Origin of the sequence: Collinsella sp. HCP28S3_G2 (assembly GCF_052065125.1) — a bacterium.
Lineage (GTDB): Bacteria > Actinomycetota > Coriobacteriia > Coriobacteriales > Coriobacteriaceae > Collinsella.
The window spans coordinates 1-57,671 of the sequence record NZ_JBQHUO010000002.1 but is presented as its reverse complement, the minus strand read 5'-3'; the positions used below and the strand labels follow the sequence as shown (position 1 = coordinate 57,671).

General features: G+C 60.5%; 54 protein-coding genes and 2 tRNA genes (1 of these 56 running past the window's edge). 6 read left to right on the top strand and 50 right to left on the bottom strand.

Annotated elements, in window-relative coordinates:
• The 4 genes from ACTNB2_RS02045 to gltB all read right to left on the bottom strand — a co-directional run.
• Positions 1–759: the 5' portion of a hypothetical protein gene (locus tag ACTNB2_RS02045; RefSeq protein ID WP_441042094.1), read on the bottom strand. It extends 318 nt beyond the left edge of the window; the window shows 759 of its 1,077 coding nt (coding positions 1–759); its start codon is at positions 757–759; its stop codon lies beyond the left edge, outside the window.
• A 354-nt stretch (positions 760–1,113) separates the two neighbouring features.
• A complete protein-coding gene (locus ACTNB2_RS02040) occupies positions 1,114–1,821 on the bottom strand; it encodes a hypothetical protein (RefSeq protein ID WP_441042096.1) in 708 nt (235 codons plus the stop codon).
• 424 nt (positions 1,822–2,245) lie between these two features.
• Positions 2,246–3,727 (bottom strand): glutamate synthase subunit beta, encoded by a 1,482-nt coding sequence (locus tag ACTNB2_RS02035; protein WP_441042098.1) that lies wholly within the window; start codon positions 3,725–3,727, stop codon positions 2,246–2,248.
• 5 nt (positions 3,728–3,732) lie between these two features.
• Positions 3,733–8,418 (bottom strand): glutamate synthase large subunit, encoded by a 4,686-nt coding sequence (gene gltB / locus ACTNB2_RS02030; protein WP_441042100.1) that lies wholly within the window; start codon positions 8,416–8,418, stop codon positions 3,733–3,735.
• 523 nt (positions 8,419–8,941) lie between these two features.
• Here gltB and ACTNB2_RS02025 point away from each other — a divergent pair.
• Positions 8,942–10,198, top strand: a complete 1,257-nt coding sequence (locus tag ACTNB2_RS02025; RefSeq protein ID WP_441042102.1) for an Nramp family divalent metal transporter — start codon at positions 8,942–8,944, stop codon at positions 10,196–10,198.
• 469 nt (positions 10,199–10,667) lie between these two features.
• Here the strand turns inward: ACTNB2_RS02025 and ACTNB2_RS02020 are convergent, their stop codons facing one another.
• The 18 genes from ACTNB2_RS02020 to rpmE form a co-directional block, all read right to left on the bottom strand.
• On the bottom strand, positions 10,668–10,811 hold the full coding sequence (locus ACTNB2_RS02020) for a rubredoxin-like domain-containing protein (RefSeq protein ID WP_035137395.1): 144 nt from the start codon (positions 10,809–10,811) through the stop codon (positions 10,668–10,670).
• 89 nt (positions 10,812–10,900) lie between these two features.
• A complete protein-coding gene (locus ACTNB2_RS02015) occupies positions 10,901–11,404 on the bottom strand; it encodes a flavin reductase family protein (protein WP_427717758.1) in 504 nt (167 codons plus the stop codon).
• Positions 11,405–11,636: 232 nt separating this feature from the next.
• Entirely contained in the window at positions 11,637–12,107 is a 471-nt protein-coding gene (gene smpB / locus ACTNB2_RS02010) for an SsrA-binding protein SmpB (protein WP_006235325.1), read from the bottom strand.
• Positions 12,097–13,014, bottom strand: coding sequence for a hypothetical protein (locus ACTNB2_RS02005; RefSeq protein WP_154515983.1), 918 nt, complete (start codon positions 13,012–13,014; stop codon positions 12,097–12,099). Before ACTNB2_RS02005 ends, smpB begins: the two co-directional genes overlap by 11 nt.
• 95 nt (positions 13,015–13,109) lie before the next feature.
• Positions 13,110–13,186, bottom strand: a tRNA-Glu gene (locus tag ACTNB2_RS02000).
• Positions 13,187–13,203: 17 nt separating this feature from the next.
• Positions 13,204–13,277: transfer RNA gene (locus tag ACTNB2_RS01995), tRNA-Gln, on the bottom strand.
• Positions 13,278–13,587: 310 nt separating this feature from the next.
• Positions 13,588–13,974 carry an arsenate reductase family protein gene (locus ACTNB2_RS01990; RefSeq protein ID WP_441044644.1) on the bottom strand — a complete coding sequence of 129 codons (387 nt, stop codon included), beginning with the start codon at positions 13,972–13,974 and terminating at the stop codon, positions 13,588–13,590.
• Positions 13,975–14,262: 288 nt separating this feature from the next.
• Positions 14,263–16,398, bottom strand: a complete 2,136-nt coding sequence (locus ACTNB2_RS01985; RefSeq protein WP_441044642.1) for a ribonuclease R family protein — start codon at positions 16,396–16,398, stop codon at positions 14,263–14,265.
• Between the two features lie 268 nt (positions 16,399–16,666).
• Complete coding sequence (ftsX, locus tag ACTNB2_RS01980) at positions 16,667–17,587, bottom strand: permease-like cell division protein FtsX (RefSeq protein ID WP_441042323.1); 921 nt, start codon at positions 17,585–17,587, stop codon at positions 16,667–16,669.
• Positions 17,574–18,791: a cell division ATP-binding protein FtsE gene (gene ftsE / locus ACTNB2_RS01975; RefSeq protein WP_441042321.1), complete on the bottom strand. Its 1,218-nt coding sequence runs from the start codon at positions 18,789–18,791 to the stop codon at positions 17,574–17,576. The genes ftsX and ftsE overlap by 14 nt, the downstream gene beginning before the upstream one ends.
• A gap of 452 nt (positions 18,792–19,243) precedes the next feature.
• On the bottom strand, positions 19,244–20,185 hold the full coding sequence (locus ACTNB2_RS01970) for a transketolase family protein (protein WP_441042319.1): 942 nt from the start codon (positions 20,183–20,185) through the stop codon (positions 19,244–19,246).
• A gap of 1 nt (position 20,186) precedes the next feature.
• The gene (locus tag ACTNB2_RS01965; protein ID WP_154516003.1) at positions 20,187–21,017 is read right to left on the bottom strand and encodes a transketolase; all 831 of its coding nucleotides are present in this window, start codon (positions 21,015–21,017) and stop codon (positions 20,187–20,189) included.
• A 207-nt stretch (positions 21,018–21,224) separates the two neighbouring features.
• The gene (locus ACTNB2_RS01960) at positions 21,225–22,115 is read right to left on the bottom strand and encodes a YitT family protein (protein WP_441042317.1); all 891 of its coding nucleotides are present in this window, start codon (positions 22,113–22,115) and stop codon (positions 21,225–21,227) included.
• A 161-nt stretch (positions 22,116–22,276) separates the two neighbouring features.
• Positions 22,277–23,425 carry a peptide chain release factor 2 gene (prfB, locus tag ACTNB2_RS01955; protein ID WP_441042315.1) on the bottom strand — a complete coding sequence of 383 codons (1,149 nt, stop codon included), beginning with the start codon at positions 23,423–23,425 and terminating at the stop codon, positions 22,277–22,279.
• Positions 23,425–26,232, bottom strand: coding sequence for a preprotein translocase subunit SecA (secA, locus tag ACTNB2_RS01950; RefSeq protein ID WP_154516012.1), 2,808 nt, complete (start codon positions 26,230–26,232; stop codon positions 23,425–23,427). The genes prfB and secA overlap by 1 nt, the downstream gene beginning before the upstream one ends.
• 156 nt (positions 26,233–26,388) lie before the next feature.
• Positions 26,389–26,640 (bottom strand): hypothetical protein, encoded by a 252-nt coding sequence (locus tag ACTNB2_RS01945; RefSeq protein ID WP_441044640.1) that lies wholly within the window; start codon positions 26,638–26,640, stop codon positions 26,389–26,391.
• 7 nt (positions 26,641–26,647) lie between these two features.
• Entirely contained in the window at positions 26,648–27,751 is a 1,104-nt protein-coding gene (locus tag ACTNB2_RS01940) for a hypothetical protein (protein ID WP_441044638.1), read from the bottom strand.
• A gap of 191 nt (positions 27,752–27,942) precedes the next feature.
• Complete coding sequence (gene rpmE, locus ACTNB2_RS01935; protein WP_006235303.1) at positions 27,943–28,368, bottom strand: 50S ribosomal protein L31; 426 nt, start codon at positions 28,366–28,368, stop codon at positions 27,943–27,945.
• A 349-nt stretch (positions 28,369–28,717) separates the two neighbouring features.
• Between rpmE and ACTNB2_RS01930 the strand changes: the two genes are divergently transcribed.
• The 3 genes from ACTNB2_RS01930 to ACTNB2_RS01920 all read left to right on the top strand — a co-directional run bounded on the left by ACTNB2_RS01930 (position 28,718) and on the right by ACTNB2_RS01920 (position 31,428).
• Entirely contained in the window at positions 28,718–29,005 is a 288-nt protein-coding gene (locus ACTNB2_RS01930; protein WP_006235289.1) for an ACT domain-containing protein, read from the top strand.
• Between the two features lie 74 nt (positions 29,006–29,079).
• On the top strand, positions 29,080–30,498 hold the full coding sequence (locus ACTNB2_RS01925) for a citrate synthase (protein WP_441044635.1): 1,419 nt from the start codon (positions 29,080–29,082) through the stop codon (positions 30,496–30,498).
• Positions 30,499–30,585: 87 nt separating this feature from the next.
• Positions 30,586–31,428, top strand: coding sequence for a Cof-type HAD-IIB family hydrolase (locus ACTNB2_RS01920; protein WP_154516024.1), 843 nt, complete (start codon positions 30,586–30,588; stop codon positions 31,426–31,428).
• Positions 31,429–31,546: 118 nt separating this feature from the next.
• Here ACTNB2_RS01920 and ACTNB2_RS01915 read toward each other — a convergent pair whose 3' ends face one another.
• The 4 genes from ACTNB2_RS01915 to ACTNB2_RS01900 form a co-directional block, all read right to left on the bottom strand.
• On the bottom strand, positions 31,547–32,341 hold the full coding sequence (locus ACTNB2_RS01915) for a Cof-type HAD-IIB family hydrolase (RefSeq protein ID WP_118098921.1): 795 nt from the start codon (positions 32,339–32,341) through the stop codon (positions 31,547–31,549).
• 206 nt (positions 32,342–32,547) lie between these two features.
• Positions 32,548–34,368 carry an adenine deaminase gene (locus ACTNB2_RS01910; protein ID WP_441044634.1) on the bottom strand — a complete coding sequence of 607 codons (1,821 nt, stop codon included), beginning with the start codon at positions 34,366–34,368 and terminating at the stop codon, positions 32,548–32,550.
• Between the two features lie 274 nt (positions 34,369–34,642).
• Positions 34,643–35,854 carry a tyrosine--tRNA ligase gene (tyrS, locus tag ACTNB2_RS01905; RefSeq protein WP_117848934.1) on the bottom strand — a complete coding sequence of 404 codons (1,212 nt, stop codon included), beginning with the start codon at positions 35,852–35,854 and terminating at the stop codon, positions 34,643–34,645.
• Between the two features lie 96 nt (positions 35,855–35,950).
• Positions 35,951–37,909, bottom strand: a complete 1,959-nt coding sequence (locus tag ACTNB2_RS01900) for a U32 family peptidase (RefSeq protein WP_441044632.1) — start codon at positions 37,907–37,909, stop codon at positions 35,951–35,953.
• Between the two features lie 160 nt (positions 37,910–38,069).
• Between ACTNB2_RS01900 and ACTNB2_RS01895 the strand changes: the two genes are divergently transcribed.
• Positions 38,070–40,262 (top strand): transglycosylase domain-containing protein, encoded by a 2,193-nt coding sequence (locus ACTNB2_RS01895; RefSeq protein WP_427727173.1) that lies wholly within the window; start codon positions 38,070–38,072, stop codon positions 40,260–40,262.
• A gap of 172 nt (positions 40,263–40,434) precedes the next feature.
• On the opposite strand, the gene ACTNB2_RS01890 is transcribed toward ACTNB2_RS01895, so the two are convergent.
• The 24 genes from ACTNB2_RS01890 to yqeB all read right to left on the bottom strand — a co-directional run bounded on the left by ACTNB2_RS01890 (position 40,435) and on the right by yqeB (position 56,752).
• Positions 40,435–40,872, bottom strand: coding sequence for an arginine repressor (locus ACTNB2_RS01890; protein WP_154516043.1), 438 nt, complete (start codon positions 40,870–40,872; stop codon positions 40,435–40,437).
• 132 nt (positions 40,873–41,004) lie between these two features.
• Positions 41,005–42,054 (bottom strand): glycosyltransferase, encoded by a 1,050-nt coding sequence (locus tag ACTNB2_RS01885; RefSeq protein ID WP_441044630.1) that lies wholly within the window; start codon positions 42,052–42,054, stop codon positions 41,005–41,007.
• Between the two features lie 146 nt (positions 42,055–42,200).
• Positions 42,201–43,025, bottom strand: coding sequence for a tRNA pseudouridine(38-40) synthase TruA (truA, locus tag ACTNB2_RS01880; protein ID WP_427717709.1), 825 nt, complete (start codon positions 43,023–43,025; stop codon positions 42,201–42,203).
• A 92-nt stretch (positions 43,026–43,117) separates the two neighbouring features.
• Entirely contained in the window at positions 43,118–43,600 is a 483-nt protein-coding gene (rplQ, locus tag ACTNB2_RS01875) for a 50S ribosomal protein L17 (RefSeq protein WP_271742473.1), read from the bottom strand.
• 30 nt (positions 43,601–43,630) lie between these two features.
• A complete protein-coding gene (locus ACTNB2_RS01870; protein ID WP_154516055.1) occupies positions 43,631–44,572 on the bottom strand; it encodes a DNA-directed RNA polymerase subunit alpha in 942 nt (313 codons plus the stop codon).
• Positions 44,573–44,604: 32 nt separating this feature from the next.
• Positions 44,605–45,201, bottom strand: a complete 597-nt coding sequence (rpsD, locus tag ACTNB2_RS01865; RefSeq protein WP_006235275.1) for a 30S ribosomal protein S4 — start codon at positions 45,199–45,201, stop codon at positions 44,605–44,607.
• 19 nt (positions 45,202–45,220) lie between these two features.
• Positions 45,221–45,625 carry a 30S ribosomal protein S11 gene (gene rpsK / locus ACTNB2_RS01860; protein ID WP_006235274.1) on the bottom strand — a complete coding sequence of 135 codons (405 nt, stop codon included), beginning with the start codon at positions 45,623–45,625 and terminating at the stop codon, positions 45,221–45,223.
• 14 nt (positions 45,626–45,639) lie between these two features.
• Positions 45,640–46,014, bottom strand: a complete 375-nt coding sequence (gene rpsM, locus ACTNB2_RS01855; protein ID WP_154516058.1) for a 30S ribosomal protein S13 — start codon at positions 46,012–46,014, stop codon at positions 45,640–45,642.
• Positions 46,015–46,028: 14 nt separating this feature from the next.
• On the bottom strand, positions 46,029–46,142 hold the full coding sequence (rpmJ, locus tag ACTNB2_RS01850) for a 50S ribosomal protein L36 (protein WP_006363204.1): 114 nt from the start codon (positions 46,140–46,142) through the stop codon (positions 46,029–46,031).
• A 150-nt stretch (positions 46,143–46,292) separates the two neighbouring features.
• A complete protein-coding gene (infA, locus tag ACTNB2_RS01845) occupies positions 46,293–46,511 on the bottom strand; it encodes a translation initiation factor IF-1 (protein WP_035137443.1) in 219 nt (72 codons plus the stop codon).
• A gap of 232 nt (positions 46,512–46,743) precedes the next feature.
• The gene (gene map, locus ACTNB2_RS01840; RefSeq protein ID WP_329738298.1) at positions 46,744–47,532 is read right to left on the bottom strand and encodes a type I methionyl aminopeptidase; all 789 of its coding nucleotides are present in this window, start codon (positions 47,530–47,532) and stop codon (positions 46,744–46,746) included.
• Positions 47,529–48,155, bottom strand: a complete 627-nt coding sequence (locus ACTNB2_RS01835) for an adenylate kinase (protein ID WP_441044628.1) — start codon at positions 48,153–48,155, stop codon at positions 47,529–47,531. Before ACTNB2_RS01835 ends, map begins: the two co-directional genes overlap by 4 nt.
• A gap of 18 nt (positions 48,156–48,173) precedes the next feature.
• The gene (gene secY, locus ACTNB2_RS01830; RefSeq protein ID WP_441044626.1) at positions 48,174–49,460 is read right to left on the bottom strand and encodes a preprotein translocase subunit SecY; all 1,287 of its coding nucleotides are present in this window, start codon (positions 49,458–49,460) and stop codon (positions 48,174–48,176) included.
• Positions 49,454–49,903 (bottom strand): 50S ribosomal protein L15, encoded by a 450-nt coding sequence (gene rplO / locus ACTNB2_RS01825; RefSeq protein ID WP_006235267.1) that lies wholly within the window; start codon positions 49,901–49,903, stop codon positions 49,454–49,456. The genes secY and rplO overlap by 7 nt, the downstream gene beginning before the upstream one ends.
• 3 nt (positions 49,904–49,906) lie before the next feature.
• On the bottom strand, positions 49,907–50,089 hold the full coding sequence (gene rpmD, locus ACTNB2_RS01820; RefSeq protein WP_154516067.1) for a 50S ribosomal protein L30: 183 nt from the start codon (positions 50,087–50,089) through the stop codon (positions 49,907–49,909).
• 2 nt (positions 50,090–50,091) lie between these two features.
• Positions 50,092–50,616 (bottom strand): 30S ribosomal protein S5, encoded by a 525-nt coding sequence (gene rpsE, locus ACTNB2_RS01815; protein ID WP_154516070.1) that lies wholly within the window; start codon positions 50,614–50,616, stop codon positions 50,092–50,094.
• Between the two features lie 14 nt (positions 50,617–50,630).
• The gene (gene rplR, locus ACTNB2_RS01810; protein WP_118270231.1) at positions 50,631–50,999 is read right to left on the bottom strand and encodes a 50S ribosomal protein L18; all 369 of its coding nucleotides are present in this window, start codon (positions 50,997–50,999) and stop codon (positions 50,631–50,633) included.
• Between the two features lie 75 nt (positions 51,000–51,074).
• A complete protein-coding gene (gene rplF, locus ACTNB2_RS01805) occupies positions 51,075–51,611 on the bottom strand; it encodes a 50S ribosomal protein L6 (RefSeq protein ID WP_370450587.1) in 537 nt (178 codons plus the stop codon).
• A gap of 33 nt (positions 51,612–51,644) precedes the next feature.
• Complete coding sequence (rpsH, locus tag ACTNB2_RS01800; RefSeq protein ID WP_006235262.1) at positions 51,645–52,043, bottom strand: 30S ribosomal protein S8; 399 nt, start codon at positions 52,041–52,043, stop codon at positions 51,645–51,647.
• A 119-nt stretch (positions 52,044–52,162) separates the two neighbouring features.
• Entirely contained in the window at positions 52,163–52,348 is a 186-nt protein-coding gene (locus ACTNB2_RS01795; RefSeq protein ID WP_022094280.1) for a type Z 30S ribosomal protein S14, read from the bottom strand.
• A 79-nt stretch (positions 52,349–52,427) separates the two neighbouring features.
• Positions 52,428–52,985, bottom strand: coding sequence for a 50S ribosomal protein L5 (gene rplE, locus ACTNB2_RS01790; protein WP_154516073.1), 558 nt, complete (start codon positions 52,983–52,985; stop codon positions 52,428–52,430).
• A gap of 307 nt (positions 52,986–53,292) precedes the next feature.
• Positions 53,293–54,606, bottom strand: coding sequence for a uracil-xanthine permease family protein (locus ACTNB2_RS01785; protein ID WP_441044624.1), 1,314 nt, complete (start codon positions 54,604–54,606; stop codon positions 53,293–53,295).
• A gap of 298 nt (positions 54,607–54,904) precedes the next feature.
• Positions 54,905–55,948: an XdhC family protein gene (locus ACTNB2_RS01780; protein ID WP_441044622.1), complete on the bottom strand. Its 1,044-nt coding sequence runs from the start codon at positions 55,946–55,948 to the stop codon at positions 54,905–54,907.
• 9 nt (positions 55,949–55,957) lie between these two features.
• Positions 55,958–56,752 carry a selenium-dependent molybdenum cofactor biosynthesis protein YqeB gene (gene yqeB, locus ACTNB2_RS01775; protein ID WP_441044620.1) on the bottom strand — a complete coding sequence of 265 codons (795 nt, stop codon included), beginning with the start codon at positions 56,750–56,752 and terminating at the stop codon, positions 55,958–55,960.
• A 102-nt stretch (positions 56,753–56,854) separates the two neighbouring features.
• Here yqeB and yqeC point away from each other — a divergent pair, with 102 nt between their 5' ends.
• The gene (gene yqeC / locus ACTNB2_RS01770) at positions 56,855–57,592 is read left to right on the top strand and encodes a selenium cofactor biosynthesis protein YqeC (RefSeq protein WP_441044618.1); all 738 of its coding nucleotides are present in this window, start codon (positions 56,855–56,857) and stop codon (positions 57,590–57,592) included.
• The last annotated feature ends 79 nt before the right edge of the window (positions 57,593–57,671 follow it).

Below are 57,671 nucleotides of genomic sequence, written 5' to 3'. Positions count from 1 at the left end.
AAACTCCACCTGCAACTCTGGCACCGGAAAACCGTATGCAATAAAGAACGCTCGGAACCGAGACTCGCCACCATTTTCGGACAGCCCGTCCGCATGCGACGCAATCACCTGAGCTCTGCGATACCCGCGTCTGCCCTCGCAATCGGCCTGGAGCCGTTCGCAGAGGTCGTCGCGCGATATGCCCTTCGCCCGCAGCGCAGAATCGGCAATCGCCAGACCATATGAAAACGGCGCACGCAGCAGACAATCCTCCACCGTGCGCCAAAACGGCGTCACTCGCACGCCGTCGACGCGCTCAAGCGCACCCGCCGCCTGCGGACGCAGCAGCCTATATCCCGTACTCAACGCCACCGAACAACCCGTCTTGACCAAGTAACGCGGCCCGAGCAGATCATTCGGCACCTCCAGACCCCATATCAGCGCGGCGTCATACCCCCAAAACGCCCAATCGGGATGAAACTCCGCAAGCCCCTTGATGGTCCGCCGAGCCCGCTCCGGCGGCGTCAACGCATCCCATTCATGCTGAAAACAGAATAGGTGCGATTCGGGCTCCGCAATATCGTCTGTGCCCACATGGCGCCGCAGCCACATGAGCTCGGCATTATCGTGCGTCGCAAGCAGCACGCCTTGTTCAGCCACCTCCGTGAGTCTGGCAAGCATCCTATTCCGCGCCAAGGTGCTACGTGTTGCATGTTTGTGTTTGAAAACGGTATTAGACACTTTCATCACCACCACGTCAGACAAATGGACCATCGTCACCGTTGCCTCCGCTGAAAAATGTCTTGATCTGTAACAGGAAGACAGTCTTTGAGCCTCTAGTTGTTACAGATTTAGATTGTTCGGCACCGCGGCCAACCTTTGTCTCGATCTGTAACAGTTGGATCGAGTTTTGACCTGCAGATGTTACAGATCGAGACATCCCCCCTGCCGGGTTCCAAACGTCTCAATCTGTAACAGTTAGACGTTCTCCAGACCCCTAAACGTTACAGATTTAGACAAACCAGCAACGCCCAAGCACTCGTCTCGATCTGTAACGGGTGGACCGGTTTTTTGTCCCTTGACGTTACAGACCGAGACAAATAGACGGGCGGCGGCGGCGCGACCGCCCATCCCCTACTCCCATTCCTGTTTGTAGATGTTGAGTGACTTTACGTAGCGCCCCTGGGCGCCCATGATGTCGCGAACCAGCCGTAAGAAGAAGCTGATACACGAGGTATCGAAGCCATCTTCTAGGTCCTCAGGATGCACCGCGCCAGGCCCGTCGACCGCCGTATCGCTCAGGCGCGCAATGTCGTAGAGGTAGAGCTGCCCCGCCGTCAGCCAGACATCGTCGACGCACGCGAGGCGCACCGCAATCGCGCCATCGCGCCAGTGTTCCTTTTGCACGATATGCGGATCGTAGACGTCAAAGCGACGGTCGGTACGCGTGTCACGCAGCGCGACCATACCGGTCGCGGGATCCTTATCCAAAATGCCAAAGCGCGAGAAATAGTGCGTGTCGCGCACCTGCTCGAGCCGTCTGAGCGAAGTAGGCGAAAGCGATGCCGGCGGCTCGTCAACATACAGCTCAAGCAGCGTCTTGCCATGGTAATAGGGACGCTCGAACAGCAGCCAATCGGTAAATGCCATGTTATAGGCCATGATTTCATTTTGCGAGGGCTCCTCGCAATAGCTGAGCCATGGATCGACTATCACTTCGAACTGTGTACGCGCCGACTCCAAAAACTGAAACTTGCGCAGCATCCAAAACTGGGCCATGCCGGCAATATCGTCACCGATGGCCTCGGCCAGACGTCCCCGGTCCAAAACATGATCAGCCATGGCATCCTCCTCAAACTGATAAACTTCAATTTGAGCTTACGAGGAGGGCGGGTGGTCGCCGCCATCACGGGCGAAATGGGCATCGGGCTGCAAACCAGATGCTGACCAAGCACTTGACGGGATACTTGCAGATTATACAAATTGCCACAAAATCGCGGGTAGAACTAGACGAATTGCCCGCGCCGCTGTCCGCAAACAACTAAAGCCGCCACATAAACAGCAGAGCGCAACGAGCGCAAACGCCAACGGGTAGGCAGCCAAACGTCGGCAAACGAGCAAAACGCTCGCAAACCCGCAAGGAGTGTCCCCGGATGCCGGCACGTAAGGAACGTCCCCAGCTGCCGGCACTTGGGGACGTTCCTTATATGCCGGCCGTTGGGGACAGCCCTTGCCGATTCGATTGTTGAGTAACTCCGTGATTGTCTTACAACCCCAGCGCCTCGGCGACCTCGGCTGCGCAGGCGAGGGCATCGGCCATGGCACTCACCACGAGCGAGCTGCCGTTGCGGGCATCGCCGGCCACATACACCGGCGCGGCATCCGCGGCAACGCCATCCACGCGAGCCGCAAGATGCGAGTCCTCGGCAGCCATCACCGGCAGCGGACGACCAGAGGTGGCAACAGGCACGCTCACCGCATCGAACACGCCGTGCTCCGGACCCGTAAAGCCACAGGCGATCAGCACCAGCTGGGCCGGCACCTCGTGCTCGGAGCCCGCAATGCGTTCGGGCTTGCCGGCCGACCAGTCCAGATCGACCACGCGCAGGCCCGCGGCCGCGCCCTTCTTGTCCAGCAATACCTCGAGCGTATCCACGCCCCAAGCACGCATCTCGCCGCCCATGGCAGCGATAGCCTCCTGCTGACCGTAGTCGGTCTTCTTAACGTTGGGCCACTGCGGCCAGGGATTGCTCGCCGCACGCTTATCGGGCGCAGCCGGCAAGAACTCAAACTGACGCACACTGCGTGCACCCTGGCGCACCGCGGTACCCACGCAGTCGTTGCCGGTATCGCCGCCGCCAATGACTACAACGTCCAGGCCGCGCGCGTTCACCGCGGGCTCACCGCCATCGAGCACCGACACGGTCGAAGCCGTCAGGTAGTCCACGGCATACACCACGCCCGGGGCATCCACATTCGTAGCCAAAAGACCGCGGGGCGTACGAGCACCGGCAGCCACCACAACGGCGTCAAAACCATTGAGCTTAGCCGCCACCGCAGGGTTCGTAACGTCAGTACCCAGCTCAAAGACAATGCCCAGCTCGCGCATGAGCGCCACGCGGCGCTCGACCACGGACTTCTCGAGCTTCATGTTGGGAATGCCGTACATGAGCAGACCGCCTGGGCGGTCGTCGCGCTCAAACACCGTCACGCGGGCACCGCGACGCGCAAGTTCCCATGCAGCCACCAGGCCAGCCGGGCCGGAGCCCACCACGGCAACCGAGGGCGCGTCCTCCCCTGCCGGCTCAAAGCGACGCGGGCCGCCGTTTGCCCATTCGTGGTCGCTGATCGCGCGCTCGTTATCGTGAATCGTTGTGGGCTGGCCGTCGACCGAACCCAGGTTGCACGCAGCCTCGCACAGTGCCGGGCACACGCGGCTCGTAAACTCGGGCATGGGCGAGGTGAGCGACAGGCGCTCGGCCGCCTCGTCCCAGCGACCGCGATACACCAGCTCGTTCCACTCGGGAATCAGGTTGTGCAGCGGACAGCCACTCGGACGCGCCTTGCCAAAGCTCGCACCCATCTGGCAAAACGCCACGCCGCACATCATGCAGCGGCTCGCCTGGGCGCGGCGCGCATCGTCGTCGAGCTCCACATACAGCGGATCGAAATCGCGGCTGCGCTCCTCCACGGGGCGCAGCTCGTGGGTCACGCGATCGATATTAAGAAAAGCACCGGGCTTACCCATGGCACTTACCCCTCCTTCTTGGTCGAAGCAACAGGGCTGGCAGCCACGGGCGCAGTGCCCGCGACATCAAAGCGAGCGACATCCGCGGCGCTCGCGCGGCCGGTCACGATGTCAAACGCCAACTCCTCGGCCTGCGCGTGCGTCTTGCCCACGGCCTCGGCCGCAGCGACAATCGCCAGCACGCGCTCGTACTCGGTCGGAATGACCTTCACAAAGTGCTTGCTCATCGAGTCGAAGCTGTAGAGCAGCTTAATGCCGCGCGGGCTCTGCGTCGCGTCCACGTGCTCCTGGATGAGCGCGCGAATCTGCGCCAGCTCGCCAGCCGTCGGGGCCTTGAGTTCCACGCTCTCGTGGTTCACACGGGCCTCGAGCGTGCCGTACTGGTCAAAGACATAGGCCACGCCACCCGTCATACCGGCGGCGAAGTTCTGCCCGACCTCGCCCAAGATGAGCGCCAGGCCGCCCGTCATGTACTCGCAGCCATGGTTGCCGCAGCCCTCGACCACCACAGTGGCACCGGAGTTACGCACGGCAAAGCGCTGGCCTGCCAGGCCGTTAATAAAGCCGCGGCCGCTCGTGGCGCCAAAGAACGCCACGTTGCCCACGATGATGTTCTCGTCGAACTTGTAGGTCGCATGCGGGTTGGGGCGCACCGACACCTCGCCGCCCGAAAGGCCCTTGCCAAAGTAGTCGTTGGCGTCGCCGCACACGTTGAGCGTAATGCCGCGCGGCAGAAAGGCGCCAAAGCTCTGACCGGCCGAACCGTCGCAATCGATGGTGATGGAGCCGGCGGGCAGGCCCTCGGGATGCGCCTTGGTCACCGCATTGCCCAAGATGGTGCCCACGCAGCGGTTGACGTTGGCGATATCGGCGCGGAACCGAATCGGACGCAGGTGCGCACGGGCATCGGCCGTATAGGGCACGAACAACGTGGAGTCGAGCGTCTTGTCGAGCTCGCTGTCCGCAGCCATCTGCGGCAGGAAGTGGCGACCGTCGGCGCCCGGGATATGGGCACCGAACTCGCAGGTCGCGCTCGCCAGCACGGGCGACAGATCAAGCAGGTTGGCCTTGCGGTTGCCCGGTACCTCGATCTGGCGCAGGCACTCGGGATGGCCGACCATCTCGTCGACGGTGCGGAAGCCCAGGCTCGCCATGACCTCACGCAGCTGCTCGGCAACAAAGAGCATAAAGTGCTCAACGTGCTCGGGCTTGCCGCGGAAGCCGCGACGCAGGCGACAGTTTTGCGTGGCGATGCCGGCCGGGCAGGTATCCTGCTGGCAGTCGCGCTGCATGAGGCAGCCCATGGAGATGAGCGGCATGGTCGCAAAGCCAAACTCCTCGGCGCCCAGCAGGCAGGCGACGGCAACATCGGTGCCGTCCATGAGCTTGCCGTCGGCCTCGAGCACCACGCGGGAGCGCAGGCCGTTTTGCAGCAACGTCTGCTGAGCTTCGGCAAGGCCGAGCTCCAGCGGCAGGCCGGCGTGCCAAATGGAATCGCGCGCCGCGGCACCCGAGCCGCCATTGTGGCCGCTGATCAAGATCTTGTCGGCGGCACCCTTGGCCACACCGGTGGCGATGGTGCCGACGCCGGCCTCGCTGACCAGCTTGACCGACACGCGCGCACCGGGGTTGGCGTTCTTAAGATCAAAGATCAGCTCTGCCAGGTCCTCGATGGAGTAGATGTCGTGGTGCGGCGGAGGCGAGATCAGGCCGATGCCGGGCGTGGACTGACGGACCTCGGCGATCCAGGGGTAGACCTTCTTACCGGGCAGGTGGCCACCCTCGCCGGGCTTGGCGCCCTGGGCCATCTTGATCTGAATCTCGAAGGCGCTGCACAGGTAGCGGCTCGTTACGCCAAAGCGCGCACTTGCCACCTGCTTGATGGCGGAGTTCTTGGAGTCACCGTTAGCCAGCGGGGTCTCGCGACGCGGATCCTCGCCGCCCTCGCCCGAGTTAGAGCGTCCGTGCAGGCGGTTCATGGCGATGGCCATGCACTCGTGCGCCTCTTTGCTGATAGAACCGTACGACATGGCACCGGTGTTAAAGCGGCGGACGATGTTGCGCGCGGGCTCCACCTCGTCGAGCGAAACCGGCGTGCGGCCGTTGGCATTAAAGTCGAGCAAGTCACGCAGACGCACGGCACGGCCGGTGCGGTGCAGGCGGGCGCTGTACTCCTTAAAGGTGTCGTAGCTGTCCTCACGGCAGGCGGTCTGCAGCAAGTAGACAGTCTGCGGATCAATAAGGTGATCCTCGCCGCCGAGCGGGCGCCACTTGGTCAGACCCAGCGTGGGCAGCTGATCGGGAGCCGGGCTCTTAAGGATAGCGAGCGCGGCGTCGTAGCGCTCGTTTTGCTCGCGCTCAACGTCCTCGACACCCATACCGCCCACACGGCTCACCGTGCCGGCGAAGTACGCGTTGACGAACTCCGGCGTAAAGCCCACGGCCTCGAAGATCTGCGCCGAATGGTAGCTCTGCACCGTGGAGATGCCCATCTTGGACATGATGGAAACGATGCCGGCGGTCGCAGCCTTATTGTAGTTGGCGATGCCCTGCTCGGCTGTCACGTCCAGATCGCCGTGCGCCGCCAAGTCGCGAATGCACGCATGCGCGTTGTACGGATAGATGCCGCTCGCGGAGTAGCCCACCAGCGCCGCAAAGTCGTGCGGAGACACGGCGTCGCCACACTCCACCACAATGTCGGCAAAGGTACGCACGCCGGCGCGGATCAGGTGGTTGTGCACGCAGCCCACGGCGAGCAGCGACGGCACGGGTACCTCGTCCGCTCCGGCGCGATCGCTCAACACCACGATGTTCACGCCGTCGCGGACCGCAGCCTCAACGTCCTCTGCAAGCTGCTTGAGCGCAGCCTGCAGCGCGCCCTCGCCGGCATCGCGGCGGTAAACGGCACGGAAACGGCGGGTCTTAAAGCCAACACGGTCAATCGCGCAAATGCGGTCGAACTCCTCCTCACTCAGCAGTGGGCGCTCCAGACGCACCAGTTGGCAGGCCGTACGAGAGTCCTCGAGCAGGTTGCCGTGGTTGCCCAGGTAGAGCGTGGTCGAGGTGACCATATGCTCGCGCAGGGCGTCGATCGGCGGGTTCGTGACCTGGGCGAACAGTTGATAGAAGTAGTCAAAGAACGAGCGCGTCTTCTTGGACAGGCAGGCCAGCGGCGCATCGATACCCATCGAGGCGAGCGGGGCCTTGCCCTGCTGGGCCATGGGGCGCACGACCTCGTCAACATCATCCCAGTGGTAGCCGAGCTTGGCCATACGCACGGCGGCAGGCACCTCGGCATCCTCGGCGGGCGTTGCCGCGGCGGGCTTGTCGAGCGCGTCAACGGTCAGCGTCTCCTCGGCAATCCAGTCGCGGTAGGGCTTTTCCTTGGCATAGCGGGCGCGCAGCTCGTCATTGTAGATCACACGGCCGCGGGCAAAATCGACCTCGAGCATCTGGCCCGGTCCCAAACAACCGCTTGTCAGGATATTCTCGGGGCGCACCTCGATGGTGCCCACCTCGCTTGCCAGCATAAAGCGGCCGTCGCGCGTCACGTAGTAGCGAGCCGGGCGCAGGCCGTTGCGGTCGAGGGCGGCACCCAGCGTACGGCCGTCGGTAAAGGCGATGGCCGCCGGGCCGTCCCAGGGCTCCATGAGCATGGACTGGTAGGCATCGTAGGCGCGACGCTCCTCGCTCAGGTTGTCGTTGTGGTCCCACGGCTCGGGCAGCAACATGGACGCGGCACGCGTGAGCGGACGGCCGTTCATGACCAAAAACTCGAGTACATTATCCAGAATCGCGGAGTCGGAACCCTCGCGGTTGATGATGGGCATCACACGCTCAAGATCATGCTGCAGCACGGGGCTGTACAGGTTAGGTTCGCGGGCGCGAATCCAGTTGACGTTGCCCTTGAGGGTGTTGATCTCGCCGTTGTGGATAATAAAGCGGTTGGGATGTGCGCGCTCCCAGCTAGGCGTGGTGTTGGTGGAGTAGCGCGAGTGGACGAGCGCCACGGCCGTCTTGACGGCGGCGTCGTTGAGATCGATAAAGAAGCGGCGCATCTGCGTGGCGACCAGCATGCCCTTGTACACGATGGTGCGCGAGCTCATGGAGCACACATAGAAGATCTTGTCACGCAGGGCAAACTCGGCGTCGGCCTTCTTTTCGATGGTACGGCGGCACACGTACAGGCGACGCTCAAAGGCATCGCCGGCGGGCGTGTCGTCCGGACGGCCCAGGAAGGCCTGCAGGATGGTGGGCATGCAGGCGCGGGCCGTCTCGCCCAGATCGTGAGGGTCGACCGGCACCTCGCGCCAAAAGAGCAGCGGCACGCCGGCCTCGGCACAGCCTTCCTCAAACACGCGGCGGGCATCCTCTACGCCCTTGTCGTCTTGCGGGAAGAACAGCATGGCCACGCCATAGTCGCCCTCTGCCGGCAGAATCTGGCCGCACTTTTGAGCCTCTTTGCGGAAAAAGTGATGCGGAACCTGGAACAGGATGCCGGCGCCGTCGCCGGTATTCTTCTCGAGTCCCGTGCCACCGCGGTGCTCCAGGTTGACCAGAATGGACAGTGCATCGTCCAGAATCTGGTGGTGGCGCTCACCGTTGATATCGGCAAGCGCGCCGATGCCACATGCATCGTGGTCGAATTCGGGGCGATAAAGGCCCTGCTGCTGAGCGGAATCTGCCTGCATCGCGATCCTCCCCTAGATATTTAGACAGTCAGTTGAATAGGCATACTAGAAGCATCGCCGGCCCATTGTGTTTCCCGCCCGTTTCGAAACAATTGCGTAACGCACGCCCTACGAGTGGACACCGCCGACCTCAAGGGCAACAACGAGGGCCCCAGGTTCGGCCTGTAAGCTCACCGCTTCAAACATCTCAATCTGTAACAGGAAGATCCAATTTCGACGACTAACGGTTACAGATTGAGATGTTCTCGAGAGACGGTTACGAATGTCTCAATCTGTAACACGAGGGGCCGGTTTTGGCGGTCAGCTGTTACGGATCGAGATTTTCCATAGGACCATTTCTTCCTGTCTCGATCTGTAACACCTAGGCCCAATTTCCATCCCTAGTTGTTACAGATCAAGACATTTCGGCAACCCCCTTTTACCATCCTATTCAAATACAACAATTTTGTTAGTCATGGTCAGATTTCGAGCCTAAAACGGGTATCCTTTGCGGCGTCAAACAAACGGCACGCAGGAGTGCACCATGATCGACCATCTCAAACATCACTTTGGCTCCCCGCGCACCGGCGGCCACGGCGGACTCGACATCGCACGGCATATCGGCCCCGGGCTGCTCGTGACCGTCGGCTTTATCGACCCGGGCAATTGGGCCTCCAATATGGCCGCCGGCTCGCAGTTTGGCTACGCGCTGCTGTGGATCGTCACGCTGTCCACGATCATGCTCATCGTGCTGCAACACAACGCGGCTCACTTGGGCATCGCCACGGGCATGTGTCTTGCCGAGGCCACGACGCGCCACCTGCCCCGCCTCGTCGGGCGTGCGATACTCGGCAGCGCATATCTAGCCACGGTCGCCACCGCCATGGCCGAAGTCCTGGGCGGTGCGATCGCACTTCAAATGCTCTTTGGCCTGCCCGTACGTGCCGGCTGCATCATCGTGGCGGCGGCATCGATTGTCATGCTCATGACAAGCTCCTACAAACGCGCCGAACGCTGGATCATCGCCTTCGTGGGCGTGGTGGGACTTTCGTTTTTAGTCGAGCTTCTGCTGGTCAAGGTCGACTGGCCGCAAGCCGCCACAAGCTGGATCACACCCAGTATGCCCACCGGCTCAGTCGCGATTATCGTAAGTGTCCTAGGCGCGGTCGTTATGCCCCACAACCTCTTCCTGCACTCCGAGGTCATCCAATCCATGCACTTTGAAGGCCAAGGCGAGCAGGTTATCGAAGAACGCCTGCACTACGAGCTCTTCGACACGCTCTTTTCGATGGGTGTGGGCTGGGCAATCAACTCGGCCATGGTCATCCTGGCCGCAACGACCTTCTTTGCGCACGGCATTGTCGTAGACGACCTCGCCGTCGCAGCGGCCACGCTCTCCCCCATTCTGGGCCCGGCAAGCTCGACCATCTTTGCGGTGGCACTGCTGTTTGCGGGCATATCGAGTAGCGTGACGGCGGGCATGGCGGCGGGCACCATCACCGCGGGCATATTCGACGAGGAATACGACATCCACGACCGACATTCCTCGATCGGAGTGGCGGCCTGTTTCGTCGGCGCAGTGGCGGCGTGCCTGATCGTCCCGAATCCTTTTGAGGGTCTCATTTGGAGTCAGGCACTGTTGTCGCTTCAGCTGCCGATTACGGTCTTTGTACTCATACGACTCACCAGCTCGCCCCGCGTCATGGGCAAATACGCCAACTCGCGCCCGCTCAACGCGTTGCTCGTAGGGATCGGCGTCATCGTGACGATTCTCGACATCGTGCTGCTGACGGGGATGTAATGGGATGGCGTGACTGTCCAGATATAACGTCTCAATCTGTAACACGTGAGGCCTTTTTGAGCCCTTAGATGTTACAGATTGAGATTTTCTGAGAGATAGTTTCAGTTTGTCTCGATCTGTAACAAGTGGACCCAATTTCCGCGCCCAGATGTTACAGATCGAGATATTTCTTCAGCCCCAACCTTTTGTCTCGATCTGTAACAAGTAGAGGGGGTTTACGTGCCTAAATGTTATAGATTGAGATTTTGAGAATGATGGTTTTGGTTTGTCTCGTTCTGTAACAGGAAGACCCGTTTTGAGCCGTTAGATGTTGCAGGTTAAGACAAAAGGTCGGCCGGACTCACAACAGACAGGATCGGCTAATAGCAGCCGTGATCCCTTGGGGACGGAGGAAAAGGGCCCCGGCCGGGATATCCGACCGGGGCCCTTGGACAGAGCTATATGTTGCTGCAAGTCGTGTGTCTACGAGCTACTCCTCGACGAGCTCAAACTGATCGGGACCGACGCCACACACCGGGCACACGTAATCCTCGGGCAGCTCGGGCGTGTCGACCTCTACCTCGTAACCGCAAACGGTGCACACGAACTTGTACGTCTTCTTTTCCTCGGCCATGATGTTCTCCTCTCGAACGTGGCTGCTGGTGTACTTTGCTTATTAGTATACATTCTTAATAATATAATGCAAGCGGTTTTACCGCATTTCTACCCTTGGTACGAAGACGCCTTGGGCGGCGTCTTGCCCTTCAGGACCTTATGGTAGTAATCGTAGGTGAGCGGCGTCTCGTCGCTCAGGCGCTCGGCATCCTCGACCTCGCCGATAAACAGTAGATGCGTGCCCACATCCACTGTGTCGATCAAACGGCAGCTAAACAAGGCCGCCGCATGCTCGGGAACATAGGGCATGCCCAGTGCGGTCTCGCGCGTCTCGTACTTGGCAAATTTGTCATAGTTGCTGCTGGTACGGAATCCAAAGTTACCAATGTAGGGCATATCGGCCGTCTGATCGATCACGGTCAGCGCAAAGGCCTTGGCAGACGAGATAACGCCAGACGTGACATTTTCCTTGTTCACGGCAACCGAAATGCGCGGCGGCGTGGACGTCACCTGCACCGCGGTGTTGATAATGCAGCCGGCGCGCGACCCATCTGCCGCGGCACTCACCACATACAGCCCGCACGGCATCGTAAAGAACGCAGTTTTATCCAAAACGATCACTCCCCTAACTCGGAATTGAGCCTTCCAGATGTATGTACCCACAATGAAACATATGTGTCAGAACGGTAAGAAAAATGAGCCACACGCAGTTGCGGTGAAAAAGTCCCTGTTTAAGCCTGGATACCCAACAAACAGGAACTATTCCACCGCAACTTGCGAGGAGCAGACCGGGAGTACGACAACAGTGATGGATGAACATCCCCGCCCGCCCGGATATCAACCCTTAGCGATTACGCTCCTTAAGCGCGCGATCGATTTCGCGCTGAACGTCACGTTTGGCCATGTCCTCGCGTTTGTCGTAGAGCTTTTTGCCACGGCCCAGGCCCAACAGCAGCTTAACGCGACCATCGGTATTAAAGTAGAGCTCGAGCGGCACCAGTGCATAGCCGCGGTTGCGTAGTTTGCCGTCAAGAAAATCAATCTCCTTGCGATGCAGCAGCAGACGGCGCCGGCGATCGGGATCACGGTTCCACACGCCACCGTGACTATAGGGATGGATGTGCAAACCCACCAGCCAGCACTCGCCGCCGCGAATCAGTGCAAAGGTGTCGGTGATCTGGCACGCGCGCTCGCGAATCGACTTGACCTCGGTACCGCTCAGCTCAATGCCGCATTCGAATGTCTCGTCGATAAAGTATTCGTGATGCGCCGAACGATTCTTGGAGATGAGCTTGCGCTCGCGCTTACTGGGCATCGCCGGCCTCCTCGGCGTCATCGGCTTTCCCGCTCGCGGCCTCGCGTTTGGCCTTGCGCTCGGCGTTGAGCTCGGCATCGCTTTCGCGCACCAGCTTAATGATCGCCGCGCATGCCTCCTCGCCCACCAGGTCGCGGGCACGGACCGTCAGGCGCGTAGCCTCCTGCTTGTCGCCGTCGCTCGCAGCGTCGGTCGCACACATAATCAGACAAATGGCAATCTCGGCCGAAGGCGAGGTCGGTACGCCCTGTAACGCCAGCTCGCCCATCACATGCTCATCACTCTCGTCGGCGGCATCCGGATAGGTGGCATGGATCTTGCTGAGCAAGCGCGTCGTATGTGAATCGCCAGGGGCCAAGCGCAGCGCCAGACGTGCGCAACCCACGGCCGCCGAGACGTTCTCAGTCTCTGGCTCCAAAAAGTACTGGCCCAAGTTGGCGTAGGCGCGGGCGGCGCACCTGCCGTCACTCGCACGCTCCAGCACCGAAAACGAAAGCGAAGCCCACTCCTGCTTGTCCTCGAGCGCACGGAACAGCTCGGCCAGATCCAGTCGGTAGTTGCAGTTCATGGGGTCCCAGCGCACGGCCTGCATCAAGGCATTGCGGGCGCTCACATAATCCTGCTGACGGATGTAGGCAAACGCCATGTCGGAGTACAGGCGATCAAAGGGCACCTCGACCTGCACCAGCTCGCGTGGATCCTTTTCCACGCGGCGGTAGGCCAGGCGCTCAAACTTGCTATCGAAGCTAAAGTACTGGCGGTTCTCCTCCGTTTTGCACTCGGCATCGATATACTCCTCGGCGAGCTCCACCAAACGCTCCAGCAGCGGCGTCGCCGTGGCCAGGTCTCCCTGCGCCAGGTAATTCTCGGCATACGTAATGTCTTGTAGGCTGATGGGCAGGTCCATGGCAACTCCTCGGTCCAGGTGAAACGCGGCTCATTCCACACATGCGGTGCATACACAAAACCCGGGTCTCTTGCGAGGCCCGGGCATTCAATTTGTGGTAGCCCGTACCAGATTCGAACTGGTGATCTCCGCCTTGAGAGGGCGGCGTCCTAAACCGCTAGACGAACGGGCCATATGTAGCAAATGCAATGGCTGGGATGGAGGGAGTCGAACCCCCATTGACGGAACCAGAATCCGCTGTCCTGCCATTAGACGACATCCCAATGACTGCATCGCTGCGCTCGGCTGTGCCTTTGCGCAAGAAAGAAATATACGGGAAGCATCGCGATGACGCAAGTCTTAATTTTGACTTTTTTAAAATTGGCCTGATTTTAGCCAACCCGTGAAGGACCTGTGAAGCGACACATCTGCCCCTTATGGACAAAGGATGGCGAAGCGATACTTCGACAAGCACGCATAGCTCTTCGGCCCGCTCGGGTGGCCGCGGTTCAAAAACTGACCGGAGCAAGTCTGTCAGCGAAAACTGTATCCCAAAATCGGCATCCAAAACGGGATACAGCTTCCCCGCAGTCGCTACAGCAACGCCTCGGTCCAAGCCGCTTCCCTAAAGCCGGGGATCGCAAAGTCGTCGCCCACCAGCAGCGGGCGCTTAACCAGCATGCCGTCAGTCGCGAGTAGCTCAAAGCACTCCTGGTCCGTCATGCCAGCGTCCAGACGAGCCTTGAGCCCCAGCTCGCGATACTTCATGCCCGACGAGTTAAAAAAGCGTCGCACCGGCAATCCCGACCGCGCAACCCACGCGGAAAGCTCCTCGGCTGTTGGGTTATCCGCTACGATATCGCGATCGATATACTCAATCCCGTGCTCATCCAGCCATGCCTTAGCCTTTTTACAGGTAGAGCACTTGGGATACTCAACAAATAGCACTGCCACAGGAATCTCCTCTTCGTAAAGACGCATGTCTGGGTAAGCGCCGATGCGTCGATGGCGCGTATCGGCAGTTGACATTGTAACCGGTTGCCATAAAGAGTATCCAACGATGCCGGTAGCATCTTGGGTATCCAGACACGTCTTGCATGGGCGCCGATGGGACGGGTGTCATAACGCACCAACGCGGCCACCAGCAACACCAGCACGATAGCGGCGACATAGCCCGCAGCATCGAAACCCAGGTCAATAATGTCGAAGAGCCTGCCGGGATCAAAAATCTTATGCACCTGGTCGCCAACCAAGTTTTTTCTGGCCAAACTAATGGATGAGCTTAAAGTCCAGGTGCCCGCGAGTCGTGTTGACGCGCGAGACCTCGATGATCACGCGTTGCCCCAACTCAAAACGGCGCCCCGTGTCGGCACCCGTGAGCGTGAGCGCGTCCTCGTCAAACTCGAACCACTCGCTTCCCAAACTCTTAATCGAGACCAAGCCCTCGGCCTGTGTCAGGTCGAGGCGCACAAAGAGGCCCATGCTGCTGACCCACGAAATGGTTCCGGCATAGCGCTCGCCCAGACGATCCTCGTAATACTGGGCGATCTTGATCTTTTGCGTCGCATGGCTGGCGGCGTCGGCCGCACGCTCGGCATCGCTGCATGCACGGCAAATCTGCGGCAAGATGCGCGGCAGCGACTCGCGACCCCTGCCGATCAGCCGCGGCGTGCGCGCCAAGGCATCCTTGCCGCCCAGCTGCTCATACGCCAGTTGCAATTTGAGCACGCGATGGACAACAAGGTCCGGATAGCGTCGGATAGGGCTCGTAAAGTGGCAGTAGCACGGCGCGGCGAGCGCAAAGTGGCCCTCGTTGCGCGGCTTGTACAGCGCGCGCTGCATACTGCGCAATAGCAACGTGTTGACAAGCGGGGCATTTGCCGTGCCAGCGGCAGCGTCAACCGCCGCCTGCAGCTCATCGGGACTTCCCAGGGCAATGCCGGCCGCGCGGCGATCGTCGATGATACCCAGCTGCGCCAGCGCCACAGCGGCCCCGTGCAAGCTGTCGGGGCTGGGATCCTCATGCACGCGATAGCATGCCTCAATATCGCGGTCTGCCAGCCACTCGGCAACGCACTCGTTGGCAAGCAGCATAGCTTCCTCGATGAGCGACGTGGCACACGAGCGCTCGCGGGCCACGATCTGCACGGGAATGCCGTCCTCGTCCAGCAAAGCGCGAATCTCCGCCGTGTCAAAGTCGACCGAGCCGCGCGCACGGCGAATGCGACGGCGTCGCTCGGCAAGCTCGTTGGCAGCGACTAGGAAATCGCTCAGATCCACGTCGTAGTCGCGGGCAGTCTCTTCGCAAGTCAAACCGCGCTCAAGCGCCTCCTCGCGCGACGCCTCGGCTGCAGCAACATCCTCGGCAGCACCTTCCAACACGGAGTACTCCACCGCACCGGCACGCACCAGCAGTGCCTCGGCACCGTCATAGTCCATGCGCACGCGCGAGCGAATCACGCTGGGATACGGATCGTAGTGGCGGACGTGCCCCTGCGCATCGAGCTCGATGTCGACGGTAAACGCCAGGCGATCCTCGTCGGGGCGCAAGGAACACAGGTCATTCGACAGGCGCTCGGTCAACATGGGAAGCACGCGATCGGCAAGGTACACCGACGTCGTGCGATGGCGAGCCTCTAGGTCGATGTGTCCGTCCCAGGCCACATAATGCGATACATCGGCGATATGGACACCCAGCTTGTAGCCGTCCTGCGTCGTGCGCTCCAACGAGATGGCGTCGTCAAAGTCGCGCGCGTCGACCGGATCGATCGTGATGATAAAACGGTCGCGCAGATCACGGCGAAGTGGGTCCTTAAGAGCTGTCGCCACGTCGAGCGATAGCTCCTCGGCCTCGGCAAGGGCGGTCTCGGGATAACTATCGGTATAGCCGTAACGAGCCATGACATATTGAACGCCCAAGTCGGGTGCATCGTCGCCGCCAATGCGGCGCTCAAGAGTCACGGTGCCCGATTCCAAGCGTGTCGGATAGGTCAAGATGCGTGCGACGACTGCATCGCCCGGATGCACGCCCAAACGCTCCGCCGAAGTATCCTCGGGCAAAATAAAGAAATCGGCCTTGAGACGCGAATCAAGCGGCTCGATCACACCGAGGGGGCCTGCCGTCTGATACGTGCCCACCACGCTTATGGCCGCGCGCTCGACAACGCCCTCGATCACGGCACGGCGATCGCCGCGCGGTCCGGTCTTAATGCTCACGGCCACGATGTCGCCGTCCATAATCTCGCGCTTGCCGCGACCCATAACCTTATAGTCGCCATTATCGGTGACAACATAGGCGCTGTGCTCATGGAGCTGCACACGGCCCGTCAGGCTGGGACGCCGCTCGCTGCGCACCGGCGCGCGCTTGTTGCGAGCGCTACGCTTATGTTTGTTATTGCGCCCCATGGCGCCTCCTTACTATCTGTTGCGGGGCCCGCAGGCGCAGCCGCATCATGTCAAAACACCGTGCAGGCCTAAACCGCACGCTTCAAAGAGTCTACCCAATCAACAACAGGGCACGCACCTCGCGTCATGATCCCTATGTGACGGAGAAAATCGAATTATCGAGACAAGCCGAACTACCGGTGAGCCCTTTTCCTCCGTCGCACGGGAATTAAAAAACGGGCCGCCCCAGAGCGGGACGGCCCGTTAACAAAACTAATTCCAGCTGTGTCTACACGCGCAGGTAGCGACGCATGGCAATGGCGGAACCAAAGAGACCGATGATCACGCCGACCAGGATCAGTGCGGCATACGTCACCAGGTAGTATTGCATCGGCAGCGCAAACGACATCCAGCCAATGCTCTCCTGAAGACGCGGAACCAACAGGTTGCGAAGCAGCTCCAAAACACCGATGGAAAGCAGCGAGCCCAAAATGGCCTGCAGCACGCCCTCGGTGATAAACGGACCGCGAATAAAGCCATTGCTGGCGCCCACCAGGCGCATGATAGCAATCTCGCGGCGGCGAGCCGTAATCGACAGGCGAATCGTGTTGTTGATAAAGATGAACGCGATAAACGTCAGCAAACCAACAAGCACAACGGCAGCGATGCGGATGTAGTTCGTCACCTGGAACAGGCGGCTCACTTCCTCCTGACCGTACAGAACGCTCGCATCGACGTCACCGTCATCCGCGATCTTCTGGAAATCGGAGTTCTTCTTGAGCTTCTTGGCCGTGCTCTCGACCTGGGACGGATCGTCCATCTCGATCGCGAACGAAGCAGGCAGCGGATTCTGGCCATCAAGTGCACTCAGAGTGGCGTCGGCGTTACCCGACATCTTGCTCGTGTACTCGGCCAGCGCGTCGTCCTTGTCCTTATAGGTCACGGACTTAACGTTGTTCCACGTCTTGAGCTCACTCTCGAAAGCCTGGACGTCGGCCTGGTCGGCGTCATCGCTAATAAACGCGTTGATAACAACCTGATCCTCAACGGTGCCGATCACGGAGTTCAGCATCGCGGAACCCATGATGAACAGGCCGATGATAAACAGCGAAAGGAAAATCGTGATGACGGCGCCGAGCGAGGTGGTCCAGTTACGGAAGAAGTGGCTCATTGCCTCTTTGAGCGAATAGCCCACGTTAGTTGGTGCCATAGTTGCCGTAACCTCCCCTCTCCTGGTCGCGGATTACGTGGCCGCCCTCGAGGGCGATCACGCGACGATGCATACTATCGACCATCTCGCGATCGTGGGTAGCCACGATCACGGTCGTGCCGGTGCGGTTAATGCGCTCGAGCAGCTTCATGATGCCGAGCGAAATTGCCGGGTCGAGGTTGCCCGTTGGCTCGTCACAAATCAGCAACGGCGGACGGTTGACCATGGCGCGAGCGACGGCCACGCGCTGTTGCTCGCCGCCGGAAAGCTGATCGGGCAGCGAGTCCATCTGATCGGCCAAACCGACCAGACGCAGTACCTCGGGCACCTGGCTGCGAATGACGCCCTTGGGCTTGCCTATGCACTGCAGGGCAAACGCCACGTTTTCATAGGCGGTCTTTTGCGGCAGAAGCTTAAAGTCCTGGAACACGGCGCCAATCTGGCGGCGCAGGAAGGGAACCTTACGGTTCTTGATTTTCATGAGATCCTGACCGGCGACCAAAATGCGACCGCTCGTAGGCCTGACATCACGGTTGAGCGTGGAAAGCAGCGTGGTCTTACCCGATCCGGAATGACCGACCAAGAAGACGAACTCACCCGGATAGATCTCGATGTTGATGTCGTCGAGTGCGGGCTTGTTGGGCTGTGCCGGGTAGATCTTGGTGACATGCTCCATCAGAATGACGGGCTCGACACCGGCCTGCTTGGCCATCTTCTTGCGACTTGCCTGCGGATCGATAGGCGCGAACACCGACGTAAAATCGGGGTTGTTGAGCGCATTGTCAAGACTTGCGACCTCGGCAGCCTGATCATTCTCGACCATGGGCGCAGCGGGCTGCGTAGGATCGGGAATGCCGGCAAAGAGGCCGGACTGCGCCGGTTGCGGCGCGGGCGTAGCAGGAACCATGGGATCGGGAATGCCCGCCATGGTCGGCTGAGGCTCGGCTGACGTCTGAGGCTGGTTCACGCGAGCAGTCACCTTTTGGACGGGCTCAAAGCCCGCAGCGGCAGAAAGCTCGACATCGCTGGGGGGATTGTAGGCAAAGGGATCGGATGCCGGCCGTGCCTGATCTGCCGGCTGTGCGGGGGCCTGGGCAATATGCTGGCCCTCTGAATCCGGAGTGGCGAAACGTGTGCCCGGGACGCCATGCTGCGTCTTGGGGGCCTCATCGCCCGCACCGGAGGTACGGAAGTGGTTACCCACTGGTGCTCCTTATCATCGTGCGTTTAAACTACATGAGCGCTTTGTATTTTAGCAGCATTAGCTTCGCTGCACATAAGAAGCATGGCAAGGTTTTGGTCTCACCGGCCGCGCACAGGGCTACCTCCCAAATCGTCCTCGGACATGTCGGAGTCCCCGCTGCGCGCTTCGCGGGGCGGGGACTCCTCCGTCCTGCGGAAAGATTTGGGAGGTAGCCCTGTGCGCGGCCTGCGGCTACTAAGGAGTCGCCGCGTTTTTCTTGAGGTGCTGCATATACAAAGTTGGAAGGGCTGAGTTGCACTTTGCTGATATGGGCCCGCTTCCCGGAGGAAGCCCTTGCTTGGTGCGGGCCTGATTTGTTTGTTACCGACAAAAAAACAGGGGCGCCCTCTTTGGGGGCGCCCCTGTTCTGGCTTGCATACGGTTGCTGAAGCGATACTTTGCCTCGTCTTGCCCTAGGCCAAGAACTCCTTGGTGGTTGCCACGATGTTGGCGTCATCCAGGCCGTACTTGTGCAGGAGCTCGGCGCCCGGGCCGGACTCGCCAAAGGTATCGTTGACGCCAATCTTCTTGAGCGGCGTCGGGCACTGCTCGCAGAGCACGTCGGCAACGGCGCTGCCCAGGCCGCCGATCACGGAGTGCTCCTCGACGGTCACGACGTGACCGGTCTTGGCGGCGCTCTTGACGATCAGATCGGCGTCGATGGGCTTAATGGTGTGCATGTTGATGACCTCGGCGTCGATGCCCTCGGCAGCGAGCTGCTCGGCAGCCTCGAGAGCCTCGCCAACCATCAGGCCGCAGGCGATGATGGTCACATCGGCGCCCTCACGCATGACGATGCCGCGGCCCAGCTCGAACTTGTAGGTCTCGGGGTCGTTGATGACCGGCGAGGCCAAACGGGCAAAGCGCATGTACACGGGGCCGTCGCACTCGTAGGCGGCGCGGACCACGGCGCGGGCCTCCACGTCGTCGGCCGGGACAATCACGGTCATGCCAGGGATAACACGCATAAGGGCGATATCCTCGCAGCACTGGTGCGTGGCACCGTCCTCGCCCACCGAAATACCGGCGTGCGTGGCGCCGATCTTGACGTTGAGGTGCGGATAGCCGATGGAGTTACGGACCTGCTCAAAAGCGCGGCCGGCGGCAAACATGGCAAAGGTGCTCGCGAAGGCAGTACGACCGGTGGTCGCGATACCGGCGGCGACACCCATCAGGTTGCTCTCGGCAATGCCCACATCGAAGAAGCGGTCGGGGCAGGCGGCCTTAAACTTACCGGTCTGCGTGGCGGCAGCCAGGTCGGCGTCGAGGACCACAAAGTCGTCGTGCTCGGCAGCGAGCTCAACGAGGGCCTCGCCGTAGCTTACACGCGTGGCGATTTTCTTGACGTCTGCCATCCTAGAGCTCCTCTCCGGCGGCCGTGAGCTCTGCCATGGCCTGCTCAAACTGTTCATCGTTGGGGGCCTTGCCGTGCCAACCAACCTGGTTTTCCATAAAGGAAACGCCCTTGCCCTTCATGGTCTCGGCGATAATGGCGGTAGGCTGACCCTTGGTGGCGCGAGCCTCGGCAAAGGCGGCGCGAATCTGACCGAAGTCGTTGCCGTCGGCGAGCTCCACCACGTGGAACTTAAAGGCGCGGAACTTGTCGGCGAGCGGCATGGGATCGTTGACCTCCTCGACGGGACCGTCAATCTGCAGGCCGTTGTGGTCAACGATCACGCAGAGGTTGTCGAGCTGCTGATTGCCGGCAAACATGGCGGCCTCCCAGACCTGGCCCTCCTCGCTCTCGCCGTCGCCCAGCAGGGCGTACGTGCGGTAAGTATCGCCCCAGTGCTTGGCGGCGACGGCCATGCCCACGGCGGCGGAGATGCCCTGGCCCAGCGAGCCGGTGGACATGTCGACGCCCGGGGTGTCGTTCATGTTGGGGTGGCCCTGCAGGTGGCTGCCGATATGGCGCAGCGTCTCGAGGTCCTCCTTGGGGAAGAATCCGCGCTCGGCGAGCACGGCGTACAGACCCGGAGCGCAATGGCCCTTGGAGAGCACAAAGCGGTCGCGGTCGGCCTTGCGAGGATCGGCCGGGTCGACATTCATTTCCTCAAAGTACAGATAAGTCATGATGTCGGCAGAGCCGAGCGAACCGCCCGGATGGCCGGACTTGGCAGCGTGCACGCCGGTGACGATGCCCTTCCTTACCTCGTTGGCAACCTTTTTGAGCTCTTCGTCGCTCATTGTGCCTTCCTTTCATCCTCTTTAGACAAGATGCGCACGGCGCAGAAGGTAATCCCAACCCAGCCGCAATGCACGTGCGCCATTCATTATGCTGGAAACTGAAGGCTTTACCAGAGTTTTTATCATTATTTGAATAATTTAGCTGGCAGACCCGCTGATGAATCGGTTTATCAATGTGAACGTCTTTTGGATGGAGCGCCGTCTGCCCTACGCGTTAATGTCCTTGAACCCCTCACCGAAGGCTTCCGTAACGTCGGCGACCGTCACGATAGCTTGAGGATCGCGCTCACGCACGATGGTCTTAAGTGTATTGAGCTCGCGGCGGCTAACGATCACCATAATCACCGGCTTCTCAGCGCCCGAATACATGCCGGTCGCCTTTAATTTAGTGCAGCCGCGACCCAGGCCATACATGATATCGGCCGCGATATCGGGGAAATTCTCCGAGATGATGAGCACCATACGGCGCTTGTTGCCGCCATCGACCACAGCGTCGATCACATAGCCGCTCATTACCATCGAAAGCCCTGCATACAGCGCGTTCTCCAGAGAGAAGACGGGGGCCGATGCCGCGCATACGGCGACATCGATCGCCATGACGGTCGAACCCACTGGCAGCGAGGTATTACGTGAGATAATCTGGCCGATGGTGTCGGAGCCGCCGGTGTTGGCGCCGGCGCGTAACACCATGCCGTAACCAATGCCCGTGATAATGCCGCCCCACATAGCGGGAAGCATCAGGTCTGCATCTGCCAGAGGCGCTACAAACGGGGCAAACAGGTCGGTAAAGAAGCCCAGTAGCACAAAGCCTGTCGCCGTCTGTACCACATAGAACATGCCGCCCTCGCGCATGACGACCAGCAACAGCAAGGCATTCATCACGATGGTTTGGATACCGACGGGCAGCGACACGCCCCGCGCGGCACCGACCGCCTGGATAATAGTCGCAAGGCCCGTAACGCCACCGGCGGCAAGACCGTTGGGAATCAAAAACAGGTCGGTCGCGATGGCCGCCAAAGCGCACCCAAGCATAATCTGGGGCAGATCGTGGAAGAAGTTCATTGAAAGAATGCGCTTAATATCCAGACGATATGCCATGCTACCCCCCTCAAAAAGCGCACCCCATTGGGTGCGCATTGAACTTCTTACCGTATTCGATTCTACCGATTCGCCGAGGAAAAACCACCCCGCGGCGGGTTTGCTCTGGATATAAAACCACCTGTCCAGAGTTTAGTGTCGGTCCGTGACTCACCCGGGGCTTAAGCGGACGGAGACTCCGCGTCAGCATTGCCGGTAGCCCAGCGATGGTAGCCGATCACAAACGGATCCAAGTCGCCATCGTCGAGAACGGCGTCGACGTTGCTGGTCTCCACGCCCGAGCGCAGGTCCTTGACCATCTGATACGGATAGAGCACGTAGCTGCGGATCTGGTTGCCAAAGCCAATCGTGGTCTTGGGACCGCGGATCTCGTCGAGCGCCTCGGCGCGCTTCTCGAGCTCAATCTCGTACAGGCGGGCCTTGAGAATCTGCATACACGCGGCCTTGTTCTGAATCTGGCTGCGCTCATTTTGGCAGGTCACTACAATGCCGCTGGGAAAATGCGTCACGCGCACGGCGGAGTCGGTAGTGTTGACGCCCTGGCCGCCCGGGCCGCTTGCGTGGTACACGTCGACGCGGATATCGTCGGGGTTGATCTCGATATCGATATCGTCGGGCAGCACCGGAATGACCTCGACGCCGGCAAACGTAGTCTGTCGACGCTTCTTGTCATCGGTGGGGCTAATGCGCACCAAACGGTGAACGCCGGCCTCGGCACGAAGCATACCGAAGGCATCCTTGCCCTCAACGGTAAAGGTTGCGCGATCAATGCCAATGACCTCGGCAGCGGGGCAATCGTTGATGGTGACCTTCCAGCCACGGCGTTGGCAGTACTTCATGTACATCTTAAAGAGCATGAAGGTCCAGTCCTGCGCCTCCAAGCCGCCCTGTCCGGGCTTGATGGTCACAATCGCGTCACCGTGATCGAACTCGCCGGTAAACCAGCTCGAAAGTTCGAGCTCATCGATGGCGCGCGCCAGACGATCAGCCGTGGCGGCAGCCTCCTCACGCAGTGCAGCGGCATCGGGGTCATCGCCCATTTCCTCGGCAAGTTCCAGCGCCGCGCGGGCATCGGAGAGCTCGCCGCGCGCGGTATCCACGGCGGCGATATCCTCCTTGGCGCGCGCAATCTCTTCCATCGTGGCGCGAGCGGCATCGGCGTCGTCCCAAAAGCCGGGAGCGACGCTCTTGGCCTCAAGCTCGGTCACGTGGGTGCGCTTCTCGTCCAAATGAAGATACGACTCGACCTCGCCGAGCCGGTCCGCAAACTTGTCCAGCTCGGCGGGCGTTACCTCTAAAGCCTCGGCCATTAACGATTCCTGCCGTGGCAGTACTTGAACTTCTTGCCGCTGCCGCAAGGGCACGGTTCGTTGCGACCCACGTTGACATACGGGTCGTCGCTCTCGGACTTGCGGTAGGTGGTCACCTTAGCGCCGTTGTTGACAGCTGCCGGTCCGCCCTGGACGGCCGTGCGAGCCTGTGCCCGTGCCTCCTTGCGCAGGACCGAGTTGCCGTTGTCGCCATCGACGTCGGCGGGGCCGGAGAAGCGCGCACCCTCGAGCGCGGGGTCCTCCTTGCGCTCCACAGCCTGCGGGGCGGCCTTGATCTCGATGCGCAGGACGGTGCGCAGGTAATCCTCGTACATGGTGTCAACGAGCATCTGGAAGGCACCATAGGCCTCGGTCTTGTACTCGACCAGCGGGTCGCGCTGACCAAAGCCGCGCAGTCCGATACCGGTCTTGAGATAGTCCATCTCCTGCAGGTAGTTCATCCAGCGGGTATCGATGACGCGCAGCATGACCTGAGTATTGAGCTCGCGCATGAGGTCCTCGCCCAGGCGCTCGGCCTTCATGTTGTAGCACTTCTCGACGTAGGCTAGGACATCGGCAGCAAGGGCCTCGTAATCCTCGTCGGGGAACTTGGGCGTATCGATATGGCCGGTCAGCTCCACGACCCACTTGCGCAGGCCATCGAGGTCGCGCTCGCCGTCGTGGCTGTCCTTAGTGCAAAACTCCTGCACGCAGCGGTACACGGTGTCGTGCATGACCTCGGTGATGTGGTCGGTCAGGTCCTTACCGTCCAGAATCTTGTTGCGCTCGGCGTAGATAACCTGGCGCTGCTTGTTCATCACGTCGTCGTACTCAAGAACGCTCTTGCGCATGGAGAAGTTGATGCTCTCGACCTTGTGCTGGGCGCTCTCGACGGCCTTGGAGATGATCTTGTGCTGGATGGGCATGTCGTCGCCCATTTCTGCCGTGACCATCATCTTGGAGACGCGGTCCATCTTGTCGCCGCCAAACAGGCGCATCAGATCGTCCTCGAGCGACAGGTAGAACTGGGTCTCGCCCGGATCGCCCTGACGGCCAGAACGGCCACGCAGCTGGTTGTCGATACGACGGGACTCATGGCGCTCGGTGCCGATGACGGTCAGGCCGCCGGCGGCAAGCACGCGCTCGCGCTCGGCCTTGCAGGTCTCCTTGGCCTCGGCGTTAAACTGCTCGAGCTGCTCGGGCGTCACGTCCTCCATGGTCAGGCCCTCGTACTCAAGGCGCTCGCGCACCAGCTCGTCGGGGTTGCCGCCCAGCAGGATGTCGGTACCACGACCAGCCATGTTAGTAGCGATGGTCACGGCGCCGTAGCGTCCGGCCTGGGCCACGATATGAGCCTCGCGCTCGTGATGCTTAGCGTTGAGGACCTCGTGCGCGATGCCGCGCTTGGTAAGGGCGGCCGACAGCTTCTCGGAACTCTCGATGGAGACGGTACCGACCAGGACCGGCTGGCCCTTGGCGTGACGCTGCTCGACATCATTGGCAACGGCGTTGTACTTGGCCTGGATGGTGCGGTAGACCAGGTCCTCGTGATCGACACGCTGCACGGGCTTGTTGGAGGGAATGACCTCGACGGGCAGCTTGTAGATCTCGCGGAACTCGGCATCCTCGGTAAGCGCCGTACCGGTCATGCCGGAGAGCTTGTCATACAGACGGAAGTAGTTCTGCAGGGTAATGGTAGCCAGCGTCTGGTTCTCCTCGCGCACCAGCACGCCCTCTTTGGCCTCGATAGCCTGGTGCAAGCCCTCGGAGTAGCGACGGCCCTCCATGATGCGGCCGGTGAACTCATCGACAATCTTGACCTCGCCGTTGGTAACGACGTACTGCTTGTCGCGGTGGAACATGTATTGGGCCTTCAACGCCTGCTGCAGGTGGTTGACCAGCTGGCCCGAAAGGTCGGCGTAGATGTCCTCGATACCCAGGCGGCGCTCGATCTTCTTGAGGCCGCGCTCGGTGGCGGCAATGGTGTGCTTGGCCTCGTCCATGACGTAGTCGCCCGTGGGCTCCACGTCCTCGGTGGCGGTGAGCATATCGTGCGACACGTCCTCGCCGCGCTCCAGCCCGCGCACGGCGCGCGCGAAGTCCTTGTAGGTGCTGGCCGACTTGGTGCCGGCGCCCGAGATGATCAGCGGGGTCCTGGCCTCGTCGATCAGGATGGAGTCGACCTCGTCGACGATAGCGTAGCTGTGGCCGCGCTGGACGCGCTGCTCGGGGCGGGTGACCATGTTGTCGCGCAGGTAGTCAAAGCCAAACTCGGAGTTGGTGCCGTAGGTGACATCGGCCTGGTAGGCCGGGCGCTTAAGCTCGAGCGGCATGTTGTTCTGCAGCAGGCCGACGGTCATGCCCAAATACTTGTAGATGCGGCCCATCCACTCGGAGTCGCGCTTTGCCAGGTAGTCGTTGACGGTAACGACATGCACGCCCTTGCCGGCGATGGCGTTAAGATAGCCGGCCAGGGTGGAGACGAGTGTCTTGCCCTCGCCGGTCTTCATCTCGGCGATATGACCCTCGTGCAGCGCCATGGCGCCGATGAGCTGTACGTCAAAGTGACGCATGCCCGTGATGCGCTTTGAAGCCTCGCGCACGGTGGCAAAGGCCTCGGGGAGCATGTCGTCAAGCGACTCACCGTTAGCATAACGCTCGCGGAACTTATCGGTCTGGCCGCGAAGCTCCTCCTCGGTCATCTTCTCAAACTGAGGCTCAAGCCCGTTGATCTGGTCAACGATCTTGTAGTAGCGCTTAAGGTCCTTATCGGATCCAAAGGACAGCAGCTTTGACATGAATCCCATGTGGTTTTCCTTTTTTGGCCATCGCCCGTAGCGAGGTGCACTGGGCGAGTTAAACACAGATAGTTGTACTTTAGCCAAACGGGGCGCACGCTATACGCTCGACCTCATCCCCCACGTAATAACTACGACCGACCTGCCAAAAAGGGCGTTTTATTTTTAATGGCTACGGCCCAGATAGGCGCCGATAACTTTGCGCTGCTCGGCGCTCGCCCGATAGTAGACGCGAAGCTCGCCTTCGGCATCCAAATCAAAGCGCGCCTCGTCAATCAGGCCATTCTTGTGCGCGGTCATGAGCGCCTCCTGCATGCGCGGCCTTGCAAAGGCGGCAAACGATGCGTACTCGGCCGCGAGATCGGCCATCACATCGTCGACGCAAGCCTCGTCATGGCAAACAAAATAATCGAGCATGGCATAGTTAAGCGGAAGCATCCCGATCACCGTCCTTTTTAACCATGTCGAGGGGATTCACGGCGATCAGGCAAATGCCGACGAGGTTGACGACGGCCGCCACCCATGCAACGGACGGAAGCGCGTAGCCGTCAAAGCCCAAGACCAGGCCGACGATAATCCACGTAAACAGCGGCGCTGTAAAGGTATAGGTGCCGTTGATGGCCATGCCCAGCGCCGTGCCGCACATGGAGTTGGCGCGATACCAGCTCATAAACGAAAAGTAGGCGGCAAAACCGGAGCAGGCGAAAAACACGACGGAGGATTTGTCGGTGAGCGCTTGGGCGACAAGGACGTAACTCTGACCAAGGGGCTCTCCGCATGCCAAGGTTAGGGCCGGCAGTACCAAGCACAGGTTGCCGACGCCCGAGACAAGCTGACGGATGTTGATGGCGATCTGAGGATCGATCATGCAGGTGGCGCGGCCGCCCACGCATCCCTCGACGCCCCAGCACAGGGCGGCTAACAGCGCCAGGCCCAAGCCAAGCGCCATGCCGAAAGATGCCTGCCCGCTCAGGCCGGCGCTACCGATCATAGCGCCGGCGACCACGCAGACAACGATGCCGGTGACGACACGGGGGCTAAGCGGCTGTCGGTAGAGCACGCGGGCGAGCACCGCACCGATCGCGGGGTTGAGCGCGGCGATGGGCACGGCAAGCGTGCCTGCCTGCGAAAGCGCGATAACGTAGGCGGCAGAAGCGATGGGCCCGCCAATGAAGGCGGCGGCGATAACGATGACGCCGGGCTTTGAGGCGATGCAGCGGCCTAGGTCGGCGAGTTTGCCCTGACCGGCAGTGAAAAACGTGGCCCAGACGGCACTCAACACGTCATTGACGCCCGAGGCGATCGTGGGCAAGATGAATACCGCCAAAAGGCCGGAGGGAGCAAATGCATCGAACCAACCGGCCCAAACGCCAAAGAGCTGACCGGCGGTAACAAAGGCCGTGTACAGCGCATACATGCAGCTCGAAAGCGCCGCGACAGCGATACCCTTCCTAAAATAGGCAGCATCGAGCGCACGCTTCTTTGCCACCGCGAGCTCGCGATTGCCCAAGGACGTCGATGTGTCCACGTAGCCTCCTATCGGTTACCTGCCAAAAAGGGACAGGTTTATTTTGGCAGGTTTTATCTGGGCAAACGAAAAATCCCCACCGTTCGGTGCAAAGAGGACGTGCTACTTTGCGTCGATAAGAAAAGGGCCGTGCACCCAATTGGATGCACGGCCCTTTTGCCATGAATGCGAGCGATTCCTCGGCGAGCTATTTACTCAGCAGCCTCGGTGGTCTCGGCCTCGGCAGCGGCCTCCTCGACGGGAGCCTCTGCGGGAGCCTCGGCGGCCTGCTTGGCAGCCTCCTCGGCAAACTTAGCGGCACGCTTGGCCTTCTCGGCAGCCTTAGCCTCAGCGGCGGCCTTGCGAGCGGCCTCGGCCTCAGCAGCCTTGGCGGCCTTGGCAGCCTTGGCCTCCTCGGCCTTCTTGAGCTGGGCGGCAGCGGCGCCACCAAACTTGTCGGCGAAGCGCTGGACGCGTCCACCGGTGTCGACGAACTTCTGCTGGCCGGTGTAGAACGGGTGGCACTCGTTGCAAAGCTCGACCTTCATCTCGGACACGGTAGCGTGCGTCTTGAAGGTGTTGCCGCAGGAGCACGTCACCGTGCACTCGACATACTGGGGATGGATACCCTGCTTCATGGTAGGACTCCTTATTGGTCAGGCGCTGGTTACCGATCAGCGCATAAGGCGTCTTGGTTTCCGACCAAGACAACAAACTCGGCTATGTTACCACGGCGTCGAGCGTCCCACAAAAGGTTCACGGTCTTTACGCCGGAGTACACAGGCGAATCTGCCCGATCGCGGCGCCAACAGAGCCGCCCGAGCTGTCCAGGGTTCCAAAAATACACCCTACGAGACAAGCGCTCCATGTTGCAGACGTGTAACGCCGCAGCAAAGGCGCCCCTTTTTGCACGGGACAGGTACAATGATGAACACTGTACCGTAGCGGAGCGCCGCCGCGCGCCGCCAACACGCGAAAGGGTTTCCCATGGCCGAGATCTCGTCCTCCCGTATCGTCATCACCGTCCTTGGCAAGAACCGCCCCGGCATTGTCGCCGGCGTCACCCGCGTCCTGGGCGAAGCCAATGTCGACATCCGCGACATTACGCAGTCCATTATCGAGGACATCTTCACCATGACCATGCTGGCCGACACCGCCGAGTCCAAGCTCGACTTCGCCGAGCTGCAGAAGGCCCTGGCCGAGGCCGGCGAGCTTTCGGGCGTCAACGTGTCCATCCAGCGCGAGGACGTCTTTAACTTTATGTACCGCCTGTAGCGAACAGGCTGCGTGACGACGGCCCAACGTGCGCCCAGGCGCAACGTCGCCACATAGCCCGGAGAGGAGCGCGCATGGCCTACGACGCCAAGAAAATCTATTACCGCTTCGACGACCACCTGAGCCGCCTGGTCCTGGACTACGAGGCCAGCCGCCAGATTGCGCCCGAAAGCGAAAATTTGTATTACGGCATGCCCACCGAGCCTTATGACGAGGGCCTGTTTGTCGAGCACAATGTTAAGCGCGGTCTTCGCAATGCCGACGGATCGGGCGTGGTCGCGGGCCTCACCCGTATCTCGGACGTGCACGGCTACAACAAGGTCGACGGCCAGGTCGTGCCCGACAAGGGTCGACTCACGCTGCGTGGTTACAACATCGAGGACCTCGTCAACAATGCCCAGGCCGAGGACCGCTATGGCTACGAAGAGGTCGCCTACCTGCTCATTACGGGCTCGCTGCCCAACAAGGATGAGCTCGACGGCTTTTGCGGGCGTCTGGGCGCGTTTAGGCACCTGAGCGACGAGTACGTTAAGGAATTCCCGATGACCACGGTGTCGTCGAGCATCATGAACGTGCTTCAGCGCGCCGTGCTGCTGCTCTATGCCTTCGACGCCGAGCCCGACGTGATCACCCCCGAGCACGAGATCGATGTTGCCATCTCCATGCTCGCCCGTCTGCCCCGTATTGCCGCCTTCGCGCACATGGCTTCGGTCGCCAAGCGTCGCGGCTCCGAGGTGCATGTGCCGCACCCCACGCCCGGCCTGTCCACGGCCGAGACCATTTTGCAGGTGCTGCGCGGCGGCATGGCGTTTACCCGCGACGAGGCGATGCTGCTCGACGTGATGCTTATGCTCCATGCCGAGCACGGCGGCGGCAACAATTCCACGTTCGCCTGCCGCGTGCTGTCGTCTTCGGCCACCGACCCGTATTCCGCCTACGCCGCGGCTATCGGCTCGCTCAAGGGCCCGCGTCACGGCGGTGCCAACGCCAAGGTCGTATCCATGCACGAGGACATTCGCGCGCATGTTTCCAACTGGGAAGACGATGACGAGGTCGCTGCATATCTGAGCAAGATTCTCGACAAGCAGGCCTTTGACGGCACGGGGCTCATCTACGGCATGGGGCACGCCGTCTACACGCTCAGCGACCCGCGTGCCGAGGTCTGCCGCCACTACGCACGTTCGCTCGCCGCCAAGAAAGATCTGGGCGAGGAATTCGCGCTGATCGAGCGCATCGAGCGCCTGGCGCCCCAGGTCATGCGCGACCACGGCATGACCAAGCCTATCTGCGCCAATATTGACCTGTACACGGGCTTTATCTACAAGATGCTCGGCGTACCCGAGACGCTCTTTACGCCGATGTTCGCCGTGGCCCGCATGGCAGGCTGGTCGGCACACCGCATGGAAGAGCTCTTCTGCGCACACCGTATTATTCGCCCGGCATACCGTCCGGTGATCGAGCCACTGGAGTACAAGCCACTCGCCGACCGTTAGGACGCGCACCGTTATAGAACACGAGCGTGGCCAGGGCATCACCGCCCTCGGCCACGCTTTTTATGCCAGCAGAAAGGGCTGTATCGAATGATTGTTTTTTCCGATATGGATGGAACACTGTTGACGAGTGACAAGCAGATGAGCGACGCCACCTGGGCGATGCTCGACGAGCTCGCACGTCGCGGCATTGAGTTTGTACCGTGCACGGGGCGTCCGCTGTCGGGCGTCTTTGAGGCCATCCTCGCCCATCCTGCCGTGCACTACGCGGTCTGCGCCAATGGCGCTAGCGTCTGGCAGCTCGACGAGGATGTGCCCACCGATGCCTCACGCGCCACGCGCATATTGAGCCGACCGCTCGACCGCGCCATCGCCCACCGCGTCCATAGCATTGCCGCCGGCCACGATGTGACCTTCGATATCTTCGCGGACGGGCAGTGCTTCCTCCCCCGCTCGCTCTACACGCGCCTGGACGAATTCTGCGGCGGAGATCCTCACATCGCGGCTTCGCTCAAGCGCACGCGAACGCCGATCGACATGGATATCGACAGCAAAATCGACGAGGTCGAGGTGCTCGAACGCATCGCCATGTACTGGCACGACTCAGCCGACCGCGATGCTATCGTGGCGGCGCTCGACACACTCGAAGGCATTGAGGTCACGCGTTCGTACGCCATGAATATCGAGGTCATGGGCGGGGGCGCCACCAAGGGAACGGCATTGGCTTGGCTATGTGGGCATCTGGGCGAGCCTCTCGCCGACGCCTGGGCGTTCGGCGACAACATCAACGACATCCCCATGCTGCAGGCAGCGGGCCACGGTACGGCGATGATCAATGCCGAGCCCGAGGACCGCGAAGCCGCCGGCGCCATCACCGAATACGACAACGACCACGACGGCGTCGCCCGCGCCATCATGGCCGCCCTCGCCTAGCAGCAGCAACCCGGCAGGGTAGCTAATTTGGGACGGGGCTTTTTTAGCTACCCTGGTCACAGTAGTCGTTGGGGGCACTCTTCACGGGGCGCTGCAAGGACTGTCCCCATCTGCCGAATTAGGCGAGACTCTCCAGCACGCGACGGAGCTCCTGCTGGACGGCGTGGTCGCGGTTGCACCCCACCACGCGATCGGCGACTGCCTTGAGCGCGGGGCGCGCGTTTTCCATCGCGCAGCCCGTGCCGACAAAGCGAATGATCTCGTAGTCGTTCATCGAGTCGCCAAATGCCATGATCTCATCGCGCCCAATGCCGTAATGCTCCGCGAGCTGCGCGATGCCAGAGGCCTTCGACACGCCGGGCTGCATGGCATCGATCCACGCGTTGCCCGAAGGCGCAAAGGTAAAGAACTGGCCGAGCTCGCGCTGCAGTACGTAAGCGCTGTCCATAACGGCACCATCATCGCAAAAGATACTCGCCTTGATGATATTTACGCTGGGATCGGGCAGCTCCCAAATGCGCTCGGCATTGGGAAGGTCCTTATCCACCTCGCGCACGAACTTACTCTCGTCATCGAGCAAGAAGGACTTGGTTCGGTCAAAGAGTGCAAGATGCAGATTGGGAAACGTCGCGACGGCCTGGGCTAGCTTTCGAATCGCCAGGTGCGAATACACCTCACGGCCTACCATTTTGCCGTCGGCGTAGACCTGGGCACCGTTAGCTGCGACAAAGTCCATTTTGTCGCGAACGGGCGCAAAGAACTCGCACAGGCGATCGTAGCGGCGGCCTGACGACGCGGCAAAATGCACGCCATGCTCGCGCAGTGCCAGGATCAGTTCGTAGGTCTCGGGAGGCACCTGGCCATTTTCGTCAAGCAGTGTGCCGTCCATATCGGATGCAATCAGCTTAAACATAGAAAAGCTCCCTTCGGGCTTGCTGGAATCGAACGTGTATCCGATTCCAACGTACCCAAAGGGAGCTCAAATAAGACCCCGCAGTCATAAACGTTACATAGACCTGGCAAATAGCTCACGCGCACCAGAGAGCCCACGGTCGCGGCGTCAGGCGACACGCCAAAGAGTGTCCCCAGCGACTAGTCGTTTAAGAACGTCCCCGATGATTAGTCGGCGTAGGTGAAGGTCGTGACGTCGAACATGCCCTCGGGGCGGATGCGGAGCGTCGGGATGACCGGCAGGGGCAGGAAGATGATGCCCATGATGGGGTCGAGCGGCGGCTCAATACCCATGGCGCGCGCCTTGACCATAAAGTCGTCGTGCTGCGCTGCGACATCCTCGGCCGTGCCCTCGCTCATCAGGCCACCGAGCGCCAGCGGAATGCGCGCCACGACCTCGCCGTTGCGCACCAGCACGTGACCGCCCTGGCCCACGGCCTCAACAGCAGCCATCATATCGGCGGCGTTGTCGCCCACCACGCACACGTTGTGCGAGTCGTGGCCGATCGTGGAGGCAATGGCACCACCGGTGATGGTGAAACCGCGCACCCAGCCGCGACCGATATGCTTGCCGACCAGGCCCAGGCCAGCGGGGCCGTCGCCGTCGACGCCCTCGGCTTGCAGCGACACGCCGCGGCCATGGCGCTCAATCAGCATAATGCGGCGCAGGCCCTCGGCGCTCTCGGGGCGAGCCATACCCGTGATTGCCTTACCCGGCACCACGTCAATCACAGCCTCGCCCGGCTTAAAGGCATAGTCGAAAACGTCGAGCGAAAGCTTCGGCAGCTTAACAGAGGCGCGCAGCTCGTCGGCAAGGGCCGCAACCTCAGCCATCTCGGGTGCGATCTCGCCCACAAAGGTGCCATCCTGCGCCACCAGAGCACCGGCGGCATATACGCGATGCGGCGCCGTGGCAAACGTCAGATCGTTGAGTACCAGCAGGTCGGCACGCTTGCCCGGAGCGATGGCGCCGCGGAGCTCATGCGGATCGCGGCAACCGTGGTCCAGGCCAAAGGCCTCGGCCGTGGAAAGGGACGCCATGGAGATGGCGACCACCGGGTCGATGCCGGCCTCGATGGCCACGCGGCAGGCGTTGTCGATCATGCCGGTCGAAAGCGCGTCGGAGGGAGCGCGGTCGTCGGTCGCAAAGCAGCAGCGGCGAGCACGGGCGGGGTTTTCCAGCAGCATAGGCGACAGGTTGGCAAGATCATGGCTGCAGGTGCCCTCGCGCAGCATGACATACATGCCGCGGGATAGCTTGTCGAGCGCTTCCTCGGGAATCGTCGACTCGTGGTCGGCGATAATACCCGCCGCGGCATAGGCGTTGAGATCCTTGCCGGCAACAAGCGGAGCATGACCGTCGACCTGCTTGGACGGCGTCTGGTTGGCAGCATCGATGCGAGCGCAGGTCTCGGGGTCGGCCATAAAGACACCCGGCAGGTTCATCATTTCGCCCAGACCAAAGACGTCGCCCGGATGCTCGGCAAAAAACGCCTGCATATCGGCAGCGGTGATGACGGCACCGGCCTGCTCGTCGGGCAGTGCGGGCACGCACGAAGGCATCATGTACTTGATGGAGATGGGTGCGCGACAACCGTCCTCGATCATAAAGCGCAGGCCGTCTAGGCCGGAAACGTTAGCGATCTCGTGGCTGTCGGCAATAGCGGTGGTGGTGCCACGCGTCGCCGCCATGCGCGCATACTCGGCGGGACGGATGTTCGAAGACTCGATATGCAAGTGTCCGTCAATAAAACCGGGTGCGAGATAGCGACCCTGACAGTCGATAACCTCAGCTGCCTCGTACGTGCCAGCAGCGTCATCTCGACCATCGTAGAGAACACCGACGATCACGCCGTCCTTGACGGCGACGCTACCGGGCGCCACGCGCTGACCGTACACATCAACGATCTGTGCGTTGGCAAACAACGTGTCGACGGGCACGCGGCCCTCGGCGGCATCGATCACAGACCTCATGACCTCAACGGACATACATACTCCTTTAACCGTAGAAAAAAAGCTGCGGAGCGGACAGACCTTCACCGCAGCAAGCCAATAGCCATTGTATGCCCAAACGATGGGCCAGCAATACGCCCCTCTGCTTAACGGCACACACCACTTGGCGCAATGGGGACAGGCTGCTTTGCACCACTGACAAGGAGTGTCCCAAAGTGCCGGCACAAAAGGATCATCCCTAAGTGCCAAAAAGGCCGCAGTCGGAAATCCCGGCTGCGGCCTTGTTGCACTTGTGAGGTCAACTTGCTCGTTAGACCAACTTAAAGCCCTTGCGCTTGCCCACGGAGAGGGTGTCGCCCAGCTTGAGGGCACTGGGGTCGATGTTGTAGCTCTTGGGAGCCACGGCCTTGCCGTTGATCTTGACACCGCCGCCGTCAATGTCGCGGCGGGCCTGACCGGCGCTGGCCGAAAGACCCAGGTCCTTGAGCAGGCCGGCAAGGTAAATCTGGCCCTCGTCGTTTACGGTCAGCTCAACATGCTTCTCGGGGAAGTCGGCGAGCTGGCCCTCCTTGAACACGCGGTCGAACTCGGCCTGAGCCTCGTCGCCGGCACCGGCGCCGTGGTAGGTGTCGCACAGGTCGCGGCCCAGAGCGCGCTTGAGCTCATAGGGATCGGCAGAGCCATCGGCCAGGGCAGCGTCGATCTTGTCGACCTCGGCCGGGGTGAGCGAGCTCGCCAGGCGGTAGTACTTGCCGATCATCTCGTCGGGGATGGACATGGTCTTGCCGAACATATCCTTGGGCGCGTCGGTCAGACCGATGTAGTTGCCATAGGACTTGGACATCTTACGGACGCCATCGGTGCCCTCGAGCAGCGGCATGGTGAGCGCGATCTGCGGCTCCATGCCCATCTTCTCCATGAGCTCACGGCCGGCGAGCAGGTTGAAAAGCTGGTCGGTGCCGCCCATCTCCACGTCAGCCTTGATCATGACCGAATCGTATGCCTGCATCACGGGATACAGGAACTCGTGCAGGGCGATCGGCGTCTGGGACTGATAGCGCTTGGTAAAGTCATCGCGCTCAAGAATGCGGGCGACGGTGAACTTGGAGCACACCTGCAGCAGACCGGCAAGGTCCATCGACAAGATCCAGTCGCCGTTGTGCACGATGGTGGTCTTCTCGGGGTCCAAGATCTTCATGGCCTGGCTCACGTAGGTCTCGGCGTTAGCCTCGATCTGCTCCTGAGAAAGCTGCGGGCGGGTGGAGTTCTTGCCCGAAGGATCGCCGATCAGCGCGGTACCGTTGCCGATGATCAGGGTGACGTTATGGCCCAGGTCCTGGAACTGGCGCATCTTGCGCAGGGGCACGGCGTGGCCCAGGTGCAGGTCGGGGCTGGTGGGATCGACGCCGAGCTTGATGTTGAGGGGCTCACCCTTCTCAAGCTTCTTACGAAGGTCGGCCTCGGGGACGATCTTCGCGGCGCCCGAGGTGATGATACGCATTTGCTCGTCAACAGACAGCATTGGGTATTCTCCTTTTGCTATAGCACCCTCGCCGAAAACGGCGGTGCTGGAAGTCCATAAACTCTCATATGATAACAAACTGACGCGACGCAGCACCTACGACAGGAAAATCCTCGTCCTGCCGCATGCGTCGATGGCAACTGGCAGACGTGTACCGTCACGATCGACCAGATAGCGCGTCTGCCGGCGACGCAAGCAGTCGCGGCAACAGGCCTGTCCCGTCGCATCGGTGGCACAGACGCCCTCGGCGGTCAGCAGGCAGTGCTCGCACACCATGAGCTCGGGACGATCGGTATCGACGGGGCCCAGGACGCCAGGACAGGCGGCAAGCTCGGCAATGCGTTTCGCATCGTGAGCGACAAGTTCGGCAGGCAAAAACACGCGCTGCGCCCCAAGCCCTCGCAACCAGGCGAGCGTTGCCCGGTTCGCACAGAACACCGGCGCTGCCACGTCAAAGACGACGCGCAGTTCGCGAGCTATCGCCACTTGTCCCAGATTACGACAGACGATGCGGCCGGCGCGCTGCATGAGCGACCGAGTCCGCTCGATATCGCCCACACGGCAGACCTCGTCGAGCACAACAGTCGCACCGGACAGGTCGAGCTCTTCGTTCGGGTCCTGGTCCATCAGCTGCCAGGCAAAGACCAAGCGAGCGGCGACAGACTCTGCAGGTTCTTCCGGCTGCGTTCCGCTATCCATCAGAACGCCCGCAAACGGCAGCGTCTCGACAGCGCGTTTCGCAAGCACGACCGCATCGGCCTCGGCCCGCATGCGATCCAGCGCCGCCGCCGTTTGCTCAAGCACGCCAGCGCTGCGAATCAGATACACTTCGCAGCCCGCGTCGACCTTGCGCTTGCAATGGACAACGATGCGCTCCCCCACCTCGGCATCCACCGGGCAGGGAAGTTGCGGCCAGCGTTTAGGTACATCGGGCCGAGCGTCGGCGCCCGGGTAAAACCTGATCTCGAGCGTATCGCCCGCCGCCACGGCGGCATCGAGCTCGACGGTCACTTCCTCGTGTCCCACGGCAACCAAACGGCCCACACGCACGCCCTGGTTGATCGCGCGTTCAAAACTCATAAGCTCCGCGCCCGAGCGGCCTCGCAGATACGCGTCGGTAAACCCGCGGTTAAACGACCTTCCCAGCTCACGTTCGAGCGCCTGCACGGCATCGGGATCCCACGCGCCATCACGCAGCATATCGAGCGCCCGGCGCCACGCCCGAACCACGTTGTAGACGTAGTCGGGGTTCTTCATACGCCCCTCGATCTTGAGCGACGCCACCCCGGCAGCAACAAGCTCGGGTAAATGAGCAATGCCCAGATAGTCACGCGGGCAGAGCAGACGATCGCCTTCGACGGCAACGACGCTCTCCCCAGCCTCATCCACCAAATCGTATGCCAGGCGGCACGGCTGCGTGCAGTCGCCACGCATCGCCGACCGTCCGCGCTGCAGGGCCGAAAACTCGCACGCGCCCGAATAGCCAATGCATATGGCGCCATGGCAGAACACCTCGATGGGCACACCGGTAGCGCAGAGCGTCGCAATCTCTGCCACGGTCAGCTCGCGCGCCGTCGTCACGCGCTCGACCCCCAGCTCGTCAGCCGCCAAACGCACGGCGCCCTTGCTATGGACGCCCGCTTGGGTGGACAGATGAATCTCGACCCCCGGAATTGCCGCATGCAGCGCGCGGGCTAGGCCCGCATCTGCCACGATCAGCGCATCGGCGCCCAGCGCACGCGCATGTGCCCCCAGTGCCACGGCTTCGGACAGCTCGTCGTCGAACACGAATACGTTGAGCGTCACGTACACGCGCACACCATGGGCGTGCGCCACGGCACACCCGCGCGCAAATTCGTCGTCACTAAACCCGTGCGCACTCACGCGGGCGTTAAATCCGCTCAACCCGGCATAAATGGCATCGGCACCTGCCGCGATCGCGGCGAGCATCTGATTGAGCCCGCCAGCAGGAGCCAACAGCTCGGGCAGTGCCAGCCCCGATGTTGGCGTCCCATTCCCGCATTGTCTGCTAGGCTCCGTCGCCCAAATCGCCATCTGCAAACTCCTTACCAAGGTATGCAATCGCTCTGTTAATTGCCGTCAACCAGCATACACGAGGCTTCGCGCGGCTCGATTGGTTTATCGTGTAATAACTTATGTCCATCCTGCCCGACGCATACCCGCCGCCTGGCACGACATACTTGGAGGTCAACATATGGGTCCTCGCCAACGACAGGGACACGGTCGCTCTAAGACGCACGTCCTGCCCGTCATCCTGCTTTCGCTTTTGGGCTTTTTGCTCATCGCGGGCGTAGCATTTGGCATCGGCATGATCGGCAACGTCAACCGCTGGCTGTCCGACCTGCCCGACTACACCGACGCCAACGCCTATCTGGTCAGCGAGCCCACCGAGATTGTTGACTGCAACGGCAACAAGATCGCCAGCTTCTATACCCAAAACCGCAAGTCCATCACCAAGGACCAGGTCTCCCCGTACGTCCTGCAGGGCACGATCGACGTCGAGGACGAGCGTTTCTACGAGCACGGCGGCATCGACCTCTTGGGCATCGCGCGCGCCTCGGTGGCAACCCTTGCCGGCGGCCACGAAGGAGCCTCGACCATCACCCAGCAGCTGGTGCGCAACACCATCCTGCAGGAGGAGCAGTTCGACTCGACCATCGAGCGTAAGGTGCGCGAGGCCTATATCGCCATCAAGATGGAGGACATGTACTCCAAAGACGAGATCCTCATGATGTACCTCAACACCATTTACTATGGCCACGGCGCCTATGGCATCGAGGCCGCCGCCGAGACCTACCTCTCCAAGAGTGCTTCCGACCTCACCCTGAGCGAGGCCGCGCTGCTCATCGGTCTGCCCAACTCGCCTTCACAGTACGACCCCACGGTCAATCCCGACCTGGCGCTTTCCCGCCGCAATAAGGTGCTCGACAACATGCTGCGCCTGGGCCACATCACGCAGGAAGAGCACGATGCCGCGCAGGCTGAGCCCATCACCCTCAACGTGACCGAGATCTCGGGCAGCGGTGTCGACGTATACTCACAGCCCTACTTTGTCTCCTATGTCAAGCAGCTGCTCGAGCAGGAGTTCTCCACCGACGTGCTCTTTAAGGGTGGCCTGACTGTTAAGACCACCATCGACCCCACCATGCAGCAGGTAGCCGAGGAGGCTGTGCGCTCACAGCTCGACACGCTTTCGCTCGATGGCCTGGACATGGGCATGGTTGTCGTTGACCCCAAGACCGGCTACATCAAGTGCATGGTGGGCGGCTACGACTACAACGCCGACGAGAATCACGTGAACCACGCCACGGCCAAGCGTCCCGTGGGCTCCACGTTTAAGGCCTTTACGCTGGCAACTGCCATCCAAAACGGCATGAACCCCAACGTCAGTCTCAACTGCAACTCGCCACTCAAGGCCAAGGGCACCACGACCGAGGTGCAAAACTATGGCAACCAGAGCTATGGCAACATCACGCTTAAGCAGGCAACGGCATACTCATCCAACACCGGCTACATTCAGGTGGCCGAAGCCATCGGCAATGACAAGATCATGTCGCTCGTCAAAAAGCTCGGCATCGATCCCGCCAAGGACAATATCGAGGACGTTCCCGTCATGACGCTCGGCACCGGGTCCATCTCACCGCTCGAGATGGCATCGGCCTACGCCGCTTTTGCCAACGGCGGCTATTATCGCCAGCCGATCGCCATCACCGAGATCGACTCGCGTACCGGCTCGGTTCTGTACCAGCACACCGACAATCCCACGCGGGTGCTCACCGAAGGCGAGGCTGCCGCGGTTACCGACGTTCTATCCGGCGTCATGCAGGGCAGCGGCACGGGTGCCGCCGGCGCGCTGAGCGTCAACCAGCCCTATGCCGGCAAAACGGGCACCACTGACAACACCACCAACCTGTGGTTCTGCGGCTACACGCCGCAACTGGCATGCGCCCTGTGGACCGGTTATTCCGCAGGCGAGATTCCCATCCAAAAGTACGGTTCGGACCTGCTGGGCGACAGCACCAACCTGCCCGTCTTTAAGAAGTTCATGAACACCGTTCTTGCGGGCGCCGAGCGCGAGGAGTTCCCGACCGGAACGGCTCCCACGTACAAGAACAATAACGTCTGGAAGTTCTACGGCACAAACAACAAGAAGAAGGAAGAGGGCGAGGATAAGGACGAAGACGAGGAAGAAGAGGAGGAGACCACCGGCGGGAGCGGCAGCGAGGGCGGTAACACCGGCGGCGAAGGCGATGGCGGCGGTACCACCCCTACTCCCAACCCCGACCCCAGCCCCAGCCCCGACCCTGGCCCGACCCCCGATCCCAGCCCTAGCCCGACCCCCGATCCCAGCCCTAGCCCGACCCCCGATCCTTCCACAGGTCAGTAGATAGCAAAGCGCCCGAGCAGCTCAAATGCTCGGGCGCTTTTTGTTGGGACATACATGGCATATCGCGCGCAATCGAGATGCCAAGACAGGACCGTCACAAAAAGGGCGTCGGCTCAAAACCGACGCCCCTGTATTTCTGCCGTCTTAGCTGGCGTTGTTTACGCGCGTAAAGCTATTTACGCGCGGCACTGAGCTTGTTAATCAGCGCTTCGAGGCGTTCGCCATCCTCGGCAGTCTGAGCGATAACCAAAATCGTGTCATTGCCGGCAAGCGATCCGAGCACATCGGGCAGCTCGGCCGCATCGACAGCCGCGGCAATGCCCGAGGCGGTGCCGGGCTGAGCCTTAATCATAACCAAGTTGTCGGTGCGCAACACACCGGTAACCAGCTCGGAGACCATGCGCTGCAGGTGCAGGTCCTCAGCCAGAACATAGATGCCCTCGGGCAGTTTGCGCAGCCCCATATCGGCGATGTCACGCGAAACCGTCGCCTGCGTGCAATCAAAGCCCATGGCGCGGAGTTCGTCCACCAACACGCGTTGCGTACGCACGTCTTTATTGCGCACGATATCTCTGATGGCATCCTGGCGCCCGTTGCGTTTTTTAGCCATATAAAACCTCACTCCATAGATGGCGAAGACAATCTATCAGTGATTGAATAGTTTAGCGCTATTTGAGGCTATTTGTGAATAAGAACGCATTTCGAAACAATTCTATGCAAATTATTTGCGAATATGACACAGCTAGGCTATCCTTGCGCCCGTTCTGTTCAAAAAAGCAGCCAGATGCGCATACATAACGCAGCGCATAGGCTTAACGTTGGCAATCGGCCCAAACAAAAGCCCAAGGCCTCGGCGCTCTCCCTTAAGGGCCACCGCCATCTGGCGGGTCCGCACGTCGTTGAGCATATCACGCAATCGTGCCGTGCGCTCAATTGAAGACACCCCATGGGGGCTCAGGCACAAATTCTCGATACAAGCAACCAAGCGGTCATAGTAAAACCGTTGGCAGGCCAGCTTTAGATGGTTATCGTCATCTATTGCGTCAAATGGCACGCAAAGCTCTTCAAGCGCCTTGGCGTCATCGGAAAGTCGCGAGAACATGGTGGGGTCGAATGAATCCGCAACCGATGGCGCGGCCGTATGGAAACAAGCTTCGGCGCACCCAAATACGCGTGCCGCATGCGAAAGGGCAGGCGCCAAAAAGGCGATCGCACGATACGACTCGGCATGCTGCAGACACAACTCAAACAGGGCGCGTTCATACATCACGCCGGAATGTTGACAAACCAGACCGCTCTCGACCAGCTTGGCCAGGCCTGAAGCCCGGTCTCCATCGTCGGCAAGGGCAATGGATTGCGCATCCAACATACGAGAATGGCGTTCCCGATGCGTATCGTAGCGATCGAGCGACACCGAGGGAAATACGATATCTGCCGAGGTCTCACAAGCGACATCGAGCATTGCCAAAAACGCGTGCGGCGCAAACCACTCATCGGCGCTCATAGCGATAATGTGGGCCCCGCGCGAAGCGGCAAAACCCTCGCGAAGGCAAGCTCCGCTCGACGGATCGTCAACGTCTATCAGATCGATGTGAATATCTCTGCCCGCGGCAACATCGAGCGAATGACGAACGCCCGGCGCAGCGTTGCGACATGCAACGACAATCTGCATATCGTAGAGGTCTTGGTTTTGGACGCTTTCGAGTGCACGCATCGCGTAGCTGGGCGAACCCTCCACAACAAGGATCACCGAAAGTCGCGGAAGCGAGCCACGTCGAAGCAAGTTATCCATCCTCTCGACAGCAATAATCAACTGCCGTTCATGGTACACCCCGGCAATAAACGCAATGAGTCGCCTGATGCGCTGCACGCCAAGAACAGATGTTGCACACGGCTCGCCCACACGAGCAGCATACTTAGATGGCTCTCGTTTCTCCCCTATTCGAGCGCGACGAGCTCGGTGGGGTCATAATCTACGCCCATAAAGGTAAGGCCGCACGCCGGCGCCGTGGGACCCGCAGCAGTACGATCGCAAGCGTCAATCACCTCGCGCATCCACTCGGGATCGCGGCGATGCATGCCGATCTCGACGAGCGTTCCCACGATGGTGCGCACCATCGAATGCAAAAACGCATTGCCCTCGATGGTAAACGTGAGGATATCCTCGCCAAAGGCGACCTCGTGGCCAAACTCGGCACGCATCACGCAACGATGCGTTGGCTTGCCCACGGCAGAAGCGACCTTACAAAAGCTCTTAAAGTCCTGTTCGCCCAAAAGCGCTGGGCAGGCGGCTGCCATCGCATCCACGTCCAAAGGATAACGATGCCACCATACCGCACCACGCGATAGCACCGGACGCGCATCGCGATCGGCAATGCGGTAGGTATAGGTCCGAGAACGTGCGTCAAAACGCGCAGAAAAGCCCTTACGGGCCTTGTAGACCTCATTAACGGCGATATCTTTGGGCAGCAGCGCATCCATAGCTCGCAGCCACCTGCGGCGCGTTAAAGCGAGCTCAGCGTCCGTAACGGGCACGCTGATGTATTGGGCCACCGCATGCACCCCTGCATCGGTGCGCCCGGCACACGTCAAATCGACTGAGCGGCGCAAGAGCGTCTCTATGGCAAGACGCAGCTCTCCGGCAACCGTCGTCTGCCCCGGCTGCTCGGCAAATCCGCTATAGGACGAGCCGTCATAGGCAACACGAAACACCAACGTGGCATCGAGCTCTGGAGTCAAATTGAAATCAGACGGCGCGGTCATGGGCGCTCCCAACAAACAAACAACGATATCGTGACAAAAAAAGAGGGGTACGCGAACGTACCCCTCGAATATAGCCTATGCAGACGAATTGTCTACTCAGCGGTCTCCTCAGCAGGAGCCTCCTCGGCAGCGGTCTCCTCGACAGCCTCGACCTTCTTGGGAGCAGCGGCCTTCTTGGGGGCCGGAGCAGCCTTCTTGGCCTTGGGCGTGCAAGGCTCGGTGACGAGCTCCATGATAACGATGGGAGCGTTGTCGCCCTTACGGTTACCGAGCTTCATGATGCGGGTGTAACCGCCGTTGCGATCCTGCCACATGCCCTGAGCAGCCTTGTCGAAGATCTCGGCAACGAGCTGCTTATCGCCGAGCTTGGCGATAGCCAGACGACGAGAGTGCAGGTCGCCCTTCTTGGCCCAGGTGATGATCGGCTCGACAACCGAACGCAGCGCCTTAGCGCGGGTCTCGGTGGTCTTGATGCGGTCGTTCTCGAAGAGGGCCTTGGCCAGGCTCTTCTTCATGGCCTTGGTGTGGCTCGCATCGGTGCCGAGCTTCAGGCCCTTCTTAACGTTGTGACGCATGGTCTAGTTTCTCCTCAAATATGCGAAGCATTAAGCCTTCAGGCTCAGGCCCATGGACTCAAGCTTGTCCTTCACTTCCTCGATCGACTTAACACCGAAGTTGCGGATGTTCAGAAGATCGTTCTCCGAGAACTCAACGAGCTGACGGACCGAGTGAATGCTGGCACGCTTAAGGCAGTTGTAGGAACGGACAGAAAGGTCCAGATCCTCGATCTGCTTGTCCAGCTCGGCGTTGTCGTTGGTGACCTCGGGAGCGAAGATCGAAACCTCCTCCTCGACCTCGGGGGTCTCGGCAAGGTTCATAAAGGCAGCCATATGCTGGTTGATGATATTGGCAGCCTGGACCACGGCGTCGCGCGGGGCGATGGAGCCGTTGGTCTCGATCTCGAGGACAAGGCGGTCGTAGTCGGTGTGCTGACCGACACGGCAAGCCTCAACGAGCTTGGCGCAACGGGATACCGGCGAGTACAGCGAGTCGACGTGGATCACACCGATGGGATCGTTGTCGCGCTTGTTGGCCTCGCCAGAGACATAGCCGCGGCCATAGCCGATGCGCATGCTCATGGTGAGATGGCCGCCCTCGGTGAGCGTAGCGATGTGCTGCTCGGGGTTGACCAACTCAAACTCGGACGGAATAAAGAAGTCCGCACCGGTGACCTCGCAGGGGCCGTCAACCGAGATGGTGGCGGTCGCCTCGTCGGTCGTGCCGAGAGCCCTGAAGACAAGACCCTTGACATTCAGGACGATGTCAGTGACATCCTCGACCATGTTAGGGATGGTCATGAACTCGTGCTGCGCACCATCGATCTGAATAGCCTCGACGGCGGCACCCTCGAGCGAGGACAGAAGAACGCGACGCAGGGAGTTGCCCAGCGTATCGCCGTAACCGCGCTCGAGCGGCTCGACGGAGACACGAGCAGACGTCTCGTTGATCTCTTCGACCTGAACCTGAGGCCTAATGAATTCTGACATGTATTACCTCCAGCCTCAGCAGCCCGGATGGACTACTTAGAGTAGAGCTCGACGATGAGCTGCTCGTTGATATCACCGCTGATCTGCTCACGCGTCGGCAGAGCGAGCACGTTACCAGACAGCTTCTCGATATCGACCTCAAGCCAGCCAGGGACCTCAAAGCGCTCGGAGGAAATCAGAGCCTCCTTGATGGGGAGGAGGTCACGGAACTTCTCGCCGACAGCGACGACGTCGCCGGCCTTGACGCGGTAGGACGGGATGTCCACGCGCTTGCCGTTCACGGTGAAGTGACCGTGGCGGACGGACTGACGAGCCTCTTTACGGGTGCGAGCGAAGCCAAGACGGAAAACAACGTTGTCGAGGCGAGACTCAAGGATGATCATGAGGTTCTCACCGGTGACGCCGTTCATCTTACGGGCCTTGTTGAAGTAGCCGTGAAACTGCTTCTCCAGAACGCCATAGATGAACTTGACCTTCTGCTTCTCGCGCAGCTGCATGCCGTACTCAGATTCCTTGCGACGGCGCTTGGGCTGACGGATAGATTCCTTCTTGCTGCTGTAACCGAGCTCAGCGGGATCGATCCCGAGCTGACGGCAGCGCTTAAGAACAGGAGTCCTGTCGATTGCCATATTGATACGATCCTTTCAGTTACACGCGGCGACGCTTCTTGGGGCGGCAGCCGTTGTGCGGGATGGGGGTCTTGTCCTGAATGCTCGAGACCTCGAGGCCAGCAGCCTGGAGGGAGCGGATGGCGGTCTCACGACCGGAGCCGGGGCCCTTGACGAAGACGGAAACCTTCTTCATACCGTGCTCCATGGCCTGTTTGGCAGCAGCCTCGGCAGCCATCTGGGCAGCGAACGGCGTGGACTTACGGGAGCCCTTGAAGCCCACCTGGCCAGCCGACTTCCAGGAAATGACGTTGCCCTGGGGATCGGTGATCGAAACGATCGTGTTATTGAACGTAGAACGGATGTGAGCCTGGCCCACGGAAATGTTCTTACGGTCCGCGCGCTTCAGACGGGCAGCGCGAACGTTCTTCTTAGCAGTAGCCATCTATCTAGCGCTCCTTATTTCTTCTTCTTAGCACCGATCTGACGCTTCGGTCCCTTGCGGGTACGAGCGTTAGTGTGGGTGCGCTGGCCGCGGACCGGGAGGCCCTTGCGGTGACGAAGGCCGCGGTTGCAGCCGATGTCCATAAGGCGCTTGACGTTCTGGTTGCGCTCACGGCGGAGGTCGCCCTCAACCATGATCTGGTTCTTGTCGATATACTCGCGGATGGCGTTAACCTCATCCTCGGTGAGGTCCTTAACGCGCGTATCCACGTTAACGTTGCACTCGACGCAAATCTTCGTCGCAGTGGTGCGGCCGATGCCGTAAATGTAGGTCAGACCGATCTCAACGCGCTTCTCACGCGGGAGGTCGACACCATTAATACGGGCCAACGTAGTCTCCTCTCTTAACCCTGACGCTGCTTATGACGGGGGTTCTCGCAAATGACGAGGACCTTGCCATGGCGCCTAATGATTTTGCACTTATCGCACATCTTCTTGACCGAAGGACGTACCTTCATCGTTCTTCCTTTCGGTAGCGCTCAAACTACTTCCCTACTATCTACTCGCCCAGCCGCAGGCGTTTAAAACTATGGCTGGTCTTCACACACAATCCGACCGTAGGTTGAGCTAAGCCTGCAGTCGGAAATAGAGTGTGTGTATGCGTGCCGCTATTTGTAGCGATAGGTGATGCGGCCGCGGGTCAGGTCGTACGGGGAAAGCTCCACGACAACCCTGTCACCGGGGAGAATACGGATGTAATTCATTCGAATCTTGCCAGAAATGTTGCACAGAACCGAATGACCGTTCTCGAGCTCGACCTTAAACATGGCATTAGGCAACGGTTCCTTTACCGTACCCTCGAGCTCAATTGCGTCTTCCTTCTTCACAAGCAATCATCTTTCTCTAGAAAACGACAGCGATTGAGTATTCTACAACACGTATACACGCATCGTAATAACTTCGTAATGGCTCCACAACTACGTGGAACTTGTTACATTTGAAATGTAAAACAAAGCCGTTCCCTGATGCCCAAGATCGCCTTGAAATGAGAAGGCATAGACCTTGGGGTCATGCCTTCGAAATTGAAAGGCGAGGTTGGGCATCAGGGGGCGGCGACTTTTACATTTCTCCACCTTGGAGCGAACACCAGGATCCTTGCGCATCGGTGGTGAGAATCACCGGACCGTCATTGGTGATGGCGACGGTGTTCTCGTAGTGCGCGGCGGGCAAGTGGTCGTTGGTGGTGACGATCCAACCGTCGGAGCCCGTGCTCACATGGTTGGAACCCATCGTTACCATCGGCTCGATGGCAATGACCATGCCGGCCTGGAGGCGAACGCCCCTCCCCTTCTTTCCATAGTTAGGAACGTTGGGGTCCTCGTGCATCACGCGGCCAATGCCATGGCCCACATAGTCACGAAGCACGCCATAACCGTGAGACTCGGCGAGGGACTGGACGGCATAACCAACATCCCCGATATGGTTACCGGGAACAGCCTGCTCAATGGCAGCCTTAAGGCAATCGCGCGTAACCTCGCACAGGGCCTTGGCCTCGGGCGTAGGGGTGCCGACGAAAAACGTCCATGCGTTATCGCCAACCCAACCGTCGACAACGGCTCCCGTATCGATAGAGATAATATCGCCATCGCGCAGGATCATATCGGGGTTGGGAATACCGTGGACCACGGCATCGTTGATCGATGCGCAAATGGTCCCCGGGAACCCGCCGTAACCCTTAAAGGCCGGGGTGCCGCCATGCATGCGGATAATCTGCTCCGCGAGCTGATCGAGCTCAAAAGTCGAAACGCCGGGGCGCACCATGGCTCCAACGTGGCGGAGCGCCATCTTAGATAGCGCTCCTGCCTTCTTCATCTGCTCGATTTGCGTTGCAGACTTAATCTTAATCATAGACCGAGGGCCTCTTTGACATCCCCGTATACGGTCTCGCGAGCCTGGTCACCGTTGACCGACTTGAGCAGACCCTGGCCACGATAGTAATCGACAAGCGGGCTCGTGGACTTCTCGTAGACGTCGAGACGGTTCTTGATGGTCTCGGGCTTATCGTCGTCGCGCTGATACATCTCGCCGCCGCATTTGGGGCAGGTAACATCGGCAGCAGTGCCGGTGTAACCGCAGGCGCGGCAGGTGCGACGCGAGGACAGACGATCGATGATGACCTCGGGGGCCACGTCGACCAGAAGGGCGCAGTCGATCTCGCGACCCATGCCGGAGAGCTCGGAATCGAGCGTCACAGCCTGGGCGGTGTTGCGCGGGAAGCCGTCGAGGATGAAGCCCTGCTGGGCGTCATCAGCGGCAAGGCGCTCCTTGACAAGGTCGATCACGAGCTGGTCGGGAACGAGCTCGCCAGCGTCCATGTACTTCTTAGCCTGAATACCAAGCTCGGTGCCACCCTTGACGGCAGCACGCAGCAGGTCGCCCGTGGAGATGTGGGCGACGCCAAACTCGGCGACGAGCTCCTGTGCAACGGTGCCCTTACCGGCACCCGGAGCTCCGAGCAATACGAGGTTCATGAGCAATCCTCCTCTAGCCTATTTAAAGAATCCATCGTAATCATACATCTTGATCTGGCCTTCGAGCTTGTCGACCGTGTCGAGCACGACGCCGACCATGATGAGGATGGACGTGCCGCCAAATGCCTGGATCAGCTGATTGCCCGTGAAGGAGAAGATGATCGAAGGCACGATGGCGATGAGCGCCAAAAAGACAGCGCTGGGAAGCGTAATCTTGTTGAGCGCGTTCTTGATGTAGGCCGCGGTAGCCCTACCCGGACGAACGCCCGGAATAAAGCCGCCTTGCTTCTTAAGGTTGTCGGCCGTGTCATCGGGATTGAACACCATGGAGGTGTAGAAGTACGCGAAGAACACGATGAGGACAACGTTAAGCACCCAGTTGAGCCAACCGGTCGAAAGCGCAGAGGCAACTGCCTGAATCCAGCCGATGCCGGGGAAGAACACGGCAACCTGAGCCGGGAAGTACAGCAGCGCCGAAGCGAAGATGATCGGCACGACACCCGCGGTGTTGACCTTGATGGGCAGGTAGGTGGTCTGGCCTCCCATCATGCGACGGCCCACGACGCGCTTAGCGTAGGAGACCGGAATGCGGCGCTGGCCGCGCTCAAGGAAAACGATCAGCGGGATAACCAGCAGGATGATGGCGCAGATGATCACCATAGTGATGATGCCACCGCCATTGCCCTCGGTGCTGGAGAAGATCGCCTGCGGCAGACCGGCCATGATGTTCGCAAAGATGATCAGCGACATGCCATTGCCGATACCACGCTGGGTAATGAGCTCACCAATCCACATGATCAGCATGGCGCCCGCGGTGAGCGTGCCGACGATCATGAGGTCGAAGATGATCTCGGGAGCGTCGGCGCCATTAAAGCTGATGCCGAAGCTCTTAAAGAGGAAGAGGTAACCCACGGAGTTGAGGATTGCCAGAGCCAGGGTGAGGTAACGCGAATACTGCGTAATCTTGGTCTGACCGACCTCGCCCTCGCGGGCAAGCTCATGCAGGGAAGGCACAACGGCCTGGAGCATCTGGAGGATGATCGAGCTGGTGATGTAAGGCATGATGCCCAGCGAAAACACCGACACATAGCTCAACGCGCCGCCAGAGAAAAGATTCAGGAGGGCCATAGCACCTGCGGCGACCGAATTGTTATCGGTCGAGAAAAGGCCCAGCATCCCCTGGAAGGGAATGCCGGGCACAGGAACGTGCGCACCAATGCGGTACACGACGAGCATAGCTATGGTAAAAAGAATCTTTTCGCGCAGCTCTTTGATGCGGAAAGCATTCTTAAGACCATTTAGCACGGCAGCTCGACCTTTCCGCCGGCGGCCTCGATCTTGGCCTGCGCAGAAGCGCTGACCTTGTCGACCTTGACCGTGAACTTCTTGGTAAGCTCACCATTGCCGAGCACCTTGACGGGCTCGAACTCGCTCTTGGTGATGCGAGCGGCCTTAAGAGCGGCACCGTCGATCACAGCACCATCCTCGAACTTACGCTCGAGACGCTCAACGTTAACAGCGGTGTACTCGATACGACGGGGGTTGCGGAAGCCCGGAAGCTTGGGCAGGCGCATAGCCAGCGGAGTCTGGCCACCCTCGAAGCCGGCACCCTTGGTGCCGCCAGAGCGAGAGCCCTGGCCCTTCTGGCCGCGGCCAGAAGTGGTGCCGTGACCCGAAGAATTGCCACGGCCAACGCGCTTGCGGTTCTTGGTGGAACCGGGCGCGGGAGTAAGATCGTGAAGCTGCATTTGCTACTCCTCTACAATCTCGACAAGGTGCTTGACCTTGAAGATCATGCCGCGGACGGACTCGTTGTCAGTAATCTCGCGAACCTCGCGGATCCTGTGGAGACCGAGGGCACGGACAGTACGGACCTGGTCCTGCTTGCAACCGTTGGTGCTGCGGACCTGCTTGATCTTGATGGTGTCAGCCATGCTTAGTTCTCCTTACCGACGAACATCTCGGAGACCGTCAGGCCACGGCGAGCCGCGACGTCCTCAGGGCTGGAGAGCTCCTTGAGGCCCTCGACGGCAGCCTTGATGATGTTGAGGCCGTTGTCGGTACCGAGGGACTTGGACAGGACGTTCTTGATGCCAGCAAGCTCAAAGAGGGGACGCACAGCGCCGCCGGCGATAACGCCGGTACCCTCGACAGCGGGCTTGATGATGATGCGGCCGGCACCAAAGTGGCCGATAACCTCGTGCGGAATGGTGCCCTCTTCGGTCACCGGCACGTGGAACATGTTCTTCTTGGCATCGAGAGACGCCTTGGAGATGGCCATGGGCACCTCAGCGGACTTGCCCATGCCAACACCGACGTTGCCCTTGCCATCGCCAACGACGACGAGAGCGACGAGGCTCATGCGACGACCGCCCTTGACGGTCTTCGACACGCGGTTGATGTAAACGACGCGCTCCTCGAACTCGGAGGCCTCGCGCTGCTGCTTCTGATTACGAGCCATGTGCTACATACCTCCTAGAACTCGAGACCGGCGGCACGAGCACCGTCGGCGAGGGCCTTGACGCGGCCATGGTAGATACGGCCACCGCGATCGAAGGCGACCTTGGTGATGCCGGCCTCGATGGCACGCTTGCCAACGAGCTGACCGACCTTCTCCGCAGCCTCCTTGTTCGAGGTGTGGGTGCCCTTGAACTCGGCCTCGAGGGTCGAGGCAGAGACGAGCGTCAGGCTGGAGCCCTTGCTGTCGTCGATGATCTGGGCATAGATGTTGGCGTTAGTACGGGTCACGCGAAGACGCGGACGCTCGGCGGTACCCGAGATCTTGCCGCGAACACGACGCTGACGACGCTTGAGGCCTTCCAGCTTCGCCTTATGCTTGTTCATACGTAAACTCCTAAAAAGGTTGATCTTGCCAGCACCTAACGGGGTGCTGGTCTTATGCGAGTGAGTCGGTTACGACTACTTGGCGGCCTTACCCAGCTTGCGGCGGATGTGCTCGCCAACGTAGTGGATACCCTTGCCCTTGTAAGGCTCGGGAGGACGATGGCCGCGGATCTCAGCGGCGATCTGACCGACCTGCTGCTTGTTGATACCCTTGACGTTCACGTGGGTGTTGTCGGGAACCTCGAAGGTGATACCCTCGGGAGCCTCGACGATCACGGGATGCGAGAAGCCCAGGGAGAACTCGAGGTTCTTGCCCTTCTGCTGCACGCGGTAACCGACGCCGGCGAGCTCGAGCTTCTTCTCGAAGCCCTCGGAAACGCCAACAACCATGTTGTGGATGAGGGCGCGGGTGAGGCCGTGGCGGGCACGGGTCTCACGCTCGTCGTCGGGACGGGAAACGGTGAGGACGTTGTCCTCGATGTTGATAGCGAGCTTCTCATAGACATCGAGCTCGAGCTGGCCCTTGGGGCCCTTGACGACAACGTTGTTGCCGTTGACTGCCACTTCGACTCCGGCGGGAATCTGGACAGGCTTATTACCGATACGAGACACGGTGATCTCCTTTCCTTCTACCTACCGAGCGAATTACCAGACGTAAGCGATGATCTCGCCGCCGACGTTGTGCTTGCGAGCATCGCGGTCGGTCATGACGCCATGGCTGGTGGAAATAATGGCGGTACCAAGGCCACCGCGGACGCGGGGCATGTCGGCAACGCCGGTGTACTTACGCAGGCCCGGCTTGGAAATGCGGCGGATGCCGTTGATGACCTTAGCCTTCTTGGGACCATACTTAAGCGTGATGTGCAGAGTCTTCTGGGGAACGGTGTCCTCGACATCGTAGCCCTCGATGTAGCCCTCCTCGTGCAGAACACGAGCGATCTCGACGAGCTTCTTGCTGCTCGGCATGGAGACCGTGGCCTTGTTCACAGAGTTAGCGTTACGAATGCGCGTAAGCATATCTGCGATCGGGTCTGTAAGGTTCATACAGATTCTCCTTCGTTCTTGATGAACACGTGCTCTTGGTTCTTCGCCGCCCTTAACGGCAAAGCCTAACTAGCACGTTTTCCCTGTTCCAAACGGATGCTTGAAACGCTGGTAGTGACTTACCAGCTGGCCTTCTTAACGCCGGGAAGCTCGCCCTTGAGTGCAAGCTCGCGGAAGCAGACACGGCACAGGCCAAACTTGCGGTACACAGAGTGCGGACGGCCGCAGCGCTGGCAGCGCGTGTACTCACGAGTAGAGAACTTCTGCTTGCGATTGCACTTGACGATCATCGATGTCTTAGCCACTTATATCCTCCTCACATAGAGTATTGTTCGCCCCAAGCGCCGCCCCCTTGTGGGAACGGCGCTTATAGGGCAGGTGAACCTATTTCTTGAACGGGAAACCAAAGGCGTCCAGAAGGGCCTTGGCCTCCTCATCGGTGTTGGCGGTGGTCACGAAAGTGATGTCCATACCACGCTGGTGATCGACGGAGTCAAAGTCGATCTCGGGGAAGATGAGCTGCTCGGTGACGCCCATGGAGAAGTTACCACGGCCGTCGAAGCTCTTGGCGGAGATGCCGCGGAAGTCGCGGATACGGGGGATAGCGACGGAGGTCAGACGATCGAAGAACTCCCACATACGGTCGCCACGCAGGGTAACCTTGCAGCCGATCGGCATACCAGCGCGCAGGCGGAAAGTAGCGATGGACTTGCGGGCACGGGTGATCATCGGCTGCTGGCCGGTGATGGCGCGCAGATCGCGCACGGCACCGTCGATGGCCTTGGAATCGGTAGCGGCCTCGCCGACACCCATGTTCACGACGATCTTCTCAAACTTGGGGATCATCATGACGTTCTCGTACTGGAACTTATCCTGAAGCTGCTGCTTGACCTCGTTGTTGTACTTGGCCTTCAGACGCGGCACATACTTCTCTTCTGCCATTGTTCACTCCTTCTTGGGGTTTTAAGCACGGGGCGTGGCCACGGTGGGTTGTCCTCGTGCCTCCTGACTGCATCCGCGCCGCTCATGGCATTTCGCGGTTTGGACTCGACGCAGCAGGAGCCGACAAAACAATCGGTACTATACGCGCATTGGGTACGTATTTCCAGAAAAACATCGTCTGCCTGCACAACTCCACAACTCCCCCGCACAAATGGGTCCCAAAAAGCAGTTGCGGTGAAATAGGGACTGTTTGACAGCTTAACCGGCTTAAACAATCCGTATTTCACCGCAACTCATATATGGGGCGTTATTTTTGGCGAGGCAGGACCAGGTTGAGGACGACGGCGACAAGTGCGGCGACGGCAATGGAGGATCCGCCAAAGACGGTGTCGACCCATGCGGGGAATCCAGCGCCGGCAAGCGCGCCGGCCGTGCGCTCAATGCCCGTGCCAAAGGCGATAGAGAGACCCATGAGCGTGGTATCGCGCTGAGACAGGCCGTGGCGGGAAAACATGACCACACCGTTCATGCCGATGGTTGCGAACACGCCGATTGTGGCGCCGCCGATCACCGGCTGCGGAATGGACGTGAGCACTGCCGCGCACTTGGGCAGCAGGCCCGCGACGAGCAGAATGGCGGCTGCGAGCGTAAAGACCATACGGTTGACGACCTTGTTCTCGGCAATGATGCCCACATTCTGGCCAAAGGTTGCCGTGGGGACGCCGCCCAAAAAGCCCGAGAGCATACCGACGAGACCATTGGCGATCAATCCGCCCGAGATCTGACTATCGGTCGCGGGGGTATCGAGCGCAGCAGAGGACACGGCGGCAAACTCTCCCATAACCTGCACGGCGTTCACGATGGCCACAACGCCCACCACGGCGCACGCCGCTGGATCGAACACCAGACGATGGGCACCAAACGCCGGTGGGGCAAACCAACTTGCAGTCGCGACAGCCGAGAAGTCGACCATGCCCAACACCGCCGCAACGACAAAACCTGCGCAGATGCCGGCCAGGATGCTGCCCAGCTTGAGCGCACCCTTGCCATAGTTGCCGGCCATAAAGGTGACGACAAACGTCACGAGCGCGACGGTCCAGTTGGTGACGCTGCCAAAATCGGCCGCGCCCTCCCCGCCTGCCATGGACGCCACGGCAACCGGGCACAGCGACAGGCCAATGACAAAGATGACGGTACCGAGCACCGGAGCTGGGAACAGAAAGCTCACGCGCTTAAACAAAAGACCAAAGAGCACGACGAGCGCGCCGCCGATAACTTGAGCGCCCAGCACGGCCTCGAAACCAAGCTCAAGACCGACCGCTTTAAGTGCCGGCACGAAGGTAAAGCTCGCACCCATCACAATGGGCAAGCCCGAGCCGACGATGCCTTTTATGGGGAACTGTTGAAGGAAAATGTCAAGCGCCGAGAGGACCAGAGACGCCTGAATGACGGCGGCTTCCTCTTGAGGCGTGAAGCCGCAGACCGACGCGATGATGATAGCGGGCGTAACGATACCCGCGAATGCCGCCAGCACATGCTGCAGTGCATGGGGCAATACCTGCACAAACGAAACTTTTCCCGTACGCTCGAACAGGGCGTCCCCTGCCACCGACTCTGCCATTTGCGCCTCCCATACCCTAGGCAGCGGCCCTATGCCGCCCAACGGGCGGACATTATAGGGCATATGGCACAGGTAGCATTTTGACCCGCATGCGGCAGAGGGCTGGGGTAGCTAATTTGGGACGGGGCTCTTTTAGCTACCCAACAGTGAGCGAACGCCTCGAGATGATTTTTCTGGGACGGGGATTTAAAAATCATTGTGTACCTAATGATTTTTTAATCCCCGTCCCAGAAAAATCATCGAGCAGGCAGGGTAGCTAAAAGAGCCCCGTCCCAAATTAGCTACCCCTGGGATGCGACTAGCGCTTGCGGGGGACGAGCTTGGTGCGACGCAGATGGATCATCTCGGCGGCGATGGAGATGGCGATCTCTTCGGGGTCCTCGGCCTGAATGGCAACGCCGATCGGCAGGTGCAGCTCGTCGATCTGGTCCTGCGTAAAGCCCTCCTGCTCCAAGCGAGCCCGCACAAAGGCCGTCTTGCGGCGCGAACCCAGGCAACCCAAATAGGCGGGCTTGGCGCGCAAGGCCTGAATCACCACATCGATATCGGACTTGTGGCCCGCCGTGGCGACGACTACCAGATCGCGCGGACCGATGGGGCATTGCTCGTCCAGGTTCTTGTAGTCGACCAGACGACGGTCGTAGACGCCGGGTACCCATTCGGGCGTAAACGTGCCGGGGCGGTCATCGCACGCCACGACGGCAAAGCCCGCCGCCGTGAGCACGCGCGCCGTCGCGGCGCCCACGTGACCGCAGCCAAAGATGTAGGTCAGGCCCTCGGGGCAAAGCGTCTCGATGTGCGCCGGGGGAATCTCGGAGGCGGCGTTGGTGTAGGTGACCTTACTCCCCTCTTCCGTCAGCGAAAGCCCGGGGCAACCCACAATGGTGCGGCGCGACTCCTCGCCATGGTATTCGGCAGCGTCGCTTTCGAGCGCGCTTGCGATAAACGGTTCAAAGTCGATGACGAAGTCGCCGATGCGTCGATACGCCAAGACGTCGGCAACCGACTGGAACAACGGCGCCTGCGATGCATCCAGGTGCAGATAGCACAGGCAGATGGCTCCGCCGCAGATCATGCCGGTATCGGAGTTCTCGCCGCCCATGGTGTAGCGGACCAGGCGCGACTGCCCTGCGGCCAACAGCTCGCGCGCCTCGTCCAGCGCAAGGAGCTCAATCTTACCGCCACCGATGGTGCCCGCTTGGCTGCCATCGGCAAAGACGGCCATCCAGGCGCCCACGCCGCGCGGCGATGACCCTGCCGTGCCGGCAACTACCACCAGCTCGCACGTCCTACCAGCCTTCAGAGCGCCAAGCGCAGCATTCACCACATCGAGCTTTTCCATCGTCGCTTCCTATTCCCTAAAAACGTCGGCAAGCATGGCGAGCGCCTCGAGCACGCCGCCGCCGACCGACGTCGCCTTGTCCGAAATATAGTTGATATAGCTGGCATCGCCGCGTGGATCGACATCGGCACATTTAAAGCCCTCGGTCACCAGAACGCCGTCGGCCAAAAGCCCGCGCAAGCAGCCGTCAATCTGCGTGACCATGGGAGTGTCGCCCGCATACCCGATCACATCGCCGGCACTCACGATGTCGCCGATCGCGCGGTCGGACCTAAACACACCGGCGGCGGGGCTGTGGATAACGCGCTCCTTGCCATAGCCGGCGATGACACCCGGCACGCCCGTATTGGGCTGGGGCGAGCCTTGGGTGATGACGCGGCCGAGGAAATGCCCACGCATGGTCTCGACCACAGCATCGCAATCGACCGGCGCGGTAAAGCCCGGTCCTACGGCGATGACGACAGGCGCCATATCGCGCGTGGTACCCAAATTGCGCTTGGCCAGGATCGCGTCGACCACGGCAGCGGGCTTAAGTTCGTCGAGCATCTTGGCCTGGGGATCCACCACGACGGCGACATCTCCGGCCTGGGTAATGGCAAGCGCCTCTGCCGGCGCCTGCGCCAAGCGGGCACGAATGCCCTCGACCTGAACCTCGCCCAGGCGAATGGCCTCGCAAAAACTGATCGTGCGACGGATACACGTGGGAACCGCGATATCGGCCATGACAACCGACACGCCGGCGCGCACCAAACGGGCGGCGACGCCCGTGGCGATATCGCCGGCGCCGCGAACATAAACGAGCATTTCCGGGGCACCTCCCTGTGCTACGGTTTGAGCAGAGCAAAAGCGGTTCGACCGCTACTCTGATGATTATTTATTATCACAGTATTATACGGCGGTGAACAGATGGAAACGACGAGCGGAAACCTTGCCTCCGCGCTCAAGCTCGAGCCGGGCATTACCGCGATTATCGGCAGCGGCGGCAAGTCGACCTTGCTAAAGACGCTCGGCCTTGAGCTTATGCGCGCGGGCGGCCGCGTGCTCCTCTGCACCACCACGCATATGTTTCCCGTCGCCGGCGTGCCATGGAACGGGTCGAGTCGTCGCCTGGACGCCGCACCTTGGAAGCCGGGCGCCGCACATGTCCCCGGTTGCACCTGCGAGGCCTGCGCGGGCCTTGCGCGGGGAAGCATCTGCCAAGCAGGTGTCTTGGACCCCGAGACGGGCAAGCTCTCTGCCCCCGCTGAGCCGCTCGGCGAGCTAGCACAGCGCTTTAACTACGTCTTGGCCGAGGCGGACGGCAGCAAGCGGCTCCCGCTCAAGGCCCACGCCGCCTGGGAGCCGGTGATTCCCTCTGGCACGGCCAACATCGTCTGGATCGTCGGCGCCTCGGGGCTCGGCAAGCCCATCAACGAAGCCGTCCACCGCCCCGAGCTCTTTTGCGAGCGTTGCGGCTGCGAGCCCACCGACATCGCCACGCCCGAGCGCGTCGCCCAGGTGCTCAATGCCGAGATGCAGGCGCTGAGGCTCGACGCCGCGCACGTCATACTCAACCAAGTCGACGCGCTCAGCGACCCCACGATGGCCGACCGCTTTGAGGCTGCCCTCGGCCGCCCCGTCGTCGCCACCAGCCTCCAGGGGTAGCTAATTTGGGACGGGGCTCTTTTAGCTACCCCATGTTGAGAGAAAAATCATCAGGTAGGCAGGGTAGCTAAAAGAGCCC

Coding starts and splice junctions, on each gene's coding strand:
- ACTNB2_RS02040 (WP_441042096.1), bottom strand. CDS start 1,821: ATGGCTGATCATGTTTTGGACCGGGGACGTCTGGCCGAGGCCATCGGT.
- ACTNB2_RS02035 (WP_441042098.1), bottom strand. CDS start 3,727: ATGGGTAAGCCCGGTGCTTTTCTTAATATCGATCGCGTGACCCACGAG.
- gltB (WP_441042100.1), bottom strand. CDS start 8,418: ATGCAGGCAGATTCCGCTCAGCAGCAGGGCCTTTATCGCCCCGAATTC.
- ACTNB2_RS02025 (WP_441042102.1), top strand. CDS start 8,942: ATGATCGACCATCTCAAACATCACTTTGGCTCCCCGCGCACCGGCGGC.
- ACTNB2_RS02020 (WP_035137395.1), bottom strand. CDS start 10,811: ATGGCCGAGGAAAAGAAGACGTACAAGTTCGTGTGCACCGTTTGCGGT.
- smpB (WP_006235325.1), bottom strand. CDS start 12,107: ATGCCCAGTAAGCGCGAGCGCAAGCTCATCTCCAAGAATCGTTCGGCG.
- ACTNB2_RS02005 (WP_154515983.1), bottom strand. CDS start 13,014: ATGGACCTGCCCATCAGCCTACAAGACATTACGTATGCCGAGAATTAC.
- ACTNB2_RS01990 (WP_441044644.1), bottom strand. CDS start 13,974: ATGCGTCTTTACGAAGAGGAGATTCCTGTGGCAGTGCTATTTGTTGAG.
- ACTNB2_RS01985 (WP_441044642.1), bottom strand. CDS start 16,398: ATGGGGCGCAATAACAAACATAAGCGTAGCGCTCGCAACAAGCGCGCG.
- ftsX (WP_441042323.1), bottom strand. CDS start 17,587: ATGGCACCAACTAACGTGGGCTATTCGCTCAAAGAGGCAATGAGCCAC.
- ACTNB2_RS01970 (WP_441042319.1), bottom strand. CDS start 20,185: ATGGCAGACGTCAAGAAAATCGCCACGCGTGTAAGCTACGGCGAGGCC.
- ACTNB2_RS01965 (WP_154516003.1), bottom strand. CDS start 21,017: ATGAGCGACGAAGAGCTCAAAAAGGTTGCCAACGAGGTAAGGAAGGGC.
- ACTNB2_RS01960 (WP_441042317.1), bottom strand. CDS start 22,115: ATGGCATATCGTCTGGATATTAAGCGCATTCTTTCAATGAACTTCTTC.
- prfB (WP_441042315.1), bottom strand. CDS start 23,425: ATGGCCGAGGCTTTAGAGGTAACGCCCGCCGAGCTGGACAAGTTTGCG.
- secA (WP_154516012.1), bottom strand. CDS start 26,232: ATGGGATTCATGTCAAAGCTGCTGTCCTTTGGATCCGATAAGGACCTT.
- ACTNB2_RS01945 (WP_441044640.1), bottom strand. CDS start 26,640: ATGCTCGATTATTTTGTTTGCCATGACGAGGCTTGCGTCGACGATGTG.
- rpmE (WP_006235303.1), bottom strand. CDS start 28,368: ATGAAGCAGGGTATCCATCCCCAGTATGTCGAGTGCACGGTGACGTGC.
- ACTNB2_RS01930 (WP_006235289.1), top strand. CDS start 28,718: ATGGCCGAGATCTCGTCCTCCCGTATCGTCATCACCGTCCTTGGCAAG.
- ACTNB2_RS01925 (WP_441044635.1), top strand. CDS start 29,080: ATGGCCTACGACGCCAAGAAAATCTATTACCGCTTCGACGACCACCTG.
- ACTNB2_RS01920 (WP_154516024.1), top strand. CDS start 30,586: ATGATTGTTTTTTCCGATATGGATGGAACACTGTTGACGAGTGACAAG.
- ACTNB2_RS01915 (WP_118098921.1), bottom strand. CDS start 32,341: ATGTTTAAGCTGATTGCATCCGATATGGACGGCACACTGCTTGACGAA.
- ACTNB2_RS01910 (WP_441044634.1), bottom strand. CDS start 34,368: ATGTCCGTTGAGGTCATGAGGTCTGTGATCGATGCCGCCGAGGGCCGC.
- tyrS (WP_117848934.1), bottom strand. CDS start 35,854: ATGCTGTCTGTTGACGAGCAAATGCGTATCATCACCTCGGGCGCCGCG.
- ACTNB2_RS01900 (WP_441044632.1), bottom strand. CDS start 37,909: ATGGCGATTTGGGCGACGGAGCCTAGCAGACAATGCGGGAATGGGACG.
- ACTNB2_RS01895 (WP_427727173.1), top strand. CDS start 38,070: ATGGGTCCTCGCCAACGACAGGGACACGGTCGCTCTAAGACGCACGTC.
- ACTNB2_RS01890 (WP_154516043.1), bottom strand. CDS start 40,872: ATGGCTAAAAAACGCAACGGGCGCCAGGATGCCATCAGAGATATCGTG.
- ACTNB2_RS01885 (WP_441044630.1), bottom strand. CDS start 42,054: ATGGATAACTTGCTTCGACGTGGCTCGCTTCCGCGACTTTCGGTGATC.
- truA (WP_427717709.1), bottom strand. CDS start 43,025: ATGACCGCGCCGTCTGATTTCAATTTGACTCCAGAGCTCGATGCCACG.
- rplQ (WP_271742473.1), bottom strand. CDS start 43,600: ATGCGTCACAACGTTAAGAAGGGCCTGAAGCTCGGCACCGATGCGAGC.
- ACTNB2_RS01870 (WP_154516055.1), bottom strand. CDS start 44,572: ATGTCAGAATTCATTAGGCCTCAGGTTCAGGTCGAAGAGATCAACGAG.
- rpsD (WP_006235275.1), bottom strand. CDS start 45,201: ATGGCAATCGACAGGACTCCTGTTCTTAAGCGCTGCCGTCAGCTCGGG.
- rpsK (WP_006235274.1), bottom strand. CDS start 45,625: ATGGCTACTGCTAAGAAGAACGTTCGCGCTGCCCGTCTGAAGCGCGCG.
- rpmJ (WP_006363204.1), bottom strand. CDS start 46,142: ATGAAGGTACGTCCTTCGGTCAAGAAGATGTGCGATAAGTGCAAAATC.
- map (WP_329738298.1), bottom strand. CDS start 47,532: ATGATTAAGATTAAGTCTGCAACGCAAATCGAGCAGATGAAGAAGGCA.
- ACTNB2_RS01835 (WP_441044628.1), bottom strand. CDS start 48,155: ATGAACCTCGTATTGCTCGGAGCTCCGGGTGCCGGTAAGGGCACCGTT.
- rplO (WP_006235267.1), bottom strand. CDS start 49,903: ATGCAGCTTCACGATCTTACTCCCGCGCCCGGTTCCACCAAGAACCGC.
- rpmD (WP_154516067.1), bottom strand. CDS start 50,089: ATGGCTGACACCATCAAGATCAAGCAGGTCCGCAGCACCAACGGTTGC.
- rpsE (WP_154516070.1), bottom strand. CDS start 50,616: ATGGCTCGTAATCAGAAGCAGCAGCGCGAGGCCTCCGAGTTCGAGGAG.
- rplR (WP_118270231.1), bottom strand. CDS start 50,999: ATGAACAAGCATAAGGCGAAGCTGGAAGGCCTCAAGCGTCGTCAGCGT.
- rpsH (WP_006235262.1), bottom strand. CDS start 52,043: ATGAACCTTACAGACCCGATCGCAGATATGCTTACGCGCATTCGTAAC.
- rplE (WP_154516073.1), bottom strand. CDS start 52,985: ATGGCAGAAGAGAAGTATGTGCCGCGTCTGAAGGCCAAGTACAACAAC.
- ACTNB2_RS01785 (WP_441044624.1), bottom strand. CDS start 54,606: ATGGCAGAGTCGGTGGCAGGGGACGCCCTGTTCGAGCGTACGGGAAAA.
- ACTNB2_RS01780 (WP_441044622.1), bottom strand. CDS start 55,948: ATGGAAAAGCTCGATGTGGTGAATGCTGCGCTTGGCGCTCTGAAGGCT.
- yqeB (WP_441044620.1), bottom strand. CDS start 56,752: ATGCTCGTTTATGTTCGCGGCGCCGGCGATATCGCCACGGGCGTCGCC.
- yqeC (WP_441044618.1), top strand. CDS start 56,855: ATGGAAACGACGAGCGGAAACCTTGCCTCCGCGCTCAAGCTCGAGCCG.